The sequence below is a fragment of the Pseudomonas pergaminensis genome (assembly GCF_024112395.2).
GTDB classification, from domain to species: domain Bacteria; phylum Pseudomonadota; class Gammaproteobacteria; order Pseudomonadales; family Pseudomonadaceae; genus Aquipseudomonas; species Aquipseudomonas pergaminensis.
This window is the reverse complement of record NZ_CP078013.2, coordinates 1149234-1204753: the sequence shown is the minus strand read 5'-3', so window position 1 is coordinate 1204753 and position 55520 is coordinate 1149234. Positions and strand designations below refer to the sequence as shown.

The 55520-nt window shown below is 61.7% G+C and carries 59 protein-coding genes (2 of these 59 cut by a window edge); 29 read left to right on the top strand and 30 right to left on the bottom strand.

Translation table 11 applies throughout. The annotated features are described in order from the left end of the window. On the top strand, window positions 1-190 hold the final stretch of the coding sequence (rlmF, locus tag KUA23_RS05480; RefSeq protein ID WP_078047047.1) for a 23S rRNA (adenine(1618)-N(6))-methyltransferase RlmF. Its footprint begins 830 nt before the window's first position; the window shows 190 of its 1020 coding nt (coding positions 831-1020); the start codon falls outside the window, past its left edge; its stop codon occupies window positions 188-190. 102 nt (window positions 191-292) lie between these two features. Here rlmF and KUA23_RS05475 read toward each other — a convergent pair whose 3' ends face one another. Further along, window positions 293-574: an HU family DNA-binding protein gene (locus KUA23_RS05475; protein ID WP_003188840.1), complete on the bottom strand. Its 282-nt coding sequence runs from the start codon at window positions 572-574 to the stop codon at window positions 293-295. 396 nt (window positions 575-970) lie between these two features. Here KUA23_RS05475 and yejK point away from each other — a divergent pair, with 396 nt between their 5' ends. Both yejK and KUA23_RS05465 read left to right on the top strand, forming a co-directional pair. Beyond that, window positions 971-1975 carry a nucleoid-associated protein YejK gene (yejK, locus tag KUA23_RS05470; RefSeq protein WP_010212893.1) on the top strand — a complete coding sequence of 335 codons (1005 nt, stop codon included), beginning with the start codon at window positions 971-973 and terminating at the stop codon, window positions 1973-1975. Then, window positions 1975-2325 (top strand): glutaredoxin family protein, encoded by a 351-nt coding sequence (locus tag KUA23_RS05465; RefSeq protein WP_099494122.1) that lies wholly within the window; start codon window positions 1975-1977, stop codon window positions 2323-2325. Before yejK ends, KUA23_RS05465 begins: the two co-directional genes overlap by 1 nt. Here KUA23_RS05465 and KUA23_RS05460 read toward each other — a convergent pair whose 3' ends face one another. Genes KUA23_RS05460 through KUA23_RS05440 form a run of 5 tightly spaced genes read right to left on the bottom strand, consistent with a single transcriptional unit; the run spans window position 2326 to window position 6087 of the window. Beyond that, window positions 2326-3303 (bottom strand): FecR family protein, encoded by a 978-nt coding sequence (locus KUA23_RS05460; RefSeq protein ID WP_078047045.1) that lies wholly within the window; start codon window positions 3301-3303, stop codon window positions 2326-2328. It lies immediately after the preceding gene. After that, entirely contained in the window at window positions 3300-3878 is a 579-nt protein-coding gene (locus KUA23_RS05455) for an RNA polymerase sigma factor (RefSeq protein ID WP_043204830.1), read from the bottom strand. The genes KUA23_RS05460 and KUA23_RS05455 overlap by 4 nt, the downstream gene beginning before the upstream one ends. Before the next feature lie 8 nt (window positions 3879-3886). Continuing rightward, on the bottom strand, window positions 3887-4213 hold the full coding sequence (locus tag KUA23_RS05450; RefSeq protein WP_078047044.1) for a DUF3325 domain-containing protein: 327 nt from the start codon (window positions 4211-4213) through the stop codon (window positions 3887-3889). Then, window positions 4214-5788 (bottom strand): PepSY-associated TM helix domain-containing protein, encoded by a 1575-nt coding sequence (locus tag KUA23_RS05445; RefSeq protein ID WP_100491432.1) that lies wholly within the window; start codon window positions 5786-5788, stop codon window positions 4214-4216. Beyond that, complete coding sequence (locus KUA23_RS05440; protein WP_099494119.1) at window positions 5785-6087, bottom strand: DUF3649 domain-containing protein; 303 nt, start codon at window positions 6085-6087, stop codon at window positions 5785-5787. The genes KUA23_RS05445 and KUA23_RS05440 overlap by 4 nt, the downstream gene beginning before the upstream one ends. Before the next feature lie 170 nt (window positions 6088-6257). On the opposite strand from KUA23_RS05440, the gene KUA23_RS05435 reads away from it, so the two are divergent. The 3 genes from KUA23_RS05435 to fecA all read left to right on the top strand — a co-directional run bounded on the left by KUA23_RS05435 (window position 6258) and on the right by fecA (window position 10112). Next, window positions 6258-6746 (top strand): sigma-70 family RNA polymerase sigma factor, encoded by a 489-nt coding sequence (locus KUA23_RS05435; protein WP_100491433.1) that lies wholly within the window; start codon window positions 6258-6260, stop codon window positions 6744-6746. Continuing rightward, on the top strand, window positions 6743-7684 hold the full coding sequence (locus tag KUA23_RS05430) for a FecR domain-containing protein (protein ID WP_252993546.1): 942 nt from the start codon (window positions 6743-6745) through the stop codon (window positions 7682-7684). Before KUA23_RS05435 ends, KUA23_RS05430 begins: the two co-directional genes overlap by 4 nt. 91 nt (window positions 7685-7775) lie before the next feature. Further along, window positions 7776-10112 (top strand): TonB-dependent Fe(3+) dicitrate receptor FecA, encoded by a 2337-nt coding sequence (gene fecA / locus KUA23_RS05425; RefSeq protein WP_100491435.1) that lies wholly within the window; start codon window positions 7776-7778, stop codon window positions 10110-10112. A gap of 149 nt (window positions 10113-10261) precedes the next feature. Here fecA and KUA23_RS05420 read toward each other — a convergent pair whose 3' ends face one another. Continuing rightward, window positions 10262-11173, bottom strand: a complete 912-nt coding sequence (locus KUA23_RS05420) for a LysR family transcriptional regulator (protein WP_252993545.1) — start codon at window positions 11171-11173, stop codon at window positions 10262-10264. Between the two features lie 107 nt (window positions 11174-11280). Between KUA23_RS05420 and KUA23_RS05415 the strand changes: the two genes are divergently transcribed. Continuing rightward, on the top strand, window positions 11281-12795 hold the full coding sequence (locus KUA23_RS05415) for an MFS transporter (protein ID WP_100491436.1): 1515 nt from the start codon (window positions 11281-11283) through the stop codon (window positions 12793-12795). Window positions 12796-12854: 59 nt separating this feature from the next. On the opposite strand, the gene KUA23_RS05410 is transcribed toward KUA23_RS05415, so the two are convergent. Continuing rightward, entirely contained in the window at window positions 12855-13265 is a 411-nt protein-coding gene (locus KUA23_RS05410; RefSeq protein ID WP_078047036.1) for an HPF/RaiA family ribosome-associated protein, read from the bottom strand. A gap of 212 nt (window positions 13266-13477) precedes the next feature. Continuing rightward, the gene (locus KUA23_RS05405) at window positions 13478-14425 is read right to left on the bottom strand and encodes a LysR substrate-binding domain-containing protein (protein ID WP_078047035.1); all 948 of its coding nucleotides are present in this window, start codon (window positions 14423-14425) and stop codon (window positions 13478-13480) included. Between the two features lie 137 nt (window positions 14426-14562). Between KUA23_RS05405 and KUA23_RS05400 the strand changes: the two genes are divergently transcribed. The 3 genes from KUA23_RS05400 (at window position 14563) to KUA23_RS05390 (ending at window position 17822) form a co-directional block, all read left to right on the top strand. Then, entirely contained in the window at window positions 14563-15939 is a 1377-nt protein-coding gene (locus KUA23_RS05400) for an L-serine ammonia-lyase (RefSeq protein ID WP_252993544.1), read from the top strand. A gap of 62 nt (window positions 15940-16001) precedes the next feature. Then, complete coding sequence (locus KUA23_RS05395) at window positions 16002-17288, top strand: serine/threonine transporter (RefSeq protein WP_252993543.1); 1287 nt, start codon at window positions 16002-16004, stop codon at window positions 17286-17288. 219 nt (window positions 17289-17507) lie between these two features. After that, window positions 17508-17822, top strand: a complete 315-nt coding sequence (locus tag KUA23_RS05390; RefSeq protein ID WP_078047032.1) for a DUF3509 domain-containing protein — start codon at window positions 17508-17510, stop codon at window positions 17820-17822. Here KUA23_RS05390 and KUA23_RS05385 read toward each other — a convergent pair. Further along, complete coding sequence (locus KUA23_RS05385; protein WP_078047031.1) at window positions 17819-18307, bottom strand: phosphate-starvation-inducible protein PsiE; 489 nt, start codon at window positions 18305-18307, stop codon at window positions 17819-17821. The two genes, KUA23_RS05390 and KUA23_RS05385, sit on opposite strands and share 4 nt — an antisense overlap. 272 nt (window positions 18308-18579) lie before the next feature. On the opposite strand from KUA23_RS05385, the gene KUA23_RS05380 reads away from it, so the two are divergent. After that, the gene (locus KUA23_RS05380; RefSeq protein WP_016978245.1) at window positions 18580-18840 is read left to right on the top strand and encodes a YebG family protein; all 261 of its coding nucleotides are present in this window, start codon (window positions 18580-18582) and stop codon (window positions 18838-18840) included. A gap of 89 nt (window positions 18841-18929) precedes the next feature. On the opposite strand, the gene KUA23_RS05375 is transcribed toward KUA23_RS05380, so the two are convergent. Next, complete coding sequence (locus tag KUA23_RS05375) at window positions 18930-19643, bottom strand: dienelactone hydrolase family protein (RefSeq protein ID WP_078047030.1); 714 nt, start codon at window positions 19641-19643, stop codon at window positions 18930-18932. Window positions 19644-19896: 253 nt separating this feature from the next. Here KUA23_RS05375 and KUA23_RS05370 point away from each other — a divergent pair, with 253 nt between their 5' ends. Continuing rightward, window positions 19897-21204, top strand: coding sequence for an acetamidase/formamidase family protein (locus tag KUA23_RS05370; protein WP_100491439.1), 1308 nt, complete (start codon window positions 19897-19899; stop codon window positions 21202-21204). Between the two features lie 6 nt (window positions 21205-21210). Here KUA23_RS05370 and KUA23_RS05365 read toward each other — a convergent pair whose 3' ends face one another. Continuing rightward, a complete protein-coding gene (locus KUA23_RS05365; protein ID WP_078047028.1) occupies window positions 21211-22230 on the bottom strand; it encodes a Leu/Phe/Val dehydrogenase in 1020 nt (339 codons plus the stop codon). 187 nt (window positions 22231-22417) lie between these two features. Between KUA23_RS05365 and KUA23_RS05360 the strand changes: the two genes are divergently transcribed. Further along, window positions 22418-23221 carry a SirB1 family protein gene (locus tag KUA23_RS05360; protein WP_078047027.1) on the top strand — a complete coding sequence of 268 codons (804 nt, stop codon included), beginning with the start codon at window positions 22418-22420 and terminating at the stop codon, window positions 23219-23221. 24 nt (window positions 23222-23245) lie between these two features. Here KUA23_RS05360 and KUA23_RS05355 read toward each other — a convergent pair whose 3' ends face one another. From KUA23_RS05355 to hmgA, 4 genes are read right to left on the bottom strand one after another with little or no spacing between them, the layout of a single operon-like run. After that, complete coding sequence (locus tag KUA23_RS05355; RefSeq protein WP_252993542.1) at window positions 23246-24616, bottom strand: MFS transporter; 1371 nt, start codon at window positions 24614-24616, stop codon at window positions 23246-23248. 50 nt (window positions 24617-24666) lie between these two features. Continuing rightward, window positions 24667-25302 (bottom strand): maleylacetoacetate isomerase, encoded by a 636-nt coding sequence (gene maiA / locus KUA23_RS05350; RefSeq protein ID WP_078047025.1) that lies wholly within the window; start codon window positions 25300-25302, stop codon window positions 24667-24669. A 12-nt stretch (window positions 25303-25314) separates the two neighbouring features. Continuing rightward, window positions 25315-26601, bottom strand: a complete 1287-nt coding sequence (gene fahA, locus KUA23_RS05345; RefSeq protein WP_099494108.1) for a fumarylacetoacetase — start codon at window positions 26599-26601, stop codon at window positions 25315-25317. A 3-nt stretch (window positions 26602-26604) separates the two neighbouring features. Then, window positions 26605-27888, bottom strand: coding sequence for a homogentisate 1,2-dioxygenase (gene hmgA / locus KUA23_RS05340; protein WP_252993541.1), 1284 nt, complete (start codon window positions 27886-27888; stop codon window positions 26605-26607). Between the two features lie 120 nt (window positions 27889-28008). Between hmgA and KUA23_RS05335 the strand changes: the two genes are divergently transcribed. Then, a complete protein-coding gene (locus KUA23_RS05335; protein ID WP_078047022.1) occupies window positions 28009-28788 on the top strand; it encodes an IclR family transcriptional regulator in 780 nt (259 codons plus the stop codon). A gap of 1 nt (window position 28789) precedes the next feature. Here KUA23_RS05335 and dacB read toward each other — a convergent pair whose 3' ends face one another. From dacB to KUA23_RS05295, 8 genes are all read right to left on the bottom strand, one after another. Continuing rightward, complete coding sequence (gene dacB, locus KUA23_RS05330) at window positions 28790-30235, bottom strand: D-alanyl-D-alanine carboxypeptidase/D-alanyl-D-alanine endopeptidase (protein ID WP_252993540.1); 1446 nt, start codon at window positions 30233-30235, stop codon at window positions 28790-28792. A gap of 100 nt (window positions 30236-30335) precedes the next feature. Further along, on the bottom strand, window positions 30336-32759 hold the full coding sequence (locus KUA23_RS05325) for a TonB-dependent siderophore receptor (RefSeq protein WP_252993539.1): 2424 nt from the start codon (window positions 32757-32759) through the stop codon (window positions 30336-30338). Between the two features lie 108 nt (window positions 32760-32867). Next, window positions 32868-33803, bottom strand: coding sequence for a glutathione S-transferase family protein (locus KUA23_RS05320; RefSeq protein WP_252993538.1), 936 nt, complete (start codon window positions 33801-33803; stop codon window positions 32868-32870). 75 nt (window positions 33804-33878) lie between these two features. Beyond that, window positions 33879-34154 (bottom strand): GIY-YIG nuclease family protein, encoded by a 276-nt coding sequence (locus KUA23_RS05315; protein ID WP_078050872.1) that lies wholly within the window; start codon window positions 34152-34154, stop codon window positions 33879-33881. A gap of 36 nt (window positions 34155-34190) precedes the next feature. Then, window positions 34191-34661, bottom strand: a complete 471-nt coding sequence (locus tag KUA23_RS05310) for a nuclear transport factor 2 family protein (protein ID WP_078047018.1) — start codon at window positions 34659-34661, stop codon at window positions 34191-34193. Window positions 34662-34757: 96 nt separating this feature from the next. Continuing rightward, window positions 34758-35399 carry a DUF1120 domain-containing protein gene (locus KUA23_RS05305; RefSeq protein ID WP_078047017.1) on the bottom strand — a complete coding sequence of 214 codons (642 nt, stop codon included), beginning with the start codon at window positions 35397-35399 and terminating at the stop codon, window positions 34758-34760. Between the two features lie 213 nt (window positions 35400-35612). Beyond that, entirely contained in the window at window positions 35613-36248 is a 636-nt protein-coding gene (locus KUA23_RS05300; RefSeq protein ID WP_078047016.1) for a response regulator, read from the bottom strand. Between the two features lie 201 nt (window positions 36249-36449). Next, window positions 36450-37229, bottom strand: coding sequence for a response regulator (locus KUA23_RS05295; RefSeq protein ID WP_078047015.1), 780 nt, complete (start codon window positions 37227-37229; stop codon window positions 36450-36452). A gap of 408 nt (window positions 37230-37637) precedes the next feature. Between KUA23_RS05295 and KUA23_RS05290 the strand changes: the two genes are divergently transcribed. From KUA23_RS05290 to KUA23_RS05240, 11 genes are all read left to right on the top strand, one after another. Next, the gene (locus tag KUA23_RS05290) at window positions 37638-37823 is read left to right on the top strand and encodes a hypothetical protein (RefSeq protein WP_252994322.1); all 186 of its coding nucleotides are present in this window, start codon (window positions 37638-37640) and stop codon (window positions 37821-37823) included. 30 nt (window positions 37824-37853) lie between these two features. After that, a complete protein-coding gene (locus tag KUA23_RS05285) occupies window positions 37854-38477 on the top strand; it encodes a DUF1120 domain-containing protein (protein ID WP_078047012.1) in 624 nt (207 codons plus the stop codon). Between the two features lie 38 nt (window positions 38478-38515). Continuing rightward, on the top strand, window positions 38516-39139 hold the full coding sequence (locus KUA23_RS05280; protein WP_252993537.1) for a DUF1120 domain-containing protein: 624 nt from the start codon (window positions 38516-38518) through the stop codon (window positions 39137-39139). A gap of 139 nt (window positions 39140-39278) precedes the next feature. After that, window positions 39279-39902 carry a DUF1120 domain-containing protein gene (locus KUA23_RS05275; protein WP_078047010.1) on the top strand — a complete coding sequence of 208 codons (624 nt, stop codon included), beginning with the start codon at window positions 39279-39281 and terminating at the stop codon, window positions 39900-39902. Between the two features lie 83 nt (window positions 39903-39985). Continuing rightward, window positions 39986-40612: a DUF1120 domain-containing protein gene (locus tag KUA23_RS05270; RefSeq protein ID WP_078047009.1), complete on the top strand. Its 627-nt coding sequence runs from the start codon at window positions 39986-39988 to the stop codon at window positions 40610-40612. A gap of 47 nt (window positions 40613-40659) precedes the next feature. After that, window positions 40660-41361: a fimbria/pilus chaperone family protein gene (locus tag KUA23_RS05265; RefSeq protein WP_078047008.1), complete on the top strand. Its 702-nt coding sequence runs from the start codon at window positions 40660-40662 to the stop codon at window positions 41359-41361. A 54-nt stretch (window positions 41362-41415) separates the two neighbouring features. Then, on the top strand, window positions 41416-43872 hold the full coding sequence (locus KUA23_RS05260; RefSeq protein ID WP_346356377.1) for a fimbria/pilus outer membrane usher protein: 2457 nt from the start codon (window positions 41416-41418) through the stop codon (window positions 43870-43872). An 11-nt stretch (window positions 43873-43883) separates the two neighbouring features. Next, window positions 43884-45011, top strand: coding sequence for a DUF1120 domain-containing protein (locus KUA23_RS05255; protein ID WP_078047006.1), 1128 nt, complete (start codon window positions 43884-43886; stop codon window positions 45009-45011). Window positions 45012-45021: 10 nt separating this feature from the next. Further along, complete coding sequence (locus KUA23_RS05250; RefSeq protein WP_252993536.1) at window positions 45022-45642, top strand: DUF1120 domain-containing protein; 621 nt, start codon at window positions 45022-45024, stop codon at window positions 45640-45642. Between the two features lie 10 nt (window positions 45643-45652). Continuing rightward, window positions 45653-46303 carry a DUF1120 domain-containing protein gene (locus KUA23_RS05245; RefSeq protein ID WP_078047004.1) on the top strand — a complete coding sequence of 217 codons (651 nt, stop codon included), beginning with the start codon at window positions 45653-45655 and terminating at the stop codon, window positions 46301-46303. Between the two features lie 48 nt (window positions 46304-46351). Then, complete coding sequence (locus KUA23_RS05240; RefSeq protein WP_078047003.1) at window positions 46352-46975, top strand: DUF1120 domain-containing protein; 624 nt, start codon at window positions 46352-46354, stop codon at window positions 46973-46975. Window positions 46976-47070: 95 nt separating this feature from the next. Here KUA23_RS05240 and KUA23_RS05235 read toward each other — a convergent pair whose 3' ends face one another. Both KUA23_RS05235 and KUA23_RS05230 read right to left on the bottom strand, forming a co-directional pair. Continuing rightward, complete coding sequence (locus tag KUA23_RS05235) at window positions 47071-48336, bottom strand: CynX/NimT family MFS transporter (protein ID WP_100491451.1); 1266 nt, start codon at window positions 48334-48336, stop codon at window positions 47071-47073. After that, entirely contained in the window at window positions 48326-48985 is a 660-nt protein-coding gene (locus KUA23_RS05230) for a FadR/GntR family transcriptional regulator (RefSeq protein ID WP_214496603.1), read from the bottom strand. The genes KUA23_RS05235 and KUA23_RS05230 overlap by 11 nt, the downstream gene beginning before the upstream one ends. Window positions 48986-49143: 158 nt before the next feature. On the opposite strand from KUA23_RS05230, the gene KUA23_RS05225 reads away from it, so the two are divergent. After that, the gene (locus tag KUA23_RS05225; protein WP_099494093.1) at window positions 49144-49455 is read left to right on the top strand and encodes a type II toxin-antitoxin system MqsR family toxin; all 312 of its coding nucleotides are present in this window, start codon (window positions 49144-49146) and stop codon (window positions 49453-49455) included. After that, window positions 49452-49943, top strand: a complete 492-nt coding sequence (locus KUA23_RS05220) for a type II toxin-antitoxin system MqsA family antitoxin (protein ID WP_099494092.1) — start codon at window positions 49452-49454, stop codon at window positions 49941-49943. The genes KUA23_RS05225 and KUA23_RS05220 overlap by 4 nt, the downstream gene beginning before the upstream one ends. Before the next feature lie 52 nt (window positions 49944-49995). Here the strand turns inward: KUA23_RS05220 and KUA23_RS05215 are convergent, their stop codons facing one another. From KUA23_RS05215 to KUA23_RS05200, 4 genes are all read right to left on the bottom strand, one after another. After that, complete coding sequence (locus tag KUA23_RS05215; protein WP_003171943.1) at window positions 49996-50760, bottom strand: amino acid ABC transporter ATP-binding protein; 765 nt, start codon at window positions 50758-50760, stop codon at window positions 49996-49998. 11 nt (window positions 50761-50771) lie between these two features. After that, entirely contained in the window at window positions 50772-51869 is a 1098-nt protein-coding gene (locus KUA23_RS05210; RefSeq protein ID WP_078047000.1) for an amino acid ABC transporter permease, read from the bottom strand. A 10-nt stretch (window positions 51870-51879) separates the two neighbouring features. Beyond that, complete coding sequence (locus tag KUA23_RS05205; protein WP_034102297.1) at window positions 51880-53061, bottom strand: amino acid ABC transporter permease; 1182 nt, start codon at window positions 53059-53061, stop codon at window positions 51880-51882. Window positions 53062-53133: 72 nt separating this feature from the next. Next, complete coding sequence (locus tag KUA23_RS05200; RefSeq protein ID WP_025855626.1) at window positions 53134-54165, bottom strand: amino acid ABC transporter substrate-binding protein; 1032 nt, start codon at window positions 54163-54165, stop codon at window positions 53134-53136. Window positions 54166-54511: 346 nt separating this feature from the next. On the opposite strand from KUA23_RS05200, the gene KUA23_RS05195 reads away from it, so the two are divergent. Both KUA23_RS05195 and rhlB read left to right on the top strand, forming a co-directional pair. Beyond that, window positions 54512-55168, top strand: coding sequence for an alpha/beta hydrolase (locus KUA23_RS05195; RefSeq protein ID WP_252993535.1), 657 nt, complete (start codon window positions 54512-54514; stop codon window positions 55166-55168). A 96-nt stretch (window positions 55169-55264) separates the two neighbouring features. After that, a protein-coding gene (gene rhlB, locus KUA23_RS05190) for an ATP-dependent RNA helicase RhlB (RefSeq protein ID WP_177409526.1) crosses the window boundary here: on the top strand, window positions 55265-55520 show its start. Its footprint extends 1232 nt past the window's final position; only the first 256 of its 1488 coding nucleotides appear in the window; its start codon is at window positions 55265-55267; its stop codon lies off the right edge, out of view.

Below are 55520 nucleotides of genomic sequence, written 5' to 3'. Positions count from 1 at the left end.
GTGGTTCAGCACCCTGGTGTCAAAAGCGTCGAACTTGCCCGCGATCGAGACAGCCCTGAAAAAAGCCGGTGTGCTGGAGAGCCAGGTGGTGGAAATGTCCCAGGGCCAGAAGCAAAGCCGCTTCGTGGCCTGGACCTTCCAGACCAAGAACGAGCAGCAGATCTGGCGCCAGCGCTGGGTACGCGACTAACCCAGTGGTGAGGGAGCACGCTCGCTCACCACTGTCGACAAATCGCAGGCAACAAAAAACCGTGCCCGGATCACTCCGAAGCACGGTTTTTTTTGCTGCGTCTTACTTGTTAACAGCGTCGGTCAGGCCTTTGGCCACAACCAGCTTGATAACTTTCTTGGCAGCGATTTCGATGGCAGCGCCAGTCGAAGGGTTACGGCCAGTACGGGCAGGACGCTCGGTCACTTTCAGTTTGCCAACGCCTGGCAGAGTGATTTCGCCGCCGTTTTCCAGCTGGTCAGCAACAACTTGGCTCAGTTGGTCCAGCAGGGCGCGCACGGTAGTTTTCGGTGCGTCTACTGCTTCAGCCAGGTCAGCGATCAGTTGGTCTTTAGTAATAGCCATTGTGGTGTTCCTTCCCTATCAAATTCATATGGATTGCAGAGTGCAGTGTCAGCCGTCGAGCCCGACCGTCATGGCCTGGCACCCCCGGCTATAACCACGGAGATCGGGGTTATAGATGCTTGAAACGGGGATTGGTTCGACCTGACAGATGCTGAATGCACGCTTATCGCCGAGACTTGGCGTAAGACGGGGCAAAACTAGCACAGAGACGGGGAAATATCCGCCTCTACCTACCCATTTGGTCAGCTTTATCGCTCTAAACCGTGAAAAAAAGGCATATAGCCCGTCGGAGGGTGCCCAAAACGCCCTTCGAAGCCCGTCTCGGCCAATGGTGCGGTACACTTGGCGACTTTTCGGGGAGGCCGACCGCTCCCCTCTCAACCAGCCGAGAAGCCTATGCCGATCCGTCATTGCATCGTCCACCTGATCGACAAAAAACCCGACGGCACACCCGCAGTTCTCCACGCCCGCGACTCCGAGCTTGCCGAGTCGGCCGCCATCGAGAACATGCTTGCCGACCTCAACGAGAGCTACAACGCCAAACAAGGCAAGGCCTGGGGTTTCTTCCATGCCGAGTCCGGCGCGCACCCGTTCAGCGGCTGGTTGAAGGAGTATTTCGACGGCGGGCAGGATTTCACCACCTTCAGCCGCACCGCTGTCGAGCACCTGCAGAAGCTGATGGAAGAGTCCAACCTCTCCACCGGCGGCCATGTACTGTTCGCCCACTACCAGCAAGGCATGACCGACTACCTGGCCATCGCCCTGCTGCACCACAGCGAAGGCGTGGCGGTGACCGACGAGCTGGACGTGACCCCCTCGCGCCACCTGGACCTCGGCCAACTGCACCTGGCTGCGCGCATCAACGTCTCCGAGTGGCAGAACAACAAGCAGTCCAAGCAGTACATCTCGTTTATCAAGGGCAAGAACGGCAAGAAGGTTTCGGAATACTTCCGCGACTTTATCGGCTGCCAGGAAGGCGTCGACGGCCCGGGCGAAACCCGCACCCTGCTCAAGGCGTTCAGCGATTTTGTCGAAAGCGAAGACTTGCCGGATGAATCCGCCCGCGAGAAAACCAAGACCCTGGTGGACTACGCCAGCAGCCAGGCCAAGCTCGGCGAGCCAATGGGCCTGGAAGAACTCTCGGGCTTGATCGACGAAGATCGACCAAAAGCCTTCTACGACCACATCCGCAACAAGGATTACGGCTTGTCGCCGGAAATCCCGGCGGATAAGCGCACCCTCAACCAGTTCCGCCGCTTCACCGGACGTGCCGAAGGCTTGTCCATCAGTTTTGAAGCCCACCTGCTGGGCGACAAGATCGAGTACGACGAAGCCGCCGGCACCTTGATCATCAAGGGCCTGCCGACCCAACTGACCGATCAGCTCAAGCGCCGTAACTGATGCTCGGCGGGGTTTTCAAGAAAGTCCTGCTGGTGTTGCTGGTGGTGGTAGTGATCCAGAACTGGGGCAAGATCGAGCGGGTGTTCAACCCATCGCAGGTAGCCCCTGAGCACGTGCGCGCCTCGGCGCACGTGGTGCTCTACGCCACCGAGTGGTGTGGGTACTGCAAGCAGATCCGCCGGTTCCTGGACCAGAAAGCCATACCCTACCAGGCCTTCGATATCGAGAAGGACGCCCAGGCACGCAAGGCGTATGAGGCGTTGGGGGGTGGTGGGATTCCATTTGTGGACGTGAATGGCACGCTGATTCGTGAATACAGCCCAGAGAAAATCATGGCGGCGCTGAAGTAATCAGCGCACCACGATCATCCGCCCCAGTACTGTGTGCTGTTCAAAGCCGAGCACGGCCTGCAACGCATTCAACACCGCCTGCGGGTCCTTGCTAGGGAAGCTGCCGCTGACGCGCTTGGCCCCCATCTCATCGTTGAGCAACAGGATGCGACCGGGGTAGTAACGTTCCAGGTCCTTGACCACGTCGGCCAGCGGCGCCTTGTAGTAGTTGAGCCAACCGTCGCGCCAGGCCAGGCGGGATTCGCTGTCGACCCCGTGCATAGGATCGGCCATGCCATCGGCGTAGGCCACTTGCTGGCCCGCCGTAAGAATTTGCTGCTGGCCCTGCTTTGAAGGCGTCACACCAACCCGCCCGGACAATACCGTTACCTGGGCGCCTGCCGGTTGCAGGCGCACCTCGAACTGCGTGCCCAGCACCCGTGCCTCGCCACTGCCGGCCTCCACGACGAAAGACTCACCGGTGTGGGTCACGCTGAAAAAGCCGGCCCCTCGGCGCAGTTGGATATGCCGCTCGCCCTGCTTGAAATCCACGGCGATGGCGCTGTCGGCATCGAGGGTGACTTGGGATTTGTCGGCCAGGGTGACGGTTTTGATTTCGCCGGGCGCCGTCACGTAGTCGGCGCCCAAGTCATCGACCCAGCGCGACGGCTGCCAGCCGGCGCCCACGGACACCATCACCACCAGGCATGCAGCCATGGCCAGCGCCCCGGACCAACGCCCCCGCCGCGAACGCTTCGAGGTGTGCATGGCATTGAGGTAACCCTGCAACGCCAGCGCCTCTTCGTCCGCCAGCTTGCGCGCCGGTACTTCGCTCAACTCCCACAGCACCTGGGCCTGGGAATAGGCCTCGACGTGCGCAGGGTCGGCCCGCAGCCACTGGCTGAACGTGGCCTGGTCGCCACTGCTGGGCTGGTCGTGCAGCAGGCTCAACCAGGCCAGGGCCGCTTGTTCCTGGGCGGGCGTGGGGGTGACGTTCACGGTGCTTTCCCTGGCGTGCGTGGAGATGAGGGTTCGCGGAGGCTGGCTTTGCAGGCTTCGAGGGCACGCATCATATGTTTTTCCACGGCACTTTGGGACAGGCCCATGGCCTTGGCGATTTCCGCGTACTTGCGGCCGTGGATACGGTTGAGCAGGAAAATCTGCCGCGTGCGCTCGGGCAAGCTGCGCAGGGCGGCTTCGACGTGGCGTAGGTCGTTGCCGGCTTCCAGTGCTGCCTGGGGTTCGGAACCCTGGTTATCTTGCTGTTCGGGCAGCCAGCCTTCACTGCTGCGCACCCGGGCGCCTTCGCTGCGCAGGTGATCGATGGCGATGTTGCCGGCGCAGCGCAACAGGTAGGTGCTGAGCTCTTCGACCTGCACCAGCGGCCGGCGCCAGAAACGCAGGAACAGGTCCTGCACCAGGTCGGCCGCCGTGGCGCGGCACCCCACGCGGCGACTCACCAAGGCCTCCATCTGTGAACGCTGGGACAAAAACACCTGCAGGAAATGCGCACGTCCACCTGCCGCGTCAGCGTGCTGGCTGTCCTGGGATTCGGGTGGCGTGCTGATCATCATGTGCGGGCTCAGAGGGTGGCGAAGGCTGCGACAGGACTGGCGAGCAGACCAATGCCCGCCAGGATCAAGGCCAGCCTTGGCCGGTACGGCAACAACAGCACCAGCAGCAATGCGCTGAGCATCAACACGGCGCACCATTGCACCAGGCCCTGCCCCCAACCGGCGACACTCACCGCTGGCCAGATCGACACGGTCAGCAGCAACCAACCGGCCACACGCAAACCCAGGCGCCGGCGAGGCGAGGGCTTACTGTGCAACAGTTCGCCGTGATGGCGGTCGGTGGACAAGCACAGCGCGGTGAACCCGACGTAGCACATCAGCAGAGGGAGCAGCATTCAGTTCGCCTCCTGCTTGAGCGCCAAGGGGCGTGCGCGCTCCGCCTTGGGTGCAGGCACGGTGCGATGCTGCATCTTCCAGGCAGCCCACGCGAGAAACACGCCGCTGGCCAGGCAGGTCAGGTCAAAGCCGGCCATGGCCCAATCGCCGGTGGCCAGCGAGACGCCGAGGTGGTGCGATGTCGTCAACGCGTTGAGCAGTGGGATGGCAACAAACAGCATCGCACCCAGGCTCAACTGCTCGACCCAACCTTGTCGCCCGTGACGCAGGATGGCGTGCAACAGGCTCAGGCCCCACGCGATAAAGAAGGTTTGCACTTCCCAGTCGGAACGCTCGGCGAAGCTCACCGGCAGCAGACGGTTAGCCCAGAAAAACGCCGCGATGGCGATCATCAGCCCGGACATGCTGGCGATGTTCAGCACTTCCACCAAGCGCAGCTCAAACGGCATGACCACGGCCTTCGCGTGCTTGAGCTGGCGTTTGCCGAGCCAGATCACCAGCCCGGTGCCGATCATTGCCGTGCCCGCCAAGCCACAGATGAAGTACAACCAGCGCAGGACCGGACCGGCGAAATGGCCCATGTGCAGGCCGTAGAAACTGCCGCCGATGGCCGCCGGCAGCGACTGCTCGCCACTGACCCGCAACAGCTCGCCCGTGCTGCCATTGAAGGAAACGGTGCTGCCGAAATCATGCACCACGCTGTCGGCACCCGCGCGGAACACATTGACCGAGGCGTTCACATCGCTAGGGTTATTCACCGCCACGCGTCCCACATGCCCACCATCCCACTGCGCCCGGGCCTGCTCGTACATCGGCACCAGCGGCAGCAATGTGCCTGGCTGGCCTGATGCCGGTGCGTTATTGGTGTTCGGGAACACCTCGCTGAAAAAGGCACGGGTGTCGTTGCCATAAGAAGCCAGGATCGGCGCCGGCATCACCATGCTCATGAAGATCACCAGGCTGCTGTAGGTGATCATCAGATGGAAGGGCAGCACCAGCACACCCACTGCGTTGTGCCCGTCGAGCCAGGAGCGCTGGCCTTTGCGGGGGCGGAAGGTGAAGAAGTCCTTGAAGATTTTCTTGTGGGTGATGATGCCGGTGATCAGCGCGACGAACATCACCATCGCGGCAATGGTCGACAGCCAGCGGCCCCACGGGTGAGGCATTTGCAGTTGGAAATGGAAACGATAGAAGAACTCGCCGCCCATGCTTTCACGGGCCTGCACGGCCTGACCACTGACCGGGTCGAGGGTTTTCTGGATGAAATTGCCGCGCTTGCCGGGGTCGACCTTGTCTTGCCACATCACCGACAGCCCAGGGTCGCGGCTGTCTGGCAGGGTGATGAACCAGCGCGCAGCCGTCGGCGCCACCTGCTGCAAATAGGTTTGGGCAACGGTCAGGCTGCGTGCATCGTCGAGGGGATGGGCCTGCACTTCAGGCTGCATCCAGTGGCTGATTTCGTCCTTGAAATACGACAAGGTGCCCGTCAGGAAAATCGCAAACAGCAGCCAGCCAAAGATCAGCCCGGCCCAGGTGTGCAACCAGGCCATGGCCTGGCGAAAGCCCTCTTTCATGTGCGTGCCATCCACAAACCCACGCCCGCCAGCGTGGCAAACGCCGCGCTCGGCAACATCACGCCGAACCAGGCGCGCGCGGCACTGCGGCAGGCGAAACACCAGAGCACGGCCAGCAGGTAGAACACGAATGAACTCATCATCCCGGTGATCACTGCATCCGCGCGGGAAGTGGGTATCCACAGCGCCAGGCAGATGCTGGCCAGGGACGCCATCAGGTAGCCCCCCACCACGGCAGCCAGCACGCGCGAAGTCACGGCAAGACGATAGGAGACAGGCAGCGAGGTTTTGCTTTTCATGCAGGAAGCGCCAGGTTCATCAGCACGCAATATTAATGATAAATATTCTCATAAGCAAAACAGAACGGATGAATCACCTGTGCAGACGGATTGCCGAAGCCACTCACGCGCCCTACAATGCGAACAATTCTTGTTCTCTAAAGCATGGCGATGCTTGTGGAGTGTCCCCGTTGAGCCCGTCCAATACCGTCGAAGTGTTGTACAACGACCATCACCACTGGCTCACCGGCTGGTTGCGGCGCAAGCTCGGCTGCCCTGACAGTGCCGCCGACCTGGCGCAGGACACCTTTATTCGCGTGCTCACCGCGCGGGAAACACCCACGCTGATCGAGCCCCGCGCGTTCCTCACCACCGTCGCCAAGCGCGTGCTGTTCAACTTCTACCGCCGCCAGGACCTGGAGCGCGCCTACCTCGACGCCTTGGCGCAGATGCCCGAGCACGTGGCGCCGTCGGAAGAAGAACGCGCGATCATCCTGCAAACCCTGGTAGAGCTCGATCAACTGCTCGACGGCCTACCCGTCCAGGTCAAGCGCGCTTTCCTGCTGGCCCAATTGGATGGCCTGACCTACGCGCAGATCGGCGCTGAACTGGGCCTCTCCATCGCCACCGTCAAACGCCACCTGAACAAAGCGGCCATGCGCTGCTATTTCGCCCTATGAATTTCTCCACTCAAGTCGCCGAGCAGGCCGTGCATTGGCTGATGGAAATGCAGCAAGGCGCGCTCAACCCACGCCAGCAGGCAGCCTGGCAACAATGGCTGAACGCCCACAGCGAACACCAGCGCGCCTGGGACCATATGCAGCGCGTCAACCAGCGCCTGCGCGGCATGCCCTCGCCCCTGGCCCATGCCGCTTTGAACGCGCCTACCTCCACCAGCCGCCGCCAGGCCCTCAAGTTGCTGCTGATTCTCGGTGCCGGCTCGGCCGCCGCCTGGAGCCTGCGCCAGCAACATATCCTGCCGCCGCTGACCGCCGACTACCGCAGCCCCGTCGGCCAGCGTCGCAAGGTGCAACTGGCGGACGGCAGTCAGCTGCAGCTCAATACCGGCAGCGCGGTGGACGTGCACTTCGATGGCAAGCAACGGCTGATCCGCCTGCTTGAAGGCGAGATCCTGTTGACCAGTAGCGCCGGCAACACACCGCTGAACGTCTTGACCGGCCAGGGCCTGCTGACCAGCCAGGCTGCACGCATGAACGTGCGCCAGTTCAACGACCACACGCAACTGGCGGTCTTCGACGGCCGCGTCGAGGTGATGCCCAACACCTACAGCGGCCTGCCGTTGACGGTCGAGGCTGCGCGCCAGGTCAATTTTACGCGCAAAGGCTGGGACACCCCGCGCCCCACCGACGCCAACAGCGGCGCCTGGGCCGACGGCATGCTGGTCGCAGCCCACATGCGCCTGGAAGATTTCCTCGGTGAACTGGGCCGTTATCGTCGTGGCCAGGTCAACTGCGACCCTCAGGTGGCCAACCTGCTGATCTCCGGCAGCTACCCACTGGATGACAGCGAACGCATTCTCGACCTGCTGGAAGTCAGCCTGCCGGTGAAAGTGCGGCGCTTTACGCGGTATTGGGTGACGGTGCAGGCACGCGCCTGACATTTATTTCAAAAACACTGAGCCGTTTTCCATACCTCGCGTGACAGAGAAGGAAAGCCACCTTGATCCTTCCTTCTCAGGACCGCTCTTCATGCCCCAGCAACCGACGCTTCTCGCCCGCACTCTGCGCCAACTCCTACTCGGCGCCAGCTTAAGTCTTACGGCACTTCCCCCTGTGATGGCGGCCGATGCCAAGCCGTATCACATCGCCCCGACGTCGCTGGAAGCTGCGCTGAATCAGTTTGGACGCGAAGCCGGCGTGTTGATCTCCTTCAGTTCCGAAGTGACGGCGGGTATGCAGAGCCACGGTTTGTCCGGCAATTACGGCGCCGCGGACGGCCTGCAAAAACTGCTGGAAGGCACCGGCCTGCAAGCCCGCGCCGAAGGCGACAATGCCTACAGCCTGCAACCGGCCACGGCACCGGCCACTATCGAATTGGGCACGTCCAGCGTCGTCGGCGACTGGCTGGGCGACGCGGCGCAAACCAATGTGTTTGAACACCCCGGCGCCCGTGACGTGATCCGCCGCGAAGCATTCGAACGCCAGGGCGCCACCCAGGCCAAGGACGTGCTCAACCGCATTCCCGGCGTCAACGCCCCGGACAACAATGGCACCGGCAGCCACGACATGGCGCTGAACTTCGGCATTCGCGGCCTCAACCCGCGCCTGGCCTCGCGCTCCACGGTGTTGATGGACGGCATTCCGGTGCCCTTCGCGCCTTACGGCCAGCCGCAGCTTTCATTTGCACCGATCAGCATGGGCAACATGGATGCCGTCGACGTCGTACGTGGCGGCGGTGCCGTGCGATACGGCCCACAGAACGTCGGTGGCGTGGTCAACTTCGTCACCCGCGCAATCCCGGATGCACCCACGGTCAAAGGCGGCCTGCAGACCGAAACCAGCCCCTCCTCCAGCCATGACGGCTTCAAGACCACCGGCAACCTGCTCGCCGGCGGCACCGCCGACAACGGTTTGGGCGGCGCGCTGCTGTACTCCGGCACCCGTGGCGGCGACTGGCGCGAGAACAGCAACACGCGCATCGACGACCTGATCCTCAAGGGTAAATACCAACTCGATGACGCCAACAGCTTCAATGCCATGGCGCAGTACTACGAAGGCCAGGCCGACATGCCCGGCGGCTTGAACGTTGCGAACTACAAGGCCGATCCCTACCAGTCCACCCGCCCCTACGACAAATTCTGGGGCCGCCGCACGATGTTCAACGTCGGCTATCGCTATGAGCAGGACCGTCGCGAGTTCACCGTGAACAGCTTCTTCACCAAGACCCTGCGCAGCGGTTACCTCGACCAAGGCACATTCCTGTCGCTGTCCCCGCGTGAATACTGGGTGCGTGGCCTGGAAACCCGCTTCGCCCAAGGCTTCGACCTGGGCCCGACCAGCCACGAAGTGGGCGTCGGCTATCGCTACATCAACGAAGCCGGCCACGAACTGCGTTACCGCACGCCGATTGCCGCCAACCAACAGATCCCCACCACCGACAGCCGCAATGATCGCGACACCCGTGGTGGCACCGAGGCCAATGCCTTCTTCATCGATGACCGGATTGATATCGGCAAATGGACCATCACACCGGGCATTCGCTACGAGATGATCGAGTCCCAGCAAACCAACAACCTGAGCAACGTCAAATACAAAGGTGACTACAACACCGCCCTGCCGGCCCTGAACGTGCTCTATCACCTCACCGACGACTGGAACCTCTACGCCAACACCGAAGGTTCGTTTGGCAGCGTGCAGTACAGCCAGATGCCCAACCGTGTGACCAGCGGCGAAGTCAAACCGGAAAAAGCGCGCACCTGGGAACTCGGCACTCGCTACGACAACGGCAGCCTGCGCGCGGAAATCGGCGCGTTCCTGATCAACTTTGACAACCAGTACGAAAGCAACCAGACCAATGATTCGGTGATCGCCCGTGGTGAAACCCGCCACCAGGGCATCGAGTCCAGCATCAACTACGCCCTCGACGGCTTGAGCCCGGCGCTGGCAGGGTTCGATGTGTACGCCACCTACGCCTACGTCGACGCCACCATCCGCGAAGACGGCCCGAACAAAGGCAACCGCGTACCCTTCTCGTCCAAGCACAAGGGCACCCTCGGCGTGGGCTACACCGAAGGTCGCTGGAAACTCAACCTGGACAGCAGCTACCAGAGCAGCCAATTCGCCGACAACGCCAACACCCAGGCCGAAAGCGCCGACGGTGCGAACGGGCGCATCCCCGGCTACATGTTGTTCAGCAGCCGCGCCGCCTACGACTTCGGCCCGCAGCTGTCGGATTTGAACGTGGCGGTGGGGGTGAAAAACATCTTCAACAAGCAGTACTACACGCGCTCGTTCGACGATAACAACAAAGGCAAATACGTCGGTGAGCCACGCACGGTGTATGTGCAGACCTCCATCGCGTTCTAACGGCTCAAGCAACAGATAACCAGTGGTGAGCGGGGCCCGCTGTGGTGAGCGGGCTTGCCCCGCGCTGGACTGCGTAGCAGGCCCATCTTCCAGGGTCGCTGCGCAACCCGGCACGGGGCAAGCCCGCTCACCACAATGCCGGCGTTCATCTAACTGCCCGCCAGACACGACGGCGTACCGGCCACCAGCGCGTCGATGGCACAGCGCGTCTTGGCCGGCATGTGCGCCGCCGTGGGCCAGATCACGTTGATCGGCGAGGGCTGCTCGCGGTAACCGGGAAGTACCGCGTGCAGCTGTCCACGCAGGGCATAGTGGGCGATCAGCCAACTGGGCAACCAGGCCAGGCCCACACCAGCGATGGCGGCATCGGCCACAGCCTGGAGGTCGTCCATCATCAGCGGCGAGGCCACCCGCGTACGGTGCGGGCGACCCTGGTCGTCCTTGAGTTCCCATTCCAGGCGCGGGGCACTGCAGCGATAGGCAATGCCCCGATGCCCGGCCAGGTCCTCGATACACTCAATTTGACCCACACGCTGCAAGTACGCCGGTGATGCCGCCAGGCCAATCGCCTGCTCGCCCAGGCGACGAGCGCTCAAGCGGTCGGTGTCGGGCAACGCGCCAATGCGTACCGCCAAATCGAAACCTTCCTGGGCGACGTCGATCAGCCGGTCAGAAAAAGAAATCTCGATCTCCAGTTCGGCAAATCGATCCATCAACCCCCACAACGCCGGCGCGGCGTAGTGATGCCCGAAGGCCAATGGCAGGCTGGCCCTTAACCGCCCGCGTGGTTGCTGCCGCCCGCTTTCCAGCACGGACTCGGCGGCTTCCAGCTCCGCCAGCGCCCGCAGGCAATGTTCGTAGTAGGCCTGGCCGTCCTCGGTCAACCGCTGGCGGCGAGTAGAGCGCTGCAACAGGCACGTGCCGAGGCGCGCCTCGAGTCGCGCCAGGCCCTTGCCCACAGCGGAGCGCGTCAGGTTCAGTCGCTCGGCGGCCTCGGTCAGGTTGCCGCTCTCGACGATCTGCAGGAAGAGTTCGACACCGTCAAAACGTGGAGTGGTCATGGCACCAATTGTCGCTCTTGATTCCCTTATGAATGGAAAACTTATCACGAATAAAGAATTGGATTCCCCTGAAAATAACCCGATACCCCATCGACAGGAGAGTCCCCATGCCACCCGCCGCCACGTTATCGATCGCCAACCCACCGCGCACCGCCAGGAACGGCCTCGCCCTCACCGCCGTGTGCCTGGTCGCGCTGATGTTCGGCCTGGAAATCTCCAGCGTGCCGGTCATCCTGCCCACCCTCGAAAGGCAGCTCGGCACGGGTTTCCAGGACGCCCAATGGATCATGAATGCCTACACCCTGGCCTGCACCAGCGTGTTGATGGCAGCCGGCACCCTGGCCGATCGCTTTGGCCGCCGACGCATGCTGGTGCTGTGCCTGTGGCTGTTCGGGCTGGCGTCCCTGGCCTGTGGGTTGGCGGACAGTGCGTCGACGCTGATCGCCGCGCGTTTCGTCCAGGGCATCGGCGCCGGGGCGATGATGATTTGCCAGTTCGCGATTTTGTCGCACCTGTTCCGCGAACCGGCGGCGCGGGCGCGAGCGTTCGCGATCTGGGGTGTGATTGCCGGCCTGGGCCTGGGATTCGGGCCGATGGTGGGCGCGTTGATCCTGGCGGTGGCGGATTGGCGCTGGGTGTTTCTCGTGCACGTGCCGCTCACCCTGTTCACCCTGGTGTTGTTGCAGGTCAGCGTGCAGGAGTCCCGTGACCCGGCGGCCCATCGCCTGGACATTGCGGGCATGCTCACTTTGACGCTGTCGGTATTCGCCCTGGTCTACTTCATCACCCAGGGCACCGAACACGGCTTTGGCACCCCGGCGATGCTTGGTTGGGCGGGCCTGGCAGTGGCTGGGTTGCTGCTGTTCATCGTTGTCGAGCGGCGCAGCGCTCACCCGATGTTTGATTTCTCGGTGTTCCGGATCCAGCGCTTCAACGGCGCATTGATGGGCTCGATCGGCATGAACTTCAGCTTCTGGCCGTTCATGATCTACCTGCCGCTGTATTTCCAGGCTGGCCTGGGCTACGACACCCTGACCACCGGCGGCGCCCTGCTCGCCTACACCTTGCCGACACTGCTGGTGCCGCCACTGGCCGAACGCCTGGCCCTGCGCTACGGCGCAGAACGCATCATCACCGTGGGGCTAGGCATGATGGGCGCAGGCTTCTTGAGCATGGCCGCTGCCAACGCTGTGGCGCAGCCAAGCATCGTGCTGGTGCTACTCAGTTGCCTGATTGCCGGGGTGGGATTGGCGCTGACCAACTCCCCCACCACCAATACCACCACCGGCTCGGTTTCGGCCGACCGTGCGGGCATGGCCTCGGGTATCGATCTCAGCGCGCGACTGATCACCCTCGCGCTCAACATCGCGTTAATGGGGTTGGTGTTGTTGCTGGGGATCTGCCATCAACTGGCGGCCGTAATGCCCGAAAGCAGCATGCTGGAATGGCCGGCCATCAGCCAGAACATCGCGGCGGGCAAGCTGGCGTCATCCGCGTACCTGACCTTCACCGATGCCCAGGTAGCCCTGCGTCAGGGTGTCGGTTGGGCCATGCTCTTCGCGGGCCTGGGTGCGTGCGGGTTGGCGGGGTTGAGCAGGTATTTCTTCCGACGCGGCCAGTAAACGAAAACGGGCCTGCACATGCAGGCCCGTTCAGTGGGGGATGAAATAACGTTCAGCGATCAGCTGTTAAACACGGCACGTTCTTTTTCCAGAAACTCCTGTTCAAGCTCATCTTCATTGACCTTGGTGTCCGACAGACTTTTCCCGGCAGCGCGTGGCTTGCCTTGCAGTTTGCCAAACAGGTGTTCCAATGCATGGTCCAGCTTGGTGGCCGCCCCGTCGATCGCCTGTTCCAGGGTATCGGCCTTGTGCAGTACCGACAGCGGTTGATGGCCTTTTGGCCGCGCTTCCAGGCGGCAACTTAAATCGTGGGGACCGGGCTTGTCGCCGTTCTCATCCCGCAGGTAGACCTCCACTCGGGTCAGGTCTTCTTCGTAGCGTTCGAGCGTGCTCTCAATGGTAGTACGTACCCACTCCTCCAGTCGGATGCTGCTTTCAATATGGTTATCGCTATTGACTTGGATTTGCATAGTTCTTCCCTTATTTCAGCTAGCTCGCGAGAGGTCACAACTGCAACACCGGTGTGGTGAAACCATGACCTCTTGATTACACAATTGAGCAGTCCGAAGAACAATTCAACCCCTTTGCAAAGATAAATCACACATTACAAATTAAGTCTGACGACGAGCAAAAACGCTGTTAGGGTGGGGAGTTAGTTACATCTTCTTACGACCAGCCAACCTCACAATTGCCCCTCTCCCAATGGGTGCAATCCGCGAAAAATCCCCGCTTCCTCAACCAGCCAGTCATGCACCGCGCGTACGCCCGGATGGTTCAGTGCGCCCGGCGCATACAGCAACACGTAGCGTTTGTGGTTGGGCACGGCCAGGCCGAACGGTACGATCAAGGTGCCGCGCTCCAGTTCATCGTTGAGTAAGGTGCGCCGAGCGATGGCCACGCCCATGCCGGCAATGGCGGCTTCGATGGTCAGGTGGTTGCGGTTGAAGGTGTGGCCGCGGCGCACGTCTGCGGCGTGATAGCCGATGGCATTCAGGTAGAACTCCCACTCCGCGTACTCATAACTCCCACGCCAGGCGGTAATGTCGTGCAGCAGCGGGAAGTGCACCAGGTCGGCCGGGCCGTGCAGGGGTGGGCGCCCACGCAACAGGCTGGGGGCACAGACCGGAAAGATCTGCTCGTCCAACAGGGCTGTGGATAACAGGCCAGGGTAGCTGCCGTCGTTCAAGTCGATGGCCAGGTCGAAATCGCCCTCGTGCAGGGCGATGCTGCTGTCCTCGGCGACCATGCGCAGTTGGATATCCGGAAAGCGTTGCTGCAAGCGCGGCAGACGCGGGGTCAGCCATTTGCCCAGAAACGACGGGATCGAGCGCAGGCGCAAGGTGCCGCTGATCATCCCCGCATCCAAGCGCTGCAACTCGGCATCGATGCTCCCGTAGGCCTCACTCACGGTCGCGGCCAAACGCTGGCCCTCGGCACTCAGTTCCACCCCACGCGCCCGCCGATGAAACAAGCGGAAACCCAAGCGTTCTTCCAATTGGCGGATTTGCTGGCTCACCGCCCCCGGCGTGATGTGCAGTTCTTCGGCGCAACGGGTGAACGACAAATGCCGCGCCGCACAGGCAAACACGTGCAGCCAGACATACGTCTGGCCATGTAGGGGCCGGGTCATAGCGTTTAGTCCTGCTAAAGGGTGTCTTAGGATAATTCGTTGGTCAGTGCCGTTCCAGAGGGTCAGTATCGCGCCAATTCCGCTCGTCCTACAAAACATGGCAGCGATTTCTACTCCATTGCTTGTAAGGGTTTAGCATGGCTATCAGTGTTTTTGATCTATTCAAGGTGGGCATCGGCCCTTCCAGCTCCCATACCGTCGGCCCCATGCGAGCGGCCGCGACTTTTGCCCAAGCCCTGATCGACCAACAATTACTGAACGACACCCGCCGCGTGGAAGTGCGCCTGTATGGTTCGCTGTCCGCCACCGGTATTGGCCATGCCACCGACCGCGCTTGCGTGATGGGCCTGATGGGCGAATGGCCAGACCGGGTCGACCCCACCTCGATCAACGCACGCATCCAGCAACTGCGCGAATCCGGCCGACTGCTTCTCGCAGGTCAGCAGGACATTGCTTTCAACTGGAAGCACGACCTCCTACTGCTGGACGAAAGCCTGCCCTACCACCCCAACGCCATGTCCTTGCACGCCTACGGCGAAAACGGCCTGCTGAGCGAGCAAACCTATTACTCGGTGGGCGGCGGTTTCATTATCGAAGCTGCCGAAGCCGCCTCCGGCATTGCGCCGACCAGCGATGTTGAATTGCCCTACGACTTTTCCAGCGCCGTAGAACTGCTGGCCTTGTGCAACAAGCACGGCCTACGGGTTTCCGAGCTGATGATGGCCAACGAACGGGCTTGGCGCAGCGATGCCGACATCCGCAGTGGCCTGCTGCATATCTGGTCGGTGATGCGCGAATGCGTGGAGCAAGGCCTGCGCGATGAAGGCATCCTGCCGGGTGGGCTGGACGTGCCGCGCCGTGCGGCGAAATTGCACCGCAGCCTGCTGGAAATCGGCAAACCGAATGTCATCACGTCGACCCTGTCGGCCATGGAGTGGGTCAACCTGTTCGCCCTCGCCGTCAACGAAGAAAACGCAGCCGGTGGGCGCATGGTCACCGCACCGACCAACGGCGCTGCCGGGATCATCCCGGCCGTGCTGCATTACTACATGAAGTTCAACGCCGACGCGTCTGACGATGATGTAGTCAATTTCTTCCTGGCCGCGGCGGCAGTCGGCATTCTCTGCAAGAAAAACGCCTCGATCTCCGGTGCCGAAGTCGGCTGCCAGGGCGAAGTCGGTTCGGCCTGCGCCATGGCGGCTGCGGGTTTGGCCGATGTCCTCGGTGCCACCCCCGAGCAATTGGAAAACGCTGCCGAAATCGGCCTGGAGCACAACCTCGGCCTCACCTGCGACCCGGTCGGCGGCCTGGTGCAAGTGCCGTGCATCGAGCGTAACGCCATCGCGGCGGTCAAGGCGATCAACGCCACGCAAATGGCCCTGCGCGGTGACGGCAAGCACTTCATTTCCCTCGACCGGGTGATCCGCACCATGCGCGATACCGGCGCCGACATGCATGACAAATACAAAGAAACTTCACGGGGCGGCCTGGCGGTCAGCTGGGTGGAGTGCTGATCGGAGCACTGCTACCCGCCCCAAACGTGAGCCCGCGCAAAAATAATAACGAGGCAATAACGATGACCGATGTACGTACACCTGCTGCCGAAAATCCTGTTGCAGAAAACACCGTGACCACCGGCTGGACCAAACACGACACCACCTGGATGCTGGGCCTCTACGGCACCGCCATCGGCGCAGGCACCCTGTTCCTGCCGATCAATGCCGGCGTCGGCGGTTTCTGGCCGCTGATCGTGCTGGCCCTGCTGGCCTTCCCCATGACCTTCTTCGCCCACCGTGGGCTGACGCGCTTTGTGTTGTCGGGCAAATCCGGCGACATCACCGAAGTGGTCGAAGAACATTTCGGCGCCGGTGCGGGCAAGCTGATCACCCTGCTGTATTTCTTCGCCATCTTCCCGATCCTGCTGGTGTACAGCGTGGCGCTGACCAATACCCTGGGCAGCTTCATGGAACACCAACTGCACATGACCCCACCGCCCCGGGCCATCCTGTCGCTGGTGCTGATCCTCGGCCTGATGGCCATTGTGCGCTGCGGCCAGAGCGTGATCGTCAAGGCCATGAGCGTGCTGGTGTACCCTTTCGTGGCCGCCCTGTTGCTGTTGGCCGTGAGCCTGATCCCCAACTGGAATGGCGCGTTCTTCGCCTCAGCTGGCGAAGGCATGCCACTGCCGATCTTCTTCAAGACGCTATGGCTGGCCATCCCGGTGATGGTGTTTTCCTTCAACCACTCGCCGATCATCTCCGCGTTCGCCGTCGACCAGAAACGCGTGTATGGCGCACAGGCCGAACGCAAAAGCAGCGGCATACTCGCCACCGCCCACGGCATGATGGTGCTGACTGTGATGTTCTTCTGCTTCAGCTGCGTACTGGCGCTGTCGCCAGCCGACCTGGCAGCGGCCAAGGCCCAGAACATCTCGATCCTGTCGTACCTGGCCAACCACTTCCAGACCCCGGTGATCGCCTACGCGGCGCCGTTGATCGCACTCGTGGCCATCACTAAATCCTTCCTCGGCCACTACATCGGCGCGAGTGAAGGTTTCCAGGGCCTGATCGTCAAATCCCTGCGCGGGCGCAATCGTTCGATGTCGTCGAAATGGCTGGAGCGCTGCACCGCGCTGTTCATGGTGCTGACCTGCTGGGCCGTGGCTACCTTCAACCCAAGTATCCTGGGCATGATCGAGACCATGGGCGGGCCGATCATCGCGTGCCTGTTGTTCCTGATGCCGATGTACGCGATCCGTCGCGTGTCATCTTTGCGCCAGTATTCGGGCCAGCTGTCGAACGTGTTTGTGGTGGTGATCGGCTTGATTGCGCTGTCTGCGATCGTTTTCTCGGTACTGCCCTGAAATAGATCACCCAACAAAAAGGCGAACCTCGGTTCGCCTTTTTCATGTCCCGCAATAACGGCTCGGCGCCTTATGCGGCACGGCCTTTGCTGTACAGCTGTGGAGGGAAACGGACCTTGTGAAAACCTCAGCGACGGAGTGGCCGATGGTCAGGAGACGCGAACTAATCCCGACACCGGTCGTCAATGACTGCATGTTCTTATCAGGCGGTAACGCACCATGGACAATCCTTTTCAGATCATCACCGACACCTTCACCCCGCAATACCGCGTCAACCTGAGCATCCAGCGCCTGGACGGCAGCATCATGCTGACCCTCTCCAACGATCAAGGCGTGGTGGCTAAACGCATGATCAGCGCCGAACAACGCAATGATCCCAAGCGCCTGAAGCGCCTGGTACAGAGCATCCAATTCGGCATTGCCATCGAACAGGGCCACAGTGCCATGGAGATCCTGGCGGTGATGACCGATGGCGACCACAAAGTGCTACAGCGGCCGCCAGCCCGCTCCCTGCCCTTCAGCGTCGGCCTTTAAAGCTCGCCCTTCTCGGTTTCCAGGCTCGCCTCGCCCTTGCGACGCGGGCCTTCGACCTTCACGGAGGGAAACGCCGAAGACGCATAGCGCACCACCAGGATCGCAAACGCCAACAGCAGAATCCCGCCGCACAGGTAGATGATGCCGATGTCGGGCGGGTTGTGGTGGGACACGTTGGAAATCAGCAGGCGCGTCAGCGCGGTGATTGCCACGTAGATCAGAAAGCGCACGGGCATGTGGTTGGTCTTGAAGTAAATCCCGACCATCGCGCCCAATTCGAGGTAGATGAACAGCAGCAATATGTCATCGATCTTGATATGCCCATTCTCGAGCATCCCCAGAAACTCCATCACCGCTGCCCACGCGGTCACCGCACCAATGGCGAACAGCGCCAGGTAGTGGAACGACTCGACGAACAGATTGCCCAGGGACTCGGCCAGCCCGTGTACGTTCTGGCGCAGCCTTTCGGCCCAATTGATCTTCACGATGATGCTTCCTTAGGTCGACTCGACCGGATAATGCGGGTTGGACGTGACGGTTGTTCTGCATGCAGAAAAAAGGCCAGAGGCAGGTATAAGATGATGGCGGCGTGACATGAGGCACGCCTGAGCTGTATTTACGGGCTACATTAAAAAACTGCTACCCAAACGCTGTGGTTTCGCTTAACCTTTTTACTGTATATATAAACAGCACTCAGCAACACCCGAAGCAAGGGCTACTCCCCTTCACTACTGCACCCTGATGACGAGGCCAAAAAATGGCTGTTGAAACCCTGTATCGCAGTACCCGCGACTTGGAGACTACATTCGTGGATCGCAAACTAGCCGACGCACACGACCAGATGCTTGAGCTGGCAGAGTCTCTGATGGATGTCCTGTTGAAAAACGTGGAAGGCTTGACTGAAAAGCAGGCAGAAGACGCCGGTATTTTCATGGCCAAGAACCGCGCCGCCTTTGCAGCAGCGTTCAAGAACAACGCCAGCGCCCTGGCTGAGATCGGGCAGCCAGAGGCAGAGTAAGGAGGCCGGCCCGCCTCCGTTGATTCGCGTTGAATCATCAGGTTCAGGCAGCCGGGCTACTCATCGCTTTACCGAAAGCTATTTACACCTTATGCCTGCCACAAGGTTTTGCCGAAGAAGGTCAACGTGCGGTCCCACGCCAGTTGCGACCATGCGGCATCGTATTGCGTGTCGGGTATGCGGCCATGGCCGATCGCCGTCTCGTTGGCAAAGGCATGACGCGCCAGGTAGCGGTAAAACGTGGCGTCTACGCCTGCCGCATGCAGCGTTGATTCCAGCTCGGCGACGGTTTCGATGTTGAAAAAAGCATCCTGCGTGCCCCAATGGCCAATCAGCGGTGCTTTGATTTTTGCCGCATCCAGGTATTCAAGCGGCGGGAAGCCATACCAGACCACACCCGCGGCCAGTTCCGGAATGGCATTGAGCGCCAACAGCGTCAATGCCCCGCCCATGCAGTAGCCAGTCACGCCGACTTTCCTCGAGTCGGCCTGCAGGTAGCGCACCGCGCCTTTTATGTCCTGGGACACCGCATCACTGAAATCCAGGCTATCCATCAGGTGGTGGGCTTCTTCCTCTTCCACTGTGGAAGCGCCGCGATAAAGGTCCGGTACCAATACCCGGTAACCGCACTCGGCCAGGCGAATGGCCACGCCCTTGATCTGCTCGTTAAGCCCCCACCACTCCTGAATCAATACGATGGCCGGCGCCCCGTCCAGTACAGCAGGGCTGGCCAGGTAGCCATTGACCTCGGCACCGTCTGGACGCTTGAACGTTACGGACTGCGCTGTTGCTTGATTGGACATGAAAACTCTCCGCGGCAAGTAGGAAAACAATAGCTGGCAAGCACCTCAAAGCGCCCGCCCTCAGAACCCTACCAGGATTTTTACGGTTATAAACCTTCCTCTCCCGTCGTTATGTACCACTGTGTATTAGCGCCCCCGCGCGACATATTCGGGATACAAAACACTTGTCTACTGGGCCTGCCTGAACCTTCCATGATCAACATGCCCCGACCAAAGGTGAAGGTTCAATCAAATAGGACCCGGAGAATAAAAAATGCACAACCCAGCACCGGTTGATCGCCTGATCGTCAACACCTACACCAACGGGCTCATCGGCCCCAGCCAGAAAATGCTCGGCCCGCTCGCTGACGGCGGCACGCTCATCACAGGAACCCCGCCGGGTTGCTGGGGCCCGATGATCACGCCCGCGTTTGAGGGGGGCCATGAGGTGACTCAACCCGTATTCATCGCCGGTGCCGAAGTCGGTGACGCTGTGGCCCTAAAGATCATACGCATGCGCGTGACGTCCCACGCCACCTCCTCAGGCGTCATGCGCTTTGTTGAAGGGCGCTATCACGGCGACCCCTTTGTCGCCAAATTCTGCTCCAATTGCGGGCAAGAGCATCCCGCCAGCCATGTCGAAGGAATCGGCGCAGAGGCTATCCGCTGCAATGCCTGCGATGCAGAGGTCAGCGCGTTTCGTTTCAGCCATGGCTACGTCATCGTATTCGATGCCGAGCACCAAGTGAGCCTGACCGTGAACCAGGCCGTGGCCGACCGCCTTGCCGGCCAGGCACCGCAGATGGCGGCGTTGCCGGAACTGTCCGCCCAGCACTCCATTCTGTCCCTGGCCCGCGCCGACATCCCTGGCCTTGCGGCTCATATGCGGCCGTTCCTGGGCAATATCGGTACTACGCCTTCACGGGATTTGCCGGATTCCCACAACTGCGCCGACTTCGGGCAATACCTGGTCGGCGCCCCTCACCGCTACGGCATGACACACGAACAACTGCATGCGGCAAAAACCGACGGGCACATGGACACCAACTCGGTACGCGAAGGTTGCGTCCTGATTTGTCCGGTAAGAGTCCCCGGCGCCGGTGTGTACATGGGAGATATGCATGCCCAGCAAGGCAATGGTGAAATTGCCGGGCATGCCACCGATGTGTCGGGGGAAACCGAACTCACCGCCCACGTGATCAAGGGGTTGACCCTCGACGGCCCGATCCTGCTGCAAAACCTTGACGATCTGCCGCCCATGGCACGCCCCATGACCGCCGAGCAACGGCTGCAAGTCAAGGCACTGGGCGAGCGCTGGGGGCAGGTCGAAATCGAAGACAATGGGCCCATTACCTTTATCGGCAGCGGAGCCGACCTCAACCTTGCGACGGAAAACGGCTTGGAACGCGCGGCTGCGGTCACCGGCCTTTCTATGGATGAGGTACGCAACCGTGCAACGCTTAACGGCTCGATTGAAATAAGCCGGTTGCCGGGCACTGTCCGCGTCACGATCCTGTGCCCGATGCACATTCTTGATCGCCTGGGTGTCGGCCCACTTGTGCGCGAAAAGTATTCGCTCTGACTTGCGTCAGCGGTACAGCAATCGCTCCGCCAGCTCATCCGCCACCCGCGCGGGTGAGCGTTTTTCTGCCTGGGCGTGGGCAAAGATTTCCGTGAGGCGTTTGCCGATGTTGGACAGGTGCGCAGTGATGGTCGGCAGATCCGCCCCGCTGTGCTGGAGTGCGACGTAGATCAGCCCGCCGGAGTTGATCACATAGTCCGGGGCGTAGAGGATGCCGCGCCCTTCCAGTTGGTCGGCCACTTGCAGGTTGGTCAATTGCGCGCTGGCGGAACCGGCGACGGCGGCACAGCGCAGTTGGCCGACGCTCTGGCGGTTGAGTACGGCGCCGAGGCCGCAGGGCGCGAGGATGTCGCAGGGGGTACTGAGCAAGGCGTCATTGGCGATGGGATGGGCGCCCAGTTGTTCCATGGCCAGTTGCACCTTGCCGTGGTCGATGTCGCTGACCAGCAGTTCGGCCCCGGCGGCGTGCAGTTGTTCGGCCAAGGCATAACCGACATTGCCCAGGCCCTGGATCGCCACCCGCAGGCCTTCGAGGTTATCGCTGCCCAGGCGTGCCATGGCCGTGGTGCGGATACCGGCGAATACGCCCATGGCGGCATGTGGAGACGGGTCGCCGGCGGCGGTGGTGCTGGTGACAAAGCGGGTGTGCTGGGCGATGCAGTCCATGTCGGCCACCGAGGTGCCGCTGTCGGTGGCGGTGATGTAGCGACCGTCGAGTTGCTCGACGCAACGGCCAAAGGCCTCGAACAGCGCCGCGCGGTTTTCCACATGGGCCGGCCGCAGGATCACGGCGGTGCCACCGCCCACCGGCAAGCCTGCCAACGCGGCCTTGTAGCTCATGCCTTGGGCCAGGCGCGCGGCATCGGCCACGGCGCTTTCGTCGTCGGGGTAGGAGAGATAGCGACAGCCGCCGAGCGCGGGGCCCAGGCGGCTGTTATGGATGGCGATGACCGCCTTCAGCCCGGTGACCGGGTCGACGCTCAGGTGCAGCGATTCAAGGCGGGTGCTGTGCATGAGAGCAAACATCGTCAAGCTCCCGAATCACTTCTGGTAGTGGGCCAAGTATAGGCTTGCGGTGAAAAACTGCCGGACCACGCTGGAATAAGACGGCCGTTTTAGGAGGGCTTGCGACATAAGCACGCAGGATATTTCCTAAGCCACTGGACGAAAATTCCCAGCAAGGCTAAAACGGGGGCATCCGCCGGAGAATGCAATGAATCCCCGCAAAGCCTTTTTTGCCTGCCTGGAACGCTCGCCCCCTGCGCTGTTTGAAGCCGCGCTGTGGATAGCCGCCGAGCACGACCCGGCGGTGCAGCCGCTGGTGATCCTGCAGGAGTTGGCGTTGCTGCAACAGCAGGTGAGCCAAGGCATGCCCCTGCTGCCTGCCGATGAGCTGGGCCAGCCGCTGTTGCGGCGTATGAATGACCTGGGGTTTGCGCAGGACGAATTCACCCCGCTGCGTCCTGCTGCTGCCCTGCTGGACAAGGTGTTGCAGCGCAAGCGCGGGCAACCCTTGGCGATGGGGCTGATCGCCCTTGAGCTGGCGCGTCGCCTGGATATTCCCTTGGTTGGCGTGAACTTCCCCGGCCACTTCCTGCTGCGCGTGCCCGGCGCCGACCACCTGCTCGACCCGTGCGGCGGCCGGCGCCTGTACCCCAATGACTGCCGCGACCTGCTGCAACGCCAGTACGGCCCTAACCTCAAATTGCAGGCCGACCACCTGCACACCGCCGACCCGCGCTCGATCCTGCAACGGCTGTCACGCAACCTGCGCCAATTGCATCTTTCCAACGATGTGCCGCTCGCGGCCCTGGTCGACGCCGAGCGCGTGCTGGAGCTGGGCAATGCCAGCGCCGCCGATTACCTGGCGCGGGCCAGCCTGTACCAGCGGCTGGACTGCCCCAACGCCGAGCGTTATGACCTGGAACACGCGCTGATGCTCAGCGAAGACCCGATCCAGCGCCTGCGCCTGACCGAGCGGCTGGGGCATCTGCCGCCCAATACAGTGGTGCATTGAGCAAACCATTATTCCTGCGATGAATCAGTCCTTCGCCGGCACCCTGAGCACATCGCCGGGCAGCGGGCTCTTCGGCGCCTCAACCCCGGGCGAACGCACTTGGATAATCAACAACGCCGCCATCACCGCCGGAATCGCGCAGAAAAAGAAAATCTGCTCCACCGGGATATGCATCGCCAGCAGCATGCTGCCAAACAGTGGTCCCAGGATTGAGCCAAACCGACCCACGCCCAACGCCCAGCCCGTACCCGTGGCGCGCACGTGCGCCGGGTAGAAATTGCTGGCAAAGGCATTGAGGGTCAGTTGGCCCCCGATGATGCAAAACCCGGCCGCAAACACACAGGCCACCAGGTAGCGCGGGTTGTCATGGTTCAGGCCGAGCAGGATGGTGCACACCGCAGCGGCTGCCAGCACGCCGGAGAGCAATCGCACTTTGCTTTTCAAGCGGTCGGCGAACCAGGCCATGCCGATGGCACCCAGGGTGCCGGCAAACAGGAACATCGAAGTCACCAGGTTGGCTTCTTTCAGCGCCAAGCCACTTTCCAGCAGCAACGATGGCAACCAGCTGATCATGAAGTACAGCAAGATCAGGCTGACAAAGAAGGTCGCCCAGATCAGCAACGTCGGGCGTGCATAGCCGTTGCGGAACAACTCCACCACGGTCAGTTTGCTGCCTTGCGCCTCCTGGGTTTGCGCCTCGCTCGCCCGCGGCGGTTGCCAGTCCGGCAGCATGCGTGATGTGACTTTCTGCAGCCGCGCATAAGGTGGTGCATCACGCAGCAAGCGCGGTAGCGACTCCGGCAGCAGCCACACCAGAAACGGAAACAACAGCAGCGGCGTCACGCCACCGGCCAGAAACACGGCCTGCCACCCGAAGCCTTCGATAAACCCCGCCGCCACAAACCCACCCGCCGCCCCGCCAAACGAGAAACCACAGGCCGCCAGGGTCACCATCAAGGTGCGCAAGCGTGGTGGGGAGTATTCCGACATCAACGCCATGGCACTCGGCATGGCGCCCCCCATGCCTATACCGCAGATAAACCTGGCGGCCATCAAGGTGGTCAGCGAGTTGGCGAACACCATCAGCACCGTGAGGCTGGCGTAGATCAGCACGCAGCCGAGCAGAATGCGCCGCACGCCAAAGCGGTCGGCCAAGGGTGTCACCAGCAGCGAGCCCAGCGTGAGCCCGAGCAGGTTGGCGCTGAACACCGGACCGAACGCGGCTTTTTCCAGCCCCCAGTCCTTGGCCAGCGCCGGCACCACATAGCCCAGCACTTGCGCGTCGTAGCCATCGGTCACCAGCAACAGCGCCAGCAACAGGAGAATCAACCACTGATAGCGCGACACCGGACGGGCGTCGAGTGCCGCGCGGAAGCTGGCAATCTGATTGTGCATCGCAAGGTACCTTTGTTTTTATTTTTAGGGTCAAGCACAACGTTGTCGGGCTATGGGGTGTCGGGTTGGTTGGCGGGATGTGCCTGGATAAATGCCGGATGCTGCGCCGCCAACGCCGCCACCCGCCCAATACGCGGGTACGCCGCCAACGACACCTTGAAGCGCTCAGCCGCATACAACTGCGGAATCAGGAACGCATCAGCCAGCCCCGGCGTATCGCCGAAGCAATACCCCTGATCGCCAATCAACTGCTCCACTGCCCCCAACCCCTGGCTGATCCAATGGCCAATCCACTCCAGCAGTTGCGCCTCGTCATGCCCCCACTGGCGCAGCAGGTTCTGGGTGCTGGAGTTGTGCAGCGGGTGGACATCGCAGCCGATGATCGCCGCCACCGCACGCGCATGCGCACGGGCCACCAGGTCGTTGGAGAGCAACGGCACCTGTGGATAACGTTCCTCCAGGTACTCGATGATCGCCAGCGACTGGATCAACAACTCACCCTCATCGGTGCGCAAGGCCGGCACGCGGCCTTGCGGGTTGATCGCCAGGTACTCGGGCTGGCGATTCGCACCGCCCGCCGGCACCAACAGGTTGACCGGCACAGCGGAGAAATCCAGGCCCTTGAGCGCCAGGGCAATGCGCACCCGGTACGACGCGGTGGAACGGTAGTAGGTATAGAGCTCCATCACCCTGCCCTCCTAGCGCGCTGCGACCACGGTGCCACGGCACTCGCCGAAGCCGATGGACGCAAACCCTTCGCGGCTGCAGCGGGCGCGCAGGATGATTTCGTCGCCGTCTTCGAGGAACTTGCGCACTTCGCCGGACGGTAACTCGACAGGCTTTTTACCGCCCTCGGTCATTTCCAACAGGCTGCCGAACTGACCGGCTTGCGGGCCCGACAAGGTGCCCGTACCAAACAGGTCACCGGCCTGCAACTGGCAGCCGTTGACGCTGTGGTGGGCCACCAATTGCGCGACGGTCCAGTACATATACAGGCTGTTGCTCAGGGCCAGGCGATGAGCCGGCAGGTTCTGCTCGCGCATGGCGGCGGTGGTGAGCAGCACTTCCAATTCGATGTCCAGGGCGCCAGCGGCCTGGTCACGTTTGTCCAGCAAGTATGACAGCGGCTGCGGGTCGCCCTCAGGCCGCGCCGGTTGCGCTGCGCGGAACGGCTCAAGTGCCTCGGCCGTCACCACCCACGGTGAAATGGTGGTGATGAAGCTCTTCGACAGGAACGGCCCCAACGGCTGGTATTCCCAGGCCTGGATATCCCGCGCCGACCAGTCATTGAGCAGGCAGAAACCGGCGATATGCTCCGCCGCGTCGCCAATGGCAATCGAATCGCCCATCGCATTGCCCTGGCCGATCCACACGCCCAGCTCCAGTTCGTAGTCCAGGCGTGCGCATGGGCCGAAGGTCGGTTCGGTCTGGCCGGCGGGCAAGGTCTGGCCCTTGGGGCGGCGCACGTCGGTGCCCGAGGTGCGGATGGTCGAGGCACGACCGTGATAACCGATCGGCACGTACTTGTAGTTCGGCAGCAGAGGGTTATCAGGGCGGAACAATTTGCCGACGTTTTGCGCATGTTCGATACCGACATAGAAGTCGGTGTAGTCATTGATCCGCGCCGGCAGGTGCATCTGGCAATCAGCAGCGCGGTGCAGCACTTGCGCTTCACGCGTCTGCAGTGTGCTGCCTTCGGTCAACAGTTCCAGCAGGCGCTCGCGCAGGGCCACGCGCGGGCCTCGACCCAGTTCGAAAAAGGCGTTCAGCTGGCCACCGGCTGTCGCGTCGACGGCGCGACGGGCTTCACCGTCGAACTCATCGATGGCGGCGTGCAGGTCCAGGATCGAGTCGCCAATCGCCACGCCAGCGCGCGGTGCAGAGCCGTTGATACTGAACACGCCCAGCGGCAGGTTTTGCAGGGGAAAATCGCTGTGACCATTGGCGGAGGCCACCCAGCTGCGGGTAGGTGTCGGCTGCGTCATGGGTTATCTCCGGTTCGGGTTGAAGGTGGCGGGCAACGAGGCCCAGCACGCGTCATAAGACGGTTGCAGTTGCGGGCAGTCCAGGGCGAACTGGGTCGGACGCAGCACTTGGCTGGTCTCGAACATGAAGGCCATGGTGTTATCGATCTTGTGCGGCGCCAGGTCCACATTGATGGCCTTGGTGCAGGTTTCGCCGTCCGGGCCGTGGGCGCTCATGCAGCTGTGCAAGGACGCACCGCCGGGCAGGAAGCCTTCGGCCTTGGCGTCGTAGGCGCCCTGGATCAGGCCCATGTATTCGTTCATCAGGTTGCGATGGAACCACGGCGGACGGAAGGTGTTCTCGGCCACCATCCAGCGCGGCGGGAAGATCACAAAGTCGAGGTTGGCCAGGCCATGGGTGCTGGTGGGCGAGGTCAATACGGTAAAAATCGACGGGTCCGGGTGGTCAAAGCTCACGGTGCCGAGGGTGTTGAAGCGGCGCAGGTCGTATTTGTATGGCACGTTATTGCCATGCCAGGCGACCACGTTGAGCGGGGAATGGTCCAGCTCACAGGCCCAGAGTTCGCCGAGGAACTTCTGTACCAGTGTGGTGGGTTGCTTGAGGTCTTCGTAGTGGGCCACCGGCGTCAGGAAATCGCGCGGGTTGGCCAGGCCATTGCTGCCGATGGGCCCCAGGTCCGGCAGGCGCAGCGGGGCGCCGTGGTTCTCGGCGACGTAGCCACGCGCCTGGGCGTCCAGCAGCTCAACGCGGAATTTGAGGCCGCGCGGCAGCACGACGATTTCCAGCGGTTCGACGTCAAGCACGCCAAGCTCGGTGGCGATGCGCAGGCGGCCCTGTTCCGGCACGATCAATAATTCGCCGTCGGCGTTGAAGAACACGCGCTCCATCGAGCGATTGGCGCGGTAGTTATAGACGCTGATGCCCGAGGGTTTTTCCGACCCGGAATTAGCGACCATTCCCACGAGGCCATCGATAAAGTCCGTCGGCTCGCTCGGAATATCCAGCGGGTTCCAGCGTAAGCGATTGGGCGTCACTGCCCCCAACGGCCCACCGGCCAACTGCCGTTCAAGTCTGCTGAACGCCGGGTGATTGGCCGATGGCTGGATGCGGTACAGCCAAGTGCGGCGGGCTTCGCTGCGCACCATGGTGAAGGCCGTGCCGGAAAACAGTTCGGTGTACAGCCCATAGGGCGCTTTTTGCGGGGAGTTCTGGCCGACGGGCAGTGCGCCGGGTAGGGCTTCGCTGGCGAATTCATTGCCGAAGCCCGACAGGTATTCGAGGTTCATGGATCGTCCTCTGAGCGGAAGTTGTTTTTATCGTAATCCAGTTACGCATAACGTAATTTGATCACTATCGACCGTCAAGCTATAAAGACGCCCATTCATCTCTCGGATTCTCGCTCCTCCATGGAAAAGCCCCGCGACACCGGTAAACAGAAAGTCCGCTCGGCCGAAGTGGGCACCGATATCCTCAAGGCCCTGGCCGAACTGTCCCCGGCCACTTCGTTGTCGCGCCTGGCCGAGCACGTGCAGATGCCGGCGAGCAAGGTGCACCGCTACCTCCAAGCACTGATCGCCTCGGGGTTCGCCGAACAGAACACGGCCACCAACCACTACGGCCTGGGCCGTGAAGCCTTGCGCGTGGGCCTGGCGGCACTGGGCAGCATGGATGTGTTGAAGGTTGGCGCGATGCCCCTGGCTGAGCTGCGCGATGAATTGAATGAAACCTGCTTCCTGGCGGTGTGGGGCAACCAGGGCGCGACCGTGGTGCAGATCGAACCGGCAGTGCGTGCCGTGACGGTGGTGACGCAATTGGGTTCGGTGCTGCCGCTGCTCAGTTCATCCACCGGGCTGGTGTTCAGCGCCTTCCTGCCGTCGCGGGAAACCGTGGAGTTGCGTGAGCGCGAGATCCAGGCCGGCACCGCCCATGCCCTGGCGGATGACCAGGCGTACGCCACCGCCTGCGCACAAATCCGCAGCCGTGGCCTGCATTTTGTGCATGGCTTGTTGATGCCCGGCGTTGATGCGTTGTCGGCGCCGGTGTTCAACGCCGTCGGTCAAGTGGCGGCAGTGATGACCGTGGTCGGCCCCACCTCGTTGTTCCACGCCGACGAGGACGGCCCGGCGGCGCAGCGCTTGCTGGCGGCGACCCGGGCCGTGAGTTGGCGCATGGGCTACCAGCCCTGAGCTAGTCGTGCCACTGGGTCAGGGCCAGCGCCACGCGGTTCTCCAGCGCACGCACGGGTGCAGTGCTACTGACGTAGTTGTTGCTGATGATTGAAAACACCAGGCGCCGGCCCTCGGCGTCGGTGATGTAGCCGCTCAACGAAGACACACCGGCCATGGAGCCGGTCTTGGCATGCAGGTTGTTTTCAGCCGCCGTGCCGCGCAAGCGGTAGCGCAGGCTGCCACCGGTCATGCGGTCCGGGTTGCCGGCAATGGGCAAGGCGTTGTACCAGGCATCGAACCAGGGCTGTTTGGCCGTGGCCAGCAGCAGATCGGTGAGGTTTTGCGACGACACCAGGTTACGCCGTGACAGCCCCGAGCCATCGACCTGGCTCAGCGTCGTCGGGTCCAGCCCCTGGCGCCGCATGAAGTCCGCCACGGCCGCGACACCGGCCTGCGCCGTGCCCGCGTTGGCGGTCTTGCGCCCCATGGCCTTGAGCAAGGCTTCGGACATGTTGTTGTTCGAGAGTTTGAGCAGCGGCGTGATCAGTGCCTGCAAAGGTGCCGATTGATGTTCCGCCAGCACCCTCGCCGTCGCCGGGCTCACACCGCCGATCACACGCCGCCCCATCACCGTGATGCCCTGCTGCGCCAGCGCCTGTTCAAACAGGTTCGCCACCAGTTGGGTCGGCTCCCACACGCTCACCCACTGCCGGCTCTGCTTGCCCGGCGCCAGTGCGCCGCTGAGTTGCAGCAGGTTGGTGCCGTGCTGACGGGTGATGCCGTAGTTGTTGCCAGGGCCGCTGACGGCGCGATTGCTGAGTTGCACGTAGTCCGTGGGCGGGCTGATGACCACGCTCACCGGCTGGCCCGCCATTACCGGCGCCTTCGCCGTGACCAGCAAGGTGCCCGCATCAAAATCGGTGTTGGGTGACACGGTCAGCGCCGAAATCTGCGCGCCGTAATAGGTGCTTTCATCGTCCTGGGCCCAATCCACGCCAAGCCGTTCCGCGTCGAACCAGGTGTCATCGAAGACAAGATCGCCCTGGACCTGGCGCACGCCCTGCTCCGCCAGTTGTGCAGCCAACGCCTGGTAGTCGGCGAACTGCGTGGTCGGGTCGCCCAGGCCACGCAGGTACAGGTTGCCGCTCAGCCGCTCGCCTTGTTGCGTGCCATTGCCCAGCAGTTGGGTGGAGAAACGGTACTGCGGCCCCAGCACATCCATTGCCGCTGCGGTGGTGAGCAGTTTGAGGTTGGACGCCGGAATCAGACGGGTTCGCGGGTTGTGCTGGTACAGCGTGCTGCCGCTGCGGGCGTCGCGCACCATCAGGGAGACGGTAGCGCCGTTAAGGGCCGGGTCAGTCAGGAGCTGGTCCAGGCGTGCCGGGGTGGAAGTCAGTGAAACACTCGCGCAGCCACCCAGCAGAAACAACATTGTGCCGGTGTATATCCACTTTCCAAATTGCATCGGTGATTGGTTTCCGCAAAAAACTGAGCGACAACGCTACCACTGTAGGAGCCGGCTTGCTGGCGAAAAAACCGGCGGACATCGCAAGCCGGCTCCTGCATTAGAACTCCAGGGTGCTCGACACCGACACCTGCCGCGCATCCCCCATGGACACAAACAGCCGGCTGGCCGCCGAGGTGTAGTAGACGCGGTCGAACATGTTCTTCACGTTGAGCTGGAACTTGACCTTCTGCCCATCGATCCTGGTGTCGTAGGTGGCAAAGGCATCCGCCACGGTATACCCCGGCAGCGTGAAATCGTTGGCAGCATCCCCCGCACGCTCGCCGACATACCGCGCACCGGTTCCCACCCGCAACTGATCGCCACCAAAGACATTGCCGAAGTCATAGGCCACCGACAGCGAGCCTGTGTGCTTGGCAACGTTCTGCAGGCGGTTGCCTTCCAGGGTCGGGTCCTTGTCCTTGATGTCTTCGGCATCGGTGTAGGCATAGCTGCCGATCAGGCTCCACTTGTCGGTCAGTTGGCCGGTGGCGTCCAGCTCCAGGCCACGGGAACGCACCTGGCCGGCAATGCTGTAGACGGTGTTCGCGCCGGAACCGACCGACACCAGCACATTGCGCTTGTCGATGGTAAACAACGCCGCGCTGGCGGTGATGCGCCCTGGGATATCGAGCTTGGCCCCCAGCTCCCAGGACTTGGACTCCTCGGGTGTCAGGTCGCCGGTCAGCGTACTGCCGTCAGCCAAGGCGGCAATGGTGGAGTTGGGTTTGAACGACTCGGTGTAGCTGCCATAGAACGACAGTTCGTCGGTGTAGCGATACACCAGCCCCGCACGCGGCACCCAGGCCTGGCCGTTGCCGTTGGTGTTGGCCTTGAATGGCACGCCCTTGCCGGCGTATTGGTCATACATCTGGTAGCGCGCACCGGCGACAAAAATCCACTGCTCGTTCAGGTGAATCGCGTCCTGGAAGAACAGCGAGTCGCTGCGCAGCAGGTCGGTTTGCGCACTGTCAGCAGGGCTGACGGTGGTGCCCGCCACTTCGTTGCCATACACCGGGTTGTTGTAGTTAAAGGTGCCACGGGAGTTCTGGCGAATCAGATCGGCGCGATAGATCTTGCGGTACTCGTCATCCAGGCCGAATACCACATCATTCTGCAAGCCGAACACATTGACCTTGCCTTCCAGGCTCGCGGTGGCGAAACGGTCGGTGGTGATCGCCCCCTTGGTGCCATCCATCTTGCGGGTCAGGGTGCCGTTGGTGTTCACCGCGCTCACGCGCACTTGGCTGGCATCGTAGGTTTCGCGGTTCCAGCTGTAGCCGAAGTGAGCCTTCCAGTCGTCGTTCAGGTCGTGGTCGGCTTCGAAGCGGTACAGGTCGGACCGGCCTTCCATGTTGTTGAAGGGTTCGTCCAGCCGGCGGGTGGCCGGGATGTCCAGCGGATGGTTGGTCTTTGGATCGATGGCGGTGCCACGGTCGAACGGCGTGAGAAACTCGCGGTGCTCGTAGGCGAACAACAGCTTGGTGGTGTCGCCATACCAGGCCAGCGACGGCGCGATCAGGCTCTCGCGGTGGGTACCGAAGTTGCGCCAGTAATCCTCGTCTTCATGGTCGACGATCAGCCGATAGGCCAGGCCGCTGTCGCCAATCGGGCCGGTGGTGTCGAGGCTGCCGCCGCTGCCATTCTTGCCGTCACCGAAAGTGGAGCCACGCACGGTCAGGGCGGTGGATTGGACCAGCTCAGGCTTTTTGCTGACGATGTTCACCACGCCGCCCGGGTCCTGGATGCCGTACAACAAGGAGGCGGGCCCCTTGAGGACTTCGACCCGCTCCGCCGTGGCATTCAGCGCACGCCCCTGCACGATAGGCATGCCGTCGCGCATGATCGAGCCGTTACGGTTGTCGCCAAAACCGCGCAGCATCACCGCGTCCTGGGTGCTGGCCAGGGTGTTGGCCTGGGTGATGCCACTGATATTGCCCAGGGCGTCATCCAGGTTGCGCGGGGTCTGGTCGCGCAGCACTTGGGCCGGAACCACGTTGACGGTTTGCGGGGTTTCCAGCAGCAGGCCATGGGAGCGCATCACCGAACTGGTGGGCGGCGGCTGGTAGCTGGTGCCGTCCTTGTCCTGCTGGCCGACACCGCTGATAGTGGTCGCGCCAAGGTTGACCGCGCCGTCGGTAGGCACCGGTTCCAGGGCCAGGGTACGCGCGTCGATCTGGCGGAAGGTAAAGCCGGTGTTGCCGAGCAACCGTTGCAGGGCCTGGGTCGCACTCATCTGCCCGCTGACCGCCGGGGCCTGGAGACCATAGGGCGCTTCGTCGGTGTAGATCACGCTGATCCCGGTGACCCGGCTGAAATCGCTCAGGGCCTGGGGCAGCGGTTTGGCCGCCAGGGCAAAGTTGAACTGGGCGCTTTGCTGCTCCTGCGCCTGCGCCACGCTCAGGGGCAGCAACGCCAGCCCCGATACTGCCAATGCCGAGGCTCCCAGCCACTGTTTTACCCAACCGCCCGCCGTCGACTTCATGCTGTGAGAACCCGTGTAGAAAACGCTGTTAATGCGAATAGATCGCAGTTTCAAGCACTACACGGTTGGGCGGTGGATTTACCTCACTTTTATTTGCAAATATTTTGTTTATTGCGCCTGGATGCAAAACCCAATGCGTGGGAAATGCACATGCACGGTGCCAGCACGTTCATCGCTACGGCGCAGGATCAGCTCCTCGCGCCCCACAAACAGCAGTTCGCCCGCCACAGGGTCGGTCCCGTAATCAGTGGCTGAAATCGTCACCTGCTGGCCGGCCTTGAAGCCGTTCAAGTCCTCGAACAGTTCCTCGGGCAAGGCGGCAGGTGTGGCATTGCGAGCGACTTCCAACGCTTGCTCGGCGCTCATCTCGCTGGCCGTGCCATGGCCAAAGCCCAGGACCCGTTCCAGCCACGCGGCGACAGCCGGGTACGCGTCCACCAGCGGCGCCGTCACCGACGAACCTTTGAGGAACCACAACGGGTGGGCCAGGGCAAAGTCGGCAATCGACGGCTCGCCGAACAGGAAATCCCCGGCCTGGTGCTGCAATTGTTGGTCGATACGGCTGACAATCGCCGGCCACTGATGCTTGACCACCTCCAATTGCACCCGGGTCGCGGTGCCACCACTGAACAACTTGGCACGGTCGGCCACCAGCACCTGGAGCATTTGCGGCGGCACCTTGGCGAACTTGACCGCCAGGGATTCCGGCTGGAACACCAGCGCCACGGCATGGGAGAACACCACTGAATCGGCCCACGCCGCGAAGCCCTGGGTGATCAACTCCAGGCCTTGGGGGAACAGCGCCGGCGCAGCCTTTTCTTGCTCCAGACGCCGGGCGATCAATGCAGTGTCGCAGTAGATATCCGCGCCGACTTGCAGCACCGGCGTCTTGCGATAGCCACCGGTCAAGGCGGTCAGGTCGGGCTTGGGCATCACCGGTGAAATAAACACAGAGCGCCAGGGCAAGCCTTTGAAGCCCAGCAGCAGGCGGGCTTTCTCAGCGAAAGGGGATTGCGGGTAGTGGTGCAGGATCAACTCAGACATGCCAGGCTCCGCTCAATGGATGAGCCGCTAGCTTAGCCTGCGATACGGCGGTTCGGTGCGATGGGAACCCATCAGTCAAATCAATGAGCCACTCGCCGCCAGGCATTCCTTGGCGCTCTTCCTGAGCTTCTTGATCAGCCGTTCCTGGCGCAGCGCCTCGCCTTTGCTCGCGCATTGCTCGGTGTACACCAGCGCCACTGCGGGGCTGGAGAGGAAGAACCGCGCGCCCTTGCCGCTCTGGTGCGAGGCAAAGCGGCGCACCGGGTCATTGCTGATGCCACAGTACAACGAGCCGTTGGCGGCACGCACCAGGTAGACAAACCAGGGTTTGGGGTCAGGAAGATCAGTCACGGGCAGTGTCGGCAAACCAGGGGAGCGCCAAGCTTATCAACGACCGGCCTGAAATGCCTTCAGACCTTTCAAGGCCTGGGCACGCACGGCGTTTTTCAGGGCCGGCGACCAGCCCAGCAACAGCCCCTTGAGGCCCAGCGCCTGACGCGACCAGCGCCACAAGTCAAAGTGATCGTGATGCTCGCAGATCTTGCCGTCGCGAAACACAAAGCGCGCACCAATGTCATTGACTACGGTATTGCCGGTGGCGCTGAACAGGTACGTCGCCACCCAATGCGCACTGCCGGTGGTGTCATCGCTGCGCACATGGTCGAAGGTCAGCGAAAAGTCCTTGGCCCGTGTGGTGAGCATGCGCCACATGTCACCGGCATCGCGGCCGCGCAGTTCGCCAAAGGCCGGGTCGCTGAACACCACATCATCGGTGTAGCAGGCGGCCATGGCCTCGGCGTCCAGGCGTTGGAAGGCTTCGTAGAAGCGGGTGATCAACAGGTTATGGGCATCACTCATGGGCAGGCTCCGCGGTTATCGCTGTAGGGGTGCACGATAAGCCGCGAAGCCTGGGAACACCATGGTCATTCACCGCATAAATGGAGCATGGCGAGGTTAGAGGTAGACGACATCCAGGGTTGCACTGCCGTCGAGGGGGATTTCCTGGTCAGCGGGCAACTTGCGTTTGTCGGCGATGGTGGTCTCCACCACCACATCCACCTGCATGGTCACCATTGAAAGCGGCACTGGATCGCCACCGGCGGCGCCGTTGAACGACCTCATCCAGCCCGGTTGCCAGACAGTGCCAGTGGGGGCATCAAGCCAGGTCTTGCCGTCGATTGATTCAATGACTGCCCGTGGCACGCTATCAGCCAGTGGGTTGATCATTTTGAGCATGTACCAGCCAATTTTTACATCGCCATTGGCCAACCCAAGGCCATAATTGGGACGAGCGCCGTTCCATTCTGCTGAAGTGCCTTCGCGGTTGTCATGGCTCTGTATGGCAAACAAAGTCGACGCAGCGCAGTTGACCGTCAGTTGTAGCGTGGCATCCGCCAGTCTGGTCGACTGGTACGGATGCAGGTCTTGCATGGAAATCTTTCCATGCTCGACCACACCACCACTTGACAAGGTCGGGGTGCAGGCGGAAGGCGTAATGGTGCCCTTGACACTCAGGTCAACCGCGGATGCGGCAAGCAAGTTGGACGCACCGGACAGTAGAAACACGGCAGCAATAAGGGACAGGGAATGTTTCATCATAAAAGACTCATTAAACATCGAACTTGGCACGACAAAAGACTGCCGCGCCAGTTCGACTAAGTGTTGGACAGAGGGTATATAGGCCCCGACTTATAGCTGCCGGGTACGTGAGTCAAATTTAACGCGCGTCCAACTTTAACCCAATGCAAGTATTACGAATCGCGCACTTCCCCCTGTAATAAATCTGCAACTTAAGCACTTGCAAAGTTGCTAGGGCACCATTCCACTTTCCCGCGCATAGGTAAACAGATCCACATCGGTAGAAATGCATAACCGCTGCATCGCCGTACTCTTTTGCTTGCTGATGGTCGAGATGCTGCGATTGACCCGCGCGGCAATCTGGCTGACGGTCATGCCGCTGGCGAGCATGCGCACCACTTCGTGTTCTTTACCGGACAGCCGTGCCGGCTGCGTTGGCTGCGCATGGCAGGCTTCATCCAGTTGCACGCGCAGGCATTCGCTGACAAAGGTGCGGCCTTCGCTCACGGCCTTGAGTGCCAGCGGCAGCTCCCGCGCTGACGCGCTTTTGGCCACGACGGCCTGCGCCCCATGGGAAAATGCCGAACGCAGGGTCGAGACATTGGCAAACATGGTCACCAGTACCACCGGCAATTTCGGGTATTGGCGATGCAACAATCCCAGCAATCCATACCCATCGGCTTGATGGTCGCCGGGCATGGCGAAGTCCGTGACAATAACATCGCAAGGTGTGCTGCCGACCAGGGTCAGCAGTTGGTCCGGGCCATTGGCCTCCCCCACGACTTTGCACTTACCACTCGCCTCGATCACCACTCTCTGACCGACTCGGACAATAGGGTGATCGTCAGCAATAATGATGCGAATCATCGGCGCTATCCAAGATAGAAGTGTGAGTCGGGCAAAATACCTCGGAGGTCTTTAAGCAACAACCGGAAATAATTAACCCCTTAAAGCGAGAGCCCCGTATTTTAGGACTTCAAGCAGTTCACCTACAGAATAAAAAGAATCAACCCTCAGAAAAGTACTACAACTTAGACGGATGATTTCCTTCAGCTTTATCAGAGGTAATCAAAGGAACGCCAGTTCTTCCAAATACCGCTCGACCTCTTGGCAAAGCGCCTGCAAAGCCGCGCCGTTAAAGGCAACACCCGAGAGATTGACGCGGTCGGTCAACTGGATCGCACGGCGCTCCAACCCCGTCGCCCCCAGGAACGCGATGCTACCCACCAGGCGATGCAGGCGCTGTGTCGTGAGCGAAATATCGCCACTGACTCGCGCCTGCTCCAGTGCCTCCAGGTCTTCCCGTGCTTCCTGCAACAGGCTCTCCAACAGAGGTTGCACCACGCCCCAAGAGCCGAAGGCAGCGATCAGTCCTGCTCGGGTGGGCCGTGTTTCCTGAGAACGCTCATGCACGGTTATAGGTCCTTTGCGTAGACGCTGCCGGGGGTCCGGCAGCCAGTACATCAACACTTCCTTGAGTTGTTCGAGCGTGATGGGTTTGATCAGCCAGCCGTCCATGCCACTGTCCAGGCAACGCCGGACTTCTTGCTGGCCGAGCCGGCCGGTCAGGGAAATGACTGGCACGCGGGGTCTCCCGGCCTCACGCTCGCGGCGCCGCAGTTCACGGGCAAGGGTGTAGCCATCCATGAGCGGCATGCGGCAGTCAGTGATCACCAAATCAAACGTGCTGCCAGCCATTGCGTCCAGGGCAGCTTGCCCATCGCAGTGGACTTCATGGGGCACGCCCAATTTGTGCAGTAACCCGCCGATCAATAGCCGATAGACCCGGTGGTCATCTACTACCAGTACGTTGACGTGTTGCCAATGGCCTGGATATTTGCCCGGCAAAATAACCTCATGCAGAGCGACAAGCCCACCAGGTCCCTCATGGAGCAAGGAGTTGGTTGAAGTGTGCCAACGCAAGGCGCCAGCGTTTCTCGAACTTTTCGCGTACTAAAAGCAGCTCGACTCGTGGGATTGAGTCAGAGCGATAGTTGGGTAAGAACGTATCCGAGTGGATCTTTTTCAGCGATACAACTACTACGAGATTTAAGTTTTTCCTACAAGCGGCCCGCCACTTTCCCCACGCCTCCTCCCTCTCAAGCAACCCAGCCTCCCGCCTTTCGTATTTGTTGTATTCCTCCTTTCCCAGGGCTAGCGATACATTGCTCCCCACTTCAAAACAACCCAAATAGAGGTCTTTTGCCACTGCCGGCAAATCGTGCCCTAGCACGCCTTTATTCCAGGAACATTGATATGAACGCCTCACTCACCGCCGCCCTGACAGCCTTGCTGATCGTCGGTGGCTCATCTGACGCACTGGCCGCCAGTAGCGTCGACTTGACCGTCAAGGGGCTGATAACACCCAACGCCTGCAACCTGACCCTGACCGAGGAGCAGCCGATCCACGGCTCATCCCCCCTGGAATTGCGCTACCTGTAACCCACCAGCCTCTCACAAGGATTTGTGCCCATGAATAGCCCCACCCCCGCTGTTTTTGCCCTGCTGATGGCGGCTTGCACGCCGGCGGTCTTCGCCGCCAGCACTACCGACGTGAGCGTCACCGGGATCATCACCCCGAGCTCCTGCACGCCGACGCTTTCGGAAGGTGGTGTGGTGGATCACGGCAAATTGACGGTCAAGGACCTGGATCGCGACCAACCCACCCGCCTGCCCGTCGGTGAGATGAACCTGGCCGTGCATTGCGAAGGCGCGACGTTCTTCACCCTGAGCACCGTCGACAACCGCTCGGGAAGCTCGGCGATCAACCCGGTGTTCCACGGGCTGGGCAAGGTCAACGAAGACCAGGACCTGGGCAGTGTGGCTTTCGGGGTGTTCGAGCCGATCGCCGACAGCGTGCCGGTGACCGCCATCATGTCCCGCGATGGGGGCGGCAGTTGGGGGCCGTCTTCGTACCTGGGGCACGCCGCGTTGACCTCATTCGCCGCGCCCGGCGACACCAGCACGCCCATTGCCATGCAGGACCTGAGCGCGCGCTTGCGCGCCTTCACCATCGTGGTTCCGGCCAGCGACCTGACGCTGCTCGATGAGGTGCCCATCGACGGGCACGCCACCTTGCAACTCAAGTATTGGTAAGCCGGCTTTTTCACTTTTCTTCCCACAGGAGTCCCACCATGAACCTCTCCATCAAGCCCCTCGTTGTCACCCTGCTGCTGGTAGGTGCCACCCAGGCGATCGCCGCCTCCAGCGTCGACCTCGCGGTCAAGGGCCTGATCACACCGAGTTCCTGCACACCGACCCTGTCCAATGGTGGCGCGGTGGATTACGGCAAGATCTCGGCCAAGGATCTCAACGCGGACCGCAAGACGCTCCTGCCCATGCAAACCCTGCAACTGACGGTCACCTGCGACGCAGCGACCCTGATGGCCATAGAGGGCAAGGACAACCGCGCAGGCTCAGATTACGAAAACGACCAGATGGAGTACGGACTGGGGCTGATCAACGGCACTGAAAAGCTCGGCGGCATGACACTGGGGCTGCGCAACCCGGTGGCGGACGGCGTGGCGGCCAGAACCATCATTTCCTATGACAGTGGTAACACTTGGGCTCCCGATTACATGTTCATGGACGACACCCTTCTTTCGGTGGCCGACGCGAGCACCGTGGCACCAATGCCGGTCCAAATGTTCAACGCCGACCTGCAGATCAACCCGTTCATTGCCCCGACGAACCAACTGACCCTGACCAACGAAGCCGCCATCGACGGCTCCGTGACCCTAACGGTCAAGTATTTGTAAGCCGACAGCTCGCCGCTGTTGCGCGCATCGCGGCCATTGCCGTTGCCCATGAACACCCGTTCACGCCGCCTGGGGCACGCCACTTTGCAACTCAAGTCTGGGTAAGCGCGCTTTCACCTTTTTCTACAGGAGTACCGACATGCACCTCCCCATCAAGCCCCTCGTTGCCAGCCTGCTGCTGGCAGGTGCTACCCAGGCGATCGCCGCCTCCAGCGTCGACCTCGCGGTCAAGGGCCTGATCACACCGAGTTCCTGCACCCCGACCCTGTCCAACGGTGGCGCGGTGGACTACGGCAAGCTCTCGGCCAAGGACCTCAACGTCGATAAATCGACCGCCCTCCCCGTTCAAACCCTGCAACTGACCGTCACGTGCGAGGCAGCCACCTTGATCGCCATGGAAAGCAAGGACAACCGCGAAGGCTCGAGCTACATCGACGGCGTGCAGTACTACGGCCTGGGGCTGATCAACGGCAGCGAGAAACTCGGCCTCATGGAGATGAGGCTAGCGCCCCCTGTCGCCGATGGCATCGCAGTCAGATTCATTGCGTCCTACGACGGCGGTACCGCCTGGCACCCCGACCGCCAGCTAGCGCGCGACAGCATCACTTCGGTAGCAGACATGAACAGTATCACGCCGAAACCTGTCCAGTTGCTCAGCGCAGATTTGCAGATCTCCCCAACCATTGCCCCGACAAACCAACTGACCCTGGATAACGAAGCCAGCATCGACGGCTCCGTGACCCTGACGGTCAGGTACCTGTAAGCCAGTCGCGCACGACGGCCCCCGCCATTGCGCGCAACGCTGTCATCCCCGTTGCCCCTTAACCACGGTCACAAGACACAGCCATGAACACCTTTTCACGCCGCCTGGTGACACTCGCTTTCTGCCTGACTGCCGCGCCTGCCTTTGGCGCATCCTCTGTCGATCTCACGGTCCGGGGCCTGATCACACCCAGCGCCTGCACACCGCTGCTTTCGGCCGACGGCATCGTCGATCATGGCCGGATCCCGGCGCGCAGTCTCAATCAGCATGAGTTCAGCGCCCTGCCCACCCAGACTCTGGACCTGAGTGTGAGCTGCAACGAGTCGGTGCTGTTCGTGCTGGTGGGTCTGGACAACCGCGCCAGCTCCTCCCTGGGCCCCGGGTTTTATTACGGCCTGGGGAACAACATCCATGAGCCTAGCGAGCGCTTGGGCACCGTGTCCCTGGGGTTCCGTGACGTGGTGGTAGATGGCGAACCCGCGCTGGTACTGGCGTCCAGCAACCAGGGCCAGACCTGGTTCCCGGAGTCCAATGCCTACCCGGACACCTACATGGGCTTCGCCAAGCCGGGCACGCTGATACCCGAAGCCCACCGCCTGCTGACCGCCACCTTGCAGGTGAATACATCGATCAACGCGTCAGCATTCCTGACCCTCAAACAAGAGGTGCCGCTGGACGGTTCCATCGTGCTCGACCTGAGGTACCTGTAGCCATGTCACCTCTTCCCAACCCTCACTTTTCCCAACCGGTGAACCCCATGATTTCCCCGAACCGCGCCCGACGCCTGGGCGCCTGTCTTGTTCTGCTGTTCTGCGGCCCACTGCTGGCCGACGGCATGGTGCCGGACACCTCCGTGGTGATCGTCAACGAAGACGACGGTGAAGCCTCAGTGTCGGTGACCAACACCGACGACAAGCTGGCCCTGCTGCACGTCACCCTGGAAGACATTCCCGAAGACCCGGAACCGCTGCTGTTTGTCACGCCGCCCCTGGCTCGGGTCGAACCGTCCAAGAGCCAACTGATCCGCTTCATCCTGCAATCGCCCAAGCCGCTGGAAACCCAGCGCCTCAAGCGGGTGATTTTCGAAGGCATGCCCCAGGGCCGTTCGACCACCGAGGCCGGGCATGCCCGCGTCGGCGTGACCGTGCGCCAGAACCTGCCGGTGATTGTGCATCCCAAGGGCCTGGCACCGAACCGCACGCCCTGGACCGGCTTGAGCTGGAGCCTGGACCAGACTCAGTTGACGGTGCACAACCCGACGCCGTACGTGGTGCGTCTGGCCCAGGAACTGCGGCTGTTGCCAGGCACGGGCTCGGCGCTGTTGCCGCGCACTTATGTACTGCCGGGGGAAACCCTGAGCGTAACGGCCAGTGCAGCCGGGGCCACCCGCGTGCAACTGCAACCGGCCACCGTCTACGGCTTTGCCGTGGCGCCTTACGAAGCACCGATCACGCTTTAGCGCCCCTGCGTACCGCCCCGCAAGAGGGCGGCCGACACCCTTTGAGTACGACCTGTGAACACACTAATAACTGATCGTGGCGGCGAAGCCCTGCCCGACGTTTCATCCCGCCGTTCCCGCGCACTCCTGGCCGGCCTGGCACTGAGCTGCGCACTGCCGGCGGGCGAGATTCTCGCCGATGAGCTGCTGCTGGCCGGCTCCTTCGACCCCCAGACCCTGTCCCAGCGCGGCATCGATCCGGAACTGGCAAACATGCTGTTGCAGGCGCCACGCTTCGGGGCCGGCCGGCATGCAGTCAACCTGATCGTCAACGGTCAGCGGCGCGGTCGCGTGGATGTGCTGTTCGACGGTCAGGGCACGCTGTGCTTCAACCGTGCCTTGCTCGACGCCGGCAACCTGGTGGTGCCTGGCGACACGGGTGATACGGATTGCACCGGGTTTCTCGACGCCCACCCGCGCACCGTGATCGAGCAGGACCCGGCTAACCTGAGCCTGTCGCTGGTGGTGTCAACCGAGGCCCTGCGCCCGGTGGAACAGGACATTTCCGGCTACCAGACCGGTGGCTTTGCCGGCCTGCTCAACTACGATTTGACCGGCCTCTACAACGAATACGGTGACGACACGTCGCACTTCGGCTCGGCCAATACCGAAGTGGGTTTCAACGCCGGTGACTGGATCGTGCGCAGCCGCCAGGTACAGACCTGGCAAGACAGCCAATCACGCAGCACCCACCTGGATGCCTATGCCCAACGCACCTTCGCTGCCCAGCAGGCGGTGTTGCAGGCCGGGCAGATCAGCCTCTACAACCCGGTACTGGCAGGCACGCAGATCACCGGCGCGCAGGTGCTGACCGAAACCGCCTTGCAGGAACAGAACCAGGGCGCAACCATCGATGGCATTGCCAACAGCCCGGCCCAGGTCGAGATCCGCCAGAACGGCACGCTGATCCATTCCACCGTGGTGCCGGCCGGGCCGTTTTCGCTGCGCGATGTGCGTCGCTTGAACAATCGCTCGGACGTGGAAGTCACGGTCAAGGAAAGCACCGGCGAGGAGCGGCGCTTTACTGTGCCGGCGGCGATGCTTGGCCTCGGGTTACCGGCCCCGGGCTATTCGGTGGCGGCGGGACGCGTGCGCAAGATCGGCGACAGCGACGGCGCCGAACCCTGGGTGGTCAGCGCCGGCTGGAACGGCGCGGTACACCCCCAAGCCAGCCTAGGCGCCGGACTGTTGGTAGCGGATGCCTATCGCTCGGCGGGCTTGAGCCTGGGCTGGTTGCCCTGGCAGGACAGCCAGTTTCAATTCTCCGCGCAGGCAGCCCAAGCCAGTCGCACCGATACCGAACAGGGCGTACAGACTGACCTGTCATGGTCCCAGCGCTTGAGCGAGCGCTGGGCTGTCAGCACCGCCCTGTCGTGGCGTTCCCTGGGCTACCGCGACCTGGATGAATCGACCTATTCCACCTACACCCATGAACAGCAACGCTCGCGCTACCGCGACCAGCAAAGCGCCACCGCGTCCTGGTCACACCCGTCATTAGGTGCGTTCAGCGCCGGCTTCTCGCGCTCGGCCTCCTATGCGGGTTTCAGCAGCAGCCGCGCGCTGGCGTCATGGGGCACCAGTTTCGGCAACGTCTCGGTGTCCGCGAGTGCCGAATGGCAGGTCGGTGGCCGGCAGCAGAGCGATGACAGCCTGTACCTCACCGTCAGCGTGCCCCTGGGCGAGAGCCGTCGCGGCCGCGCCTGGGCGCGCAACACCGGCGGAGAACACCGCCTGGGCGTCGGCCTCAGCGAGCAACTCAACGACCAGTTGAGTTACCGCGTGGGCGTGGAGCGCGACAGCCGTGACCGCGAGGTGGAGTCGTCCCTCGGTATGTCCGCCTTGCCGTATTACAGCCAGCTCGACTTCAACTACACCCGCTCCGACCGCGAACGCTCCAGCTACCAAGGCGGCGCGCGCGGCGGCGTGGTGGTGCATGGCGACGGCGTGACGTTCTCGCCCTACCCGGTGCGCGATACCTTCGCGGTGATGTCCGTGGGCGAAATGGCCGGCGTCAAGGTCAACACCCCCAGCGGCCCGGTATGGACCGACTGGCAAGGCCAGGCGGTGGTGCCGCAGGTCAGCGCCTATGGCCGCAGCCCGGTGGAAGTGCAAACCCGTTCGCTGCCGCGCAATGCCGATATCAGCAATGGGCTGGCGGTGATTTCCGCTGGGCGCGGGGCCGTCGACAGCGTGCAGTTTGGCGTGCATCTGACGCGTCGCGCCCTGCTGAACGTGACCACCGACGACGGCCAGCCCCTGCCCCGCGGCGCGGCGGTGAGCACCGCCGATGGCGAGTTCATCACCCTGGTGCAGGAAGGCAGCCAGGTGTTCCTGCCCGACGTGCTCGACACGCGCCCCCTGTGGGTCAAAGCCCCAGGCCAGGCGCGCTGCCGACTCGACTTTGCACTGCCGAAAAACAGTGACCCGGATGTGTATTTCGAGACCGCACCAGCCCGGTGCCGCCAACCATGAGGACTCTGACCATGGACCTGAAACCGGTCTTGTACGTCTTGGGCGTGTTGATCAGCCCCCACGCCCTGGCCGTCGAAGAATGCCAGCTCAATCTCAGCCAGACGCAGTTGGACTTCGGCTTGATGAACCGCGCCGTGGCCTTGGTGCCCGCGCCCGAGCGATTGTTGGGGGAGCGGCAGTTGAGCCTCACGCTGAACTGCCCGCAGCCCACCGACATGAGTGTGTTTTATCGCGGGTTGGGCGCGGGGCCTGGGCGGTTTCGCTTCACCGAACGCGGCAGTTACGCCTTGCAAGTGCGCGAAGCGGTGCTGGACGGCCAGGCAGTCGAGCTCGGTCTGATCGCAGGCCCTGGGCAAGCACCGTCCGCAGTCGGTGCTCCATTGGAATGGCAGCCTGACCACGGCGTGGTGCCGATGCGCGGTGGCGTCGCGGTAACCGGGCGCAACCTGTCGCTGCAATTGGACGCCAGTGCCTGGGCCAGTGAAGACGCTGCCCGGGTGCGCGACGCGGTCACCTGGGACACCGCTGGACTGTTCGATGCCCTCGGCGCCGGCCGCTCGCGGGAATTGCGCTGGCAGGCACGTTTTGCACCGGCGGCGTGTACGCCCACCCTGTCCAACGGCGGCCACGTGGAGCTGGGCAAATTGTCAGTCGGCGATCTGTCCGTCGACAAGGACACCGCTCTGGCGCCACGTGCGTTATCGCTCAGCGTGACTTGCGATGCACCCACCGCATTTGCCATGCGCATGCAGGACAACCGTCAGGGCTCGGCCACCGGTACCGGCGATGAAACCAGTTATGGCCTGGGCCTGGACGCCAGCCGACAGAAAATCGGGCGCTACCGGCTGCTGTTCAACCCCGCGCACATCACCGCCGACAGCTTTGCCCAGGTTTTCAGCACCGACTCCACCACCGGCAGCCTGCCGTGGAGCAACGCCGGCGCACGCATCACGGCAATAGGCGCCAATCGTTACCTGGGTTTCAGCAGCACATCCGGCAGTACCGGCGGGCCCAGCGCCATTCAAAACCTCAATGCCACGCTGAGCCTGGAGGCGACTGTCGCCCCCCTGGGCTCCCTGGACCTGGGCAACGAGGTACGCCTCGACGGCTCGGGCACTCTCGAAATTCACTACTTGTAGGAACTCAAGCATGAAAGCAATACAGATTCCACTGGCCGCCTGCGTAGGGCTGGCCTGCGCGTTACAGGCCCAGGCCGCCTCGACCGTCGACCTGAGCGTCAGCGGCGTGATCACTCCCAGTGCCTGCACACCCAGCTTGTCCAATGGCGGTGTGTATGACTTGGGCAAGCTTGCAGCCAAGGACCTGAACAGCGATCAACCCACACGGCTGCCCGCCTCCAGCCTGCACTTTGCAATCAACTGTGAAGCCATGACCTTGCTGGCCCTGGAACCCAAGGATAACCGCCTCGGTTCCAGCTACAGCGAATACTCCAGCACGTTCGGCCTGGGACTGGCTGGCAACAGCGCCAAAATCGGTTTCCTGCAAATCACCCTCGAGTCGGTGGTGGCCGACGACGTTGACATGAATCCTATTGGCTCGACGGGGCCCGATACCTGGGCCCCATCAGCCGTGTTGTCGCACCACTTCCTGACTGCGTTCACCCCTGATCGGACTCATGTCCCAGCAGCGATACAACATCTGACGGGCGACCTACAGTTCATTCCCTACCTCGCCCCCACTAACACCCTGCCGCTTACCGAAGAAGTGCACTTCGAAGCCTCAGCGACCCTGAGCATCAAGTACCTATAGGAGCTGAATCATGAAGACGTTATTGATTCTCGTGGCCGCCTTCGCCTGGCTTGCCAGTGCCGCCGCCACCCACGCTGCGTCCACTGTCGAACTCACTGTCGGCGGCTTGATCACCCCCATGGCCTGCACTCCGGTGTTCTCCGGCGGCGGGGTGGTCGATTTCGGCAAGATTTCCCAGCAAGACCTCAACCAATCCACCGGCACGCGGCTGCCACTCAAATCCCTGACCTTGACCGTCAGCTGCAACGCCCCGGGCCGCTACGCCCTGCGCATGCGCGATAACCGCGACGGCACCGCCCACGTCGACAGCGAAATTTTCTATGGGCTGGGCCTGGACGGCAGCGGCAACAAGATCGGTGTGTATTCGGTGAAATTCGACCCAAAACAGACCGTCGCCGACAGCGTCACGCAACTCTACGGCACCGAATCCACCACCGGCGGCGTGGCGTGGCGCACCGCCAATAGCAACCCGATCGATATCGGTTCGCGCAGCCTGCTGGGATTCACTGAGACCGAGGGCAGCACCGCCGGCCCTTCACCGATCCAGGTGCTGAGCAGCACGCTGACCCTGGAAGCGGTGATCAACGCCAAGCAGAACCTGGACCTGAGTCACGACGTGCGGATGGACGGCTCAGCCACCCTGGAAGTTGTTTACCTGTAATCCCCCCTTGACCCCTAGTTCCACCCATCACTGAAGGAAGACCTTTAAATGAAAGCATTTTTCCCTACTTGCACGGCCACCCTGTTGCTGGCTGCCGCCTCCATTGTGCAGGCGGCCAGCAGCACCGACCTCACGGTCAAGGGCATGATCACGCCTAGCGCTTGCAGCCCCGCGTTGTCCAACGGCGGATCGTTGGACTTTGGCAAGATTTCCTCCAGTGACCTACGCAAGGACCGGCCCACCTACCTGCCGCGACAAACGCTGCAAATGACGGTGACGTGCGAAGGCGCGACGATGATGGCCCTGGAGGCCAAAGACAACCGCGAAGGCACCGAGTCCTCCAATGACTATTACAACTTTGGACTTGGCCTGATCAATGGCACAGAGAGACTGGGCTACCTGACCATAAGTCCGATGAATCGCGTCGCTGACGGGGTCGGCGTCAGCGGTATTGTTTCATGGGACGGCGGGACGACCTGGGAGCGGGAGCCCATGATAGTGGATAACGGCCTTTACTCCGTCGCCCCCTTGGGCTCATTGACTCCGATACCGGTAACGCTGCTGACCACCGACCTGTCTGTCTCGGGGGTAATCGCTCCGACGCAAAACCTGACCTTGGACAACGAGGTGAACATGGACGGCTCCGTGACCATCACAGTCAGATACTTGTAAGACGAAAAGGCGTGGCGGCACTGGCGTTCCAACCAAGCCCAGCGTCTGTACACCGACCTTGAGCGGCAACGATCAAGGCGGTGTGCCTGTAGCCGTTACACCCGCTCGCTGCTGACCGCCACATAGCGCGCACGGCCGGCGCCCAGGCCGGCAACGATGGCGCCCACGCCGATCACCGCGAAGATCCAGCCCACTGCCGTCCAGCCGCCGGTCCAGTCATGCACCAGGCCGACTGCGAACGGCCCCATGGACGCCAGCGTGTACCCGATGCCCTGGGCCATGCTCGACAGGTTGGCGGCGACATGGGCGTCCCGCGAGCGCAGTACGATCAAGGTCAGCGCCAGGCTGAACGTGCCGCCCTGGCCCAGCCCCAGCAAAATCGCCCAGCCCCACAGCCCGTCGAGCGGCGCATACAGGCAGCCGAACAAGCCGCCGAGGGTCAGCAGCATCACCACCACGATTGCCAGGCGCTGGTCCTTGCCACGGGTGGCCAGCCACGGTGCGGCGAGGGAGCTCAGCAATTGCACAATGATCGAGCCCGACAATGCCAAGCCGGCTTCGGTGGCCGTCAGGCCACGACCGATCAGGATCGACGGCAGCCAGCCGAACACGATGTACGCCAACGACGATTGCAGGCCCATGTACAAGGTCACCTGCCAGGCTAGAGGGTCGCGCAGCAACCCCTTCACGCGGTAGGCGACCCGATGGGCACCGTGTTTGTGCCCGACTTGCGGTAACCAGAACAACGCCGCGACCAACGCCGGCACAATCCAGAATCCCAAGCCAATGCGCCAACGGTCGCCGAAGTAATGACTGAGTGGCACCGTCGAGCCCGCCGCCAACGCCGCACCCAGGCACAGCGCCATGGTGTAGACGCCGGTCATCGCGCCCGCCTGTTTGGCAAAGTCGCGCTTGACGATGCCCGGCAGCAACACACCAATGATGCCGATACTTGCCCCGGCGATCAGGCTGCCGGCGAACAGGCCAAGCTCACCGAATGAGCTGCGCAGGATGATCCCTGCGGCCAACGTCAGCAGAATCCCCAGCACCACGCGCTCGGCACCGAAACGTCGGGCCAGGATCGGCGCCGTGGGCGCGAATAGCCCCAGGCACAGCACCGGCAAAGTGGTCAGTAAACCGGCCTTGGCCGCCGACAGCCCAAGGCTTTGTGAGACCTCAGCCAGCAGCGGCGACATGCTCGACAGTGCCGGGCGCAGGTTCAGCGCCACCAGGATCAGGCCCAGCAGCAACAGCCACGGGCGGCTTACCACGGGGTGGGCGTGCTGCACTTCCTCGTCATCGGCTTCGGCGTCGATCAGCAGCTCTTCAAGTTCGGTCGTGCGTTTGGCTTCAAGGTTCATTGATCAACTGCCGGCAGAGGGATTTGGCGCGTTCCGGGTCTTGGTTTTCGACCGCGTCGAGCAAGGCGATATGCAGGTCGAATACGGCCTGGCGGCGCGGTGAGATATTCAGGGTCTGGCGCAACTGCGCGCCGACGATGGCGGAGAAATATTGGTACAGCTCGCTCAAGGCAGGGTTGTGCGCAGCGTCGACCAAGTGTTTGTGGAACACCAGGTCGGCGCTGATATAGGCCTCCAAATCACCGTGGTACAACTCGGCGCTGGCGTCCAGTGCGCTGCGCAACAGCTTCAAATCTTGCGCGGTACGCCGCTGTGCAGCCAGGCCGATGGCCTCCACTTCCAGGATCTGCCGCGTCTCTTGCGCCTGCTCAAGCGTGCAGTGCGACAGCGCCCGCATCGCACCCAACGGGTCGGTCATCGAGCGCAGGTAACTGCCGTCACCCTGTCGGACTTCGATCAACCCGGAGAACGCCAACACCCGCATGGCCTCGCGCACGGTATTACGGCTGATACCCAGCTCGGCGGACAGCTCGGGCTCGGTGGGCAAGCGTTCACCAATGGCCCATCGGCCTTCAGTGATGCGCAGGCGCAACTGCTCCAGGGCCTGGTCGACCAGGGAGCGTTTGATCAGTGGGGCGATGTCTGTCATGAGTTTTGCGCTTTCGTCCAATCATAGGATGAATTTTCCTACAGCCTATTCGGACTTTCCTACGAAGGCAACGCACTAGGGTTCTTAGGCAAGCAAAGGAGCAGTATTTTCGATTGGTAAAATTACCCTCTGAGGGTAATTATGGACTCAGGTGTCTTATGGACAAGTACACACCTCATTACGATTTGGCGGTGATAAAGGCGGATGTGAGGCGGCTTGGCAGGCGAGCGTTTACCCGCACAGCAGAAGCATGCGGCGACGCTCTTGGCTTTAGCATCGAGGATATGCAGGAGGTCATCTATGAGTTGCAAAACTGGATGTTGTACAAGTCGATGACTACCTATAGAGACCATCGGGTATGGCAAGACGTGTATCACACACACTCAAAAGGCAGGGAGATTTACATCAAGGTCACTTACTCCCCCGACGGTGCCCCCCCGGTGATCTCCTTTAAGGAGAAGAACATATGAAGACAAAAGACTGCTACATCTGCGGCGCCCCCAATGGATTGTCATACTACGAGGGGCGCAGCGAGACCATCAGGATCAAAAACCTGGAGCGCCGGGTCGACAATCTTTCAGGCTGGGAATGTACAGTCTGCGGCGACGGCTTCTGGGACCCGGACAACGACAGCGCCGACCGCTTCGGTGAGGCCAAAGATGCACTGGCACTTGCCGCCCGAAAAATGATCGGCACCGAAATGAAACGTACCCGTCGCAAACTGCACCTTACCCAAAAGGAAGCAGTGGAATTACTGTCCGGTGGCGGTCACAACGCATTCTCTCGGTATGAGCGCGGCGAGCTTCTCGCCCCCAAACCCTTGGTGCTGCTGATGCGGTTATTGGATCGTCACCCGCATTTGCTTGCGGACGCAAAAGCGTTGGCAGACGGTGCGGATATGCGTGGCGCCTTCACCTACACCGTGAACAACGACGCTGAAGCACTCAAAGCGTCCTAGCCCCAAAAAAACAAACCCGGCACAGGGCCGGGTTTGTTTGTTCAACCATCGATCAATGCAAAATCTGGCTCAAGAACAACTTGGTCCGATCGTTCTGCGGGTTGTCGAAGAAGTCATTCGGCGCTGCCTGTTCCACGATTTCGCCCTTGTCCATGAAGATCACGCGGTTGGCCACGGTACGGGCAAAGCCCATTTCGTGGGTCACGCACAACATGGTCATGCCGTCTTCGGCCAAGCCGATCATGGTGTCCAGCACCTCTTTCACCATTTCCGGGTCGAGTGCCGAGGTCGGCTCGTCGAACAGCATGATTTTCGGCTTCATGCACAGCGCACGGGCAATCGCCACACGCTGTTGCTGGCCGCCGGACAGTTGCCCCGGAAACTTGTGGGCCTGCTCCGGGATGCGCACGCGCTCCAGGTAGTGCATGGCGATTTCCTCGGCCTTGCGCTTGGGCATCTTGCGCACCCACATCGGTGCCAGCGTGCAGTTCTGCAGGATGGTCAGGTGCGGGAACAGGTTGAAGTGCTGGAACACCATGCCGACTTCGCGGCGGATCGCTTCGATCTGCTTGAGGTCGTTGGTCAGTTCCACGCCATCGACCACGATGCGGCCTTGCTGGTGTTCTTCCAGGCGGTTGAGGCAGCGGATGGTGGTGGACTTGCCCGAACCCGATGGGCCGCACAGCACGATACGCTCGCCCTGCTTGACGTTGAGGTTGATGTCTTTCAACACGTGGAACTGGCCGTACCACTTGTTGACGCCCTGCATCTGGATAATGCCTTCAGGGCTCACAGGCTGTTTGATCGCTTCGCTCATAACAACAACTCCTAACGCTTGTGGCCTGTGTCGAGCTTGTGTTCCAAATGAATGGAATAGCGCGACATACCAAAACAGAAAATCCAGAACACCAGGGCCGCGAACACGTAGCCTTCGGTGGCCATGCCCAACCATTTGGGGTCGGCGGCGGCTTGCTTGACGCTGTTGAGCAGGTCGAACAAGCCGATGATGATCACCAGGCTGGTGTCCTTGAACAGCGCAATGAACGTGTTGACGATGCCAGGGATCACCAGCTTCAGGGCTTGCGGCAGAATCACCAGGCCCATGCTGCGCCAGTAACCCAGGCCCATCGCCGCAGCGGCTTCGTACTGACCTTTTGGAATCGCCTGCAGGCCACCGCGCACCACCTCGGCCACGTAGGCCGACTGGAACAGGATCACGCCAATCAATGCACGCAGCAATTTGTCGATGCCCATGCCCTCAGGCAGGAACAACGGCAGCATCACCGAGGACATGAACAGCACGGTGATCAACGGCACGCCACGCCAGAATTCGATGAAGGTCACGCAGACCACTCGAATCGCCGGCATATTCGAACGCCGTCCCAACGCCAGCATGATGCCCAGTGGCAACGCGCCGGCGATGCCGACAGTGGCGATCACCAAGGTCAGCATCAGGCCGCCCCATTGGCTGGTCGCCACGTTGGTCAGGCCGAAGATCCCGCCGTGCAGCAGGAAGTAGGCAATGATCGGGTACAGCACCAGAAAGCTCAGGCCGTAGACCGCCTTGCGCTGGAAGCGCGAGATGAACAACGGCGCCACGCCGACAATGGCCAGCCACACGGTGAGGTCTACGCGCCAGCGCAGGTCGCCGGGGTAGTAGCCGTACATGAACTGCCCGAAGCGCTGTTGGATAAACACCCAGCAGGCGCCTTCCTTAGTGCAATCGGCGCGCGTGGTGCCGACCCAGTTGGCGTCCAGGATTGCCCAATGCAGGATTGGTGGCACCACCAGGTAGATCAGGTAAAACGCCAACAGGGTCAGCAGGGTGTTGAGCCAGCTGGAAAACAGGTTGGCGCGCATCCATGCCATCGGCCCGAACACTTTGTTCGGCGGTGGCATATCAGGTTTGAACGTATGCGTACTCATGCGTGTTTCCTCACCGCTCGATCAGCGCAATGCGCTTGTTGTACCAGTTCATCAGCAAGGAAATGCTGATGCTGATCGCCAGGTACACGCTCATGGTGATGGCAATGACTTCGATGGCCTGGCCGGTCTGGTTGAGCACCGTGCCGGCAAACAGCGAAACCATTTCCGGGTAACCGATACCGGCAGCCAGCGACGAGTTTTTCGCCAGGTTCAGGTATTGGCTGGTCAGCGGCGGGATGATCACTCGCAGTGCCTGCGGAATGATGACCTTGCGCAGCGTCGGCCCAGGGCGCAGGCCCAGGGAGCGCGCGGCTTCGGTCTGGCCATGGCTGACGGACTTGATGCCCGAACGCACGATCTCGGCAATAAACGCTGCCGTGTAGACAGTAAGCGCCAGGGTCAGTGCCAGCAGTTCAGGGATGAGTACCCAGCCGCCGACAAAGTTGAAGCCCTGCAGCTTGGGCATTTCCCAGTGCAGCGGTGCACCGAAGATCAAGGCGCACAACGCCGGGATCACGATGAACAGCGCCAGGCCCGCCCAGAACTTATGGAAGGGGACGCCGGTGGCTTCAAAGCGCTTGTTGGCCCAGCGCGCCATCAGCACGATTGCCACGATGGCAACGACGATGCTGACCACGAACGGCCAGAAACCGTCAGCGGCAATCGCTGCCGGCATGTTCAGGCCACGGCTGCTGACAAAGAAGGTATCGCCGAAGTTATGGCTGTTGCGCGGCCCCGGCATGGTCAGGAACACCGCGAAGTACCAGAACAGGATTTGCAGCAGTGGCGGAATGTTGCGGAACACCTCCACATACACGGTCGCCAGCTTGTTAATCATCCAGTTCGGCGACAGCCGCGCCACGCCGATGACGAACCCGAGCAGCGTCGCCAGGATCACGCCGATAAACGTCACCAGCAAGGTGTTGAGCAAACCGATCACAAACACCCGGGCATAACTGTCCGATTCGGTGTAATCGATCAAATGCTGCGCGATGCCGAAGCCGGCACTGCGCTCAAGAAAGTCGAAACCCGAGGTAATGCCTCGGTGCTGAAGGTTGGTCTGGGTATTGTTGAAGAGGTACCAGCCCAGCGAGACCACCGCCACAATCGTGATGATCTGGAAGAGCCACGCACGCACTTTGGGATCGCTGAAGCTGAGCTTCTGCTTGGGTGCGCCGATTTGATTTTGCATGAAGTGCCCCGGAAATAATGGAACAGAACATCACCCGGCGGTTGGCCCACCGGGTGACAGAACCATCAGCGATCAGCGCACAGGTGGTGCGTATTGAATGCCGCCAGCGTTCCACAGCGCGTTCAGGCCACGGTCGATTTCCAGCGGGGTGCTCTTGCCCAGGTTGCGCTCGAACACTTCACCGTAGTTACCGACTTGCTTGACGATCTGTACGACCCAGTCTTTCTTCACTTTCAAGTCTTTGCCGTATTCGCCGTCAGCACCGAGCAGACGGGCAACGTCCGGGTTCTTGGTGGACTTGGCTTCAGCTTCAACGTTTTTGGAGGTGATACCGGCTTCTTCAGCGTTGAGCATGGCGTAGCCCACCCAGCGCACGATGGCCAGCCACTCGTCGTCGCCGTTACGCACGACTGGGCCCAACGGTTCTTTGGAAATGGTTTCCGGCAGAACGACGTAGTCCTTCGGTGCGGCCAGCTTGCTGCGCTGGGCGAACAGTTGGGACTTGTCGGAGGTCAGCACGTCGCAACGACCGGATTCCAGCGACTTGGCGCTTTCGTCGGAGGTGTCGAAGGTGATCGGGGTGTATTTGAGGCCGTTGCCACGGAAGTAGTCGGAAACGTTCAGCTCAGTGGTGGTACCGGCCTGGATGCAGATGGTTGCACCGTCCAGTTCCTTGGCACTTTTCACGCCCAGCTTGTTGTTTACCAGGAAGCCGATGCCGTCGTAGTAAGTGATGAAGCCCGGGAATTTCAGGCCCATGCCGGCATCGCGGGAGCTGGTCATGGTGGTGTTACGGGACAGAATGTCGACTTCGCCGGATTGAAGCGCGGTGAAACGCTCCTTGGCATTCAACTGGCTGAATTTGACCTTGGTAGCGTCGCCGAAAACGGCAGCGGCCACAGCGCGGCACACGTCAGCGTCGATCCCCAGGATCTTGCCGCTGGCATCCGGCACCGAGAAACCCGGCAGGCCGTCACTCACGCCACATTGCACAAAGCCTTTCTTCTGCACGGCGTCCAGGGTGGCGCCGGCTTGGGCGAAACCACTGACACCCAGTACAGCCGCCGCGGAAACGATGGCCAGGGTGGATTTCAATACCTTCATTCAAACCTCCAGTTTGCTCTTGTTGTGTCGGAGCTCGAACCTCAGCGCACCCTTATGAGGCGATATCGACCCGTGTTGGCTTTTTTTAGGGTCAAGCGGCATGAAGTTGTCGCAGTAATTCCAGTTGCTATCCCACAAGCGGCAGTCACTGATAGTGTTACCGTCCCAGGAAAGTTCTGACATCGACCTACACATAGCAAGGCGCGTACCAGAGTGCCGGCTGAGCCGTTTCAGCCCATGATCAAGTGCAAAAGATTCAACCTTGCGACATTCTCTTAACAGATCAACCAGCGGCGCACCGTTCCGTCGCACTTAATCGGAGCGCACGCACATTAATGGAGCAGACATGACCGAACCCTTGATTCTTCAGCCCGCCAAGCCCGCAGACGCCTGCGTAATCTGGTTGCATGGCCTGGGTGCCGATCGCTACGACTTCCTGCCGGTGGCCGAAGCGTTGCAGGAAACTTTGCTGACCACCCGCTTCGTTTTGCCCCAAGCGCCCACCCGCCCGGTGACGATCAACGGTGGCTACGAGATGCCCAGTTGGTACGACATCAAGGCCATGAGCCCTGCCCGCTCCATCAGCCTGGAGGAGCTGGAAGTCTCGGCCAGCATGGTCGCGGATTTGATCGAAGCGCAGAAGAGAACCGGAATAGACGCTTCGCGGATTTTCCTCGCGGGTTTTTCCCAGGGCGGCGCCGTGGTTTTCCACACCGCGTTTATGAATTGGGAAGGACCGTTGGGTGGCGTGATCGCCCTTTCCACGTATGCACCGACCTTCGATAACGCGCTGGAATTGTCCGCCAGCCAGCAGCGCATTCCCACCCTGTGCCTGCACGGCCAGTACGATGACGTAGTGCAGAACGCCATGGGCCGCAGCGCCTACGAGCATTTGAAGAGCCGTGGTGTCACCGTGACATGGCAGGAATACCCAATGGGCCACGAAGTGTTACCTGAAGAGATCCGTGATATCGGTGCATGGTTGACCACTCGCCTGGGTTGAACACTGCCGTTTATGTAGCCGTATGACAGACGCACTACGCCGCGCCCGATTCTTGCATTACACTGGCCGGCGTACATTCCTTAACCAATTAATGAGATCACCGTGCTCAAAGCACTTAAGAAGATGTTCGGCAAAAGCGAGGCTGAGCCGCTCGCGCCAGTTCCCAGTGCTCCTGTCCCGACACCCGGCAGCCGCAACGACGGTCAACAGCCCGGCCGGACCGCACCTGCCGCCCAGCCGAAGAAGCCGACCGTGACGCCGCCTGAACCGGCGCAACCGGTTGAAGCCGCTCCCGTGCCAGTCGCAGCCGCCGCGCCCGTCGCCCCCAAGCCGCGTCGCGAACGTGCGCCAA

Excerpts from the sequence above, each read along its gene's own strand:
- KUA23_RS05205 (WP_034102297.1), bottom strand. The coding sequence starts at position 53,061 with ATGCAAAATCAAATCGGCGCACCCAAGCAGAAGCTCAGCTTCAGCGAT.
- KUA23_RS05270 (WP_078047009.1), top strand. The coding sequence starts at position 39,986 with ATGAACACCTTTTCACGCCGCCTGGTGACACTCGCTTTCTGCCTGACT.
- KUA23_RS05335 (WP_078047022.1), top strand. The coding sequence starts at position 28,009 with ATGGAAAAGCCCCGCGACACCGGTAAACAGAAAGTCCGCTCGGCCGAA.
- KUA23_RS05410 (WP_078047036.1), bottom strand. The coding sequence starts at position 13,265 with ATGCAAATCCAAGTCAATAGCGATAACCATATTGAAAGCAGCATCCGA.
- hmgA (WP_252993541.1), bottom strand. The coding sequence starts at position 27,888 with ATGAACCTCGAATACCTGTCGGGCTTCGGCAATGAATTCGCCAGCGAA.
- maiA (WP_078047025.1), bottom strand. The coding sequence starts at position 25,302 with ATGGAGCTCTATACCTACTACCGTTCCACCGCGTCGTACCGGGTGCGC.
- KUA23_RS05365 (WP_078047028.1), bottom strand. The coding sequence starts at position 22,230 with ATGTTTGCTCTCATGCACAGCACCCGCCTTGAATCGCTGCACCTGAGC.
- KUA23_RS05265 (WP_078047008.1), top strand. The coding sequence starts at position 40,660 with ATGATTTCCCCGAACCGCGCCCGACGCCTGGGCGCCTGTCTTGTTCTG.
- KUA23_RS05360 (WP_078047027.1), top strand. The coding sequence starts at position 22,418 with ATGAATCCCCGCAAAGCCTTTTTTGCCTGCCTGGAACGCTCGCCCCCT.
- KUA23_RS05255 (WP_078047006.1), top strand. The coding sequence starts at position 43,884 with ATGGACCTGAAACCGGTCTTGTACGTCTTGGGCGTGTTGATCAGCCCC.
- KUA23_RS05300 (WP_078047016.1), bottom strand. The coding sequence starts at position 36,248 with ATGATTCGCATCATTATTGCTGACGATCACCCTATTGTCCGAGTCGGT.
- KUA23_RS05465 (WP_099494122.1), top strand. The coding sequence starts at position 1,975 with ATGCTCGGCGGGGTTTTCAAGAAAGTCCTGCTGGTGTTGCTGGTGGTG.
- KUA23_RS05195 (WP_252993535.1), top strand. The coding sequence starts at position 54,512 with ATGACCGAACCCTTGATTCTTCAGCCCGCCAAGCCCGCAGACGCCTGC.
- KUA23_RS05275 (WP_078047010.1), top strand. The coding sequence starts at position 39,279 with ATGCACCTCCCCATCAAGCCCCTCGTTGCCAGCCTGCTGCTGGCAGGT.
- KUA23_RS05380 (WP_016978245.1), top strand. The coding sequence starts at position 18,580 with ATGGCTGTTGAAACCCTGTATCGCAGTACCCGCGACTTGGAGACTACA.
- KUA23_RS05415 (WP_100491436.1), top strand. The coding sequence starts at position 11,281 with ATGCCACCCGCCGCCACGTTATCGATCGCCAACCCACCGCGCACCGCC.
- KUA23_RS05405 (WP_078047035.1), bottom strand. The coding sequence starts at position 14,425 with ATGACCCGGCCCCTACATGGCCAGACGTATGTCTGGCTGCACGTGTTT.
- KUA23_RS05200 (WP_025855626.1), bottom strand. The coding sequence starts at position 54,165 with ATGAAGGTATTGAAATCCACCCTGGCCATCGTTTCCGCGGCGGCTGTA.
- KUA23_RS05400 (WP_252993544.1), top strand. The coding sequence starts at position 14,563 with ATGGCTATCAGTGTTTTTGATCTATTCAAGGTGGGCATCGGCCCTTCC.
- KUA23_RS05450 (WP_078047044.1), bottom strand. The coding sequence starts at position 4,213 with ATGCTGCTCCCTCTGCTGATGTGCTACGTCGGGTTCACCGCGCTGTGC.
- KUA23_RS05235 (WP_100491451.1), bottom strand. The coding sequence starts at position 48,336 with ATGAACCTTGAAGCCAAACGCACGACCGAACTTGAAGAGCTGCTGATC.
- KUA23_RS05395 (WP_252993543.1), top strand. The coding sequence starts at position 16,002 with ATGACCGATGTACGTACACCTGCTGCCGAAAATCCTGTTGCAGAAAAC.
- KUA23_RS05375 (WP_078047030.1), bottom strand. The coding sequence starts at position 19,643 with ATGTCCAATCAAGCAACAGCGCAGTCCGTAACGTTCAAGCGTCCAGAC.
- KUA23_RS05310 (WP_078047018.1), bottom strand. The coding sequence starts at position 34,661 with ATGAGTGATGCCCATAACCTGTTGATCACCCGCTTCTACGAAGCCTTC.
- KUA23_RS05325 (WP_252993539.1), bottom strand. The coding sequence starts at position 32,759 with ATGAAGTCGACGGCGGGCGGTTGGGTAAAACAGTGGCTGGGAGCCTCG.
- KUA23_RS05290 (WP_252994322.1), top strand. The coding sequence starts at position 37,638 with ATGAACGCCTCACTCACCGCCGCCCTGACAGCCTTGCTGATCGTCGGT.
- KUA23_RS05245 (WP_078047004.1), top strand. The coding sequence starts at position 45,653 with ATGAAGACGTTATTGATTCTCGTGGCCGCCTTCGCCTGGCTTGCCAGT.
- KUA23_RS05430 (WP_252993546.1), top strand. The coding sequence starts at position 6,743 with ATGAATTTCTCCACTCAAGTCGCCGAGCAGGCCGTGCATTGGCTGATG.
- KUA23_RS05305 (WP_078047017.1), bottom strand. The coding sequence starts at position 35,399 with ATGAAACATTCCCTGTCCCTTATTGCTGCCGTGTTTCTACTGTCCGGT.
- KUA23_RS05475 (WP_003188840.1), bottom strand. The coding sequence starts at position 574 with ATGGCTATTACTAAAGACCAACTGATCGCTGACCTGGCTGAAGCAGTA.
- KUA23_RS05320 (WP_252993538.1), bottom strand. The coding sequence starts at position 33,803 with ATGTCTGAGTTGATCCTGCACCACTACCCGCAATCCCCTTTCGCTGAG.
- dacB (WP_252993540.1), bottom strand. The coding sequence starts at position 30,235 with ATGCAATTTGGAAAGTGGATATACACCGGCACAATGTTGTTTCTGCTG.
- KUA23_RS05230 (WP_214496603.1), bottom strand. The coding sequence starts at position 48,985 with ATGACAGACATCGCCCCACTGATCAAACGCTCCCTGGTCGACCAGGCC.
- KUA23_RS05215 (WP_003171943.1), bottom strand. The coding sequence starts at position 50,760 with ATGAGCGAAGCGATCAAACAGCCTGTGAGCCCTGAAGGCATTATCCAG.
- KUA23_RS05445 (WP_100491432.1), bottom strand. The coding sequence starts at position 5,788 with ATGAAAGAGGGCTTTCGCCAGGCCATGGCCTGGTTGCACACCTGGGCC.
- KUA23_RS05440 (WP_099494119.1), bottom strand. The coding sequence starts at position 6,087 with ATGAAAAGCAAAACCTCGCTGCCTGTCTCCTATCGTCTTGCCGTGACT.
- fecA (WP_100491435.1), top strand. The coding sequence starts at position 7,776 with ATGCCCCAGCAACCGACGCTTCTCGCCCGCACTCTGCGCCAACTCCTA.
- KUA23_RS05285 (WP_078047012.1), top strand. The coding sequence starts at position 37,854 with ATGAATAGCCCCACCCCCGCTGTTTTTGCCCTGCTGATGGCGGCTTGC.
- yejK (WP_010212893.1), top strand. The coding sequence starts at position 971 with ATGCCGATCCGTCATTGCATCGTCCACCTGATCGACAAAAAACCCGAC.
- fahA (WP_099494108.1), bottom strand. The coding sequence starts at position 26,601 with ATGACGCAGCCGACACCTACCCGCAGCTGGGTGGCCTCCGCCAATGGT.
- KUA23_RS05220 (WP_099494092.1), top strand. The coding sequence starts at position 49,452 with ATGAAGACAAAAGACTGCTACATCTGCGGCGCCCCCAATGGATTGTCA.
- KUA23_RS05210 (WP_078047000.1), bottom strand. The coding sequence starts at position 51,869 with ATGAGTACGCATACGTTCAAACCTGATATGCCACCGCCGAACAAAGTG.
- KUA23_RS05225 (WP_099494093.1), top strand. The coding sequence starts at position 49,144 with ATGGACAAGTACACACCTCATTACGATTTGGCGGTGATAAAGGCGGAT.
- KUA23_RS05250 (WP_252993536.1), top strand. The coding sequence starts at position 45,022 with ATGAAAGCAATACAGATTCCACTGGCCGCCTGCGTAGGGCTGGCCTGC.
- KUA23_RS05355 (WP_252993542.1), bottom strand. The coding sequence starts at position 24,616 with ATGCACAATCAGATTGCCAGCTTCCGCGCGGCACTCGACGCCCGTCCG.
- KUA23_RS05455 (WP_043204830.1), bottom strand. The coding sequence starts at position 3,878 with ATGATGATCAGCACGCCACCCGAATCCCAGGACAGCCAGCACGCTGAC.
- KUA23_RS05280 (WP_252993537.1), top strand. The coding sequence starts at position 38,516 with ATGAACCTCTCCATCAAGCCCCTCGTTGTCACCCTGCTGCTGGTAGGT.
- KUA23_RS05420 (WP_252993545.1), bottom strand. The coding sequence starts at position 11,173 with ATGACCACTCCACGTTTTGACGGTGTCGAACTCTTCCTGCAGATCGTC.
- KUA23_RS05370 (WP_100491439.1), top strand. The coding sequence starts at position 19,897 with ATGCACAACCCAGCACCGGTTGATCGCCTGATCGTCAACACCTACACC.
- KUA23_RS05240 (WP_078047003.1), top strand. The coding sequence starts at position 46,352 with ATGAAAGCATTTTTCCCTACTTGCACGGCCACCCTGTTGCTGGCTGCC.
- KUA23_RS05390 (WP_078047032.1), top strand. The coding sequence starts at position 17,508 with ATGGACAATCCTTTTCAGATCATCACCGACACCTTCACCCCGCAATAC.